Consider the following 57,040-nt stretch of genomic DNA (forward strand, 5'->3'; position numbering starts at 1 on the left):
ACAGACGGCAGAACCTTGAAAGCCACACCCGACGCTCCTGGGTGGATGAACCATACGAAGGGCTCACCACGTCCCGCAGGACAACGTAGGGAACCCTGAAGCGAATCCAGCTACTGGAGCGAGGCCAGTTTTCGGAGTATCAGGGCGGAGAGCGGCGTGGGCAGGGTGCGCAGGGCGCGGACCAGGGTTGTCGTGGTCCAGGGGAAGTACGCCTGTGCCGGTTCTCTTTCCAGGGCGCGTACGACGTGTCGTGCCGCGCGGTTCTGGCTGATCCGGAAGGGCTTGGGGAGACCGTCGGCGCCGACGCGGTCGGTTGCGACGAAGCCCGGGTGGATGCTGGTGAACCGGATGCCACGGGGCGCGAGTTCGACGCGTGCGGTGTCGATGAGGGTGCGTGCGGCAGCCTTCGCTGCCGAGTACGGGCCCTGGCGGGGGATGCCCATCAGGCCGGCCAGCGAGTTGGTGTGCGCGATCAGGCCTCCGGTGCGCTGGGTTTTCATCTGTGCGATCAGCGGGACGAGGTAGTGGACGACGACGTCGTAGTTCAAGGCGGTGATCCGTGCGATGTCGGCCACGGTGACCTGGTCCATGGACATGTCCGGTCCCTGGCCGGCGTTGAGGAGCGCGATGTCGACGGATCCGTACTCCGCGACGCACGCGGCCACCACCGCGCAGGCCGCCCCCGGGTCCAGGGCGTCGGCGGCGATGTCCAGGCAGGTGCTGCCTGCGGCACGGATCTCCTGGGCCACGGAGGCGAGTTCGGGGGCGCGCCGTGCCGTGATGACCAGCCGGTTGCCGCTGTGCGCGAGTTGGCGTGCCACCTCCGCGCCGATGCCCGAGGAGGCGCCGACGATCAGGACGGTGCGGCCGGTGACGCGGGTCATGGTGTCACCTTGCCCGCGGGGCGGGCCGTCACAGGAAGTGCCGGCCCTCACCCCGGTACGTCGGTACGGTGTCGACCACCTCGCCGCCGCTGACCAGGTGGAGTTCGCCGACCCGCTCGCACAGTTCACCTGCCTTGGCATGCCGCAGCCACACCCGGTCGCCGATGCGCAGGACCTGCGCGGGCTTGCCGAGCAGCGGGGTCTGCACCTCGCCCGCCGCTTCGGTGGCGGTGACGCGCAGGCCGGGGGGCCAGGCCAGGGTGGGCAGCCGGTCCTTGCCGGGCGGGCCGGAGGCGATCCATCCGCCGCCCAGGAGCGTCGCGATCTTCGGGGAGGGTCGGCGTACCACGGGCAGCACGAAGTACGCGGCGGGTACCGGCCGGAAGGACCGGTAGAAGTCGAACAGCCCGGGACCGTACAGGCCGGAGCCCGCCGCGAGTTCGGTGACGGCGTCCTCCCGCGTGGTGGTCTCCAGGCTGCCGGTGCCGCCGCCGTTGACGAACCGCAGCGGGGTGACGGCACGTACGGCGGCGACCGCGGCCTCCCGTCGGTGGCGCAGTTCCTCGACGGACGAACGCTGCATCGCGCGCACGACGGCCCGCTTGAGCAGGGAACCGGGCTGGTTGTCGCCGAGGCCGGCGACCTGGCCCTCGTACCCCATGATCCCGGTCAGTTCGAAGCCCGGACGGGCCGCGACCTCACGGGCGAACGCGACCGCCTCCCGCGGGGTGTGCACCGGGGACCTGCGCGGCCCGAGGTGGAGTCGGCCGCCCGCCAGTCGCAGGGCGGCGTCCAGCTCCAGGCAGACGCGGACACGGGTCTGCCTGGGGCCGGTCGCGGCGTCCACGAGGTCCAGGTGCTCGACGGAGTCCACCATCAGGGTGATCCGGGAGGCGAGCCGTTCGTCGGCGGCCAGCCGGCGCAGCGCGGTGGCGTCGGTGGTGGGGTAGCCGACGACGACGTCCTCGAACTCCTCGGCCAGCCACAGGGCTTCGGGCAGCGTGAAACCGAGGATGCCCTGGAATCCGGGGCGGGCGAGAGCCCGGCGGATGAGGGCGCGCGACCGCAGCGACTTGCTCGCGAGCCGTATCGGTTTGCCGCCCGCGCGGCGTTCGAGGTCGACGGCGTTGGCGTCGAAGGCGTCCAGATCGATGACGCCGAAGGGTGGCTCCAGGCCTGCGGTCGCCGCCCGCAACCGGTCGAGGTGCCCCTGTTCCGCGGGGGCGGACCGGGCCGGGGTGGTGGCGGTGTCGGTGGTCATCGGCTGTCTCCTCGCTCGCGCACCACGGCCGTGGCCGGGGTGATGCTCCTACTGCGGCGTTCCGCCATGGCCGCCACCTTGGGGATCACGAAGCGCATCAGCCGGGGGAACACCCCGGCGACCCGCTGAACGCGTCCGCCGACAGCCGGGTGGACGACTTCGACCGGCTTCTTCACGATCGCGTCGACGATGACCGAGGCGACCTTCTCGGGGGTGAGCGGCTTCTCGGCGAAGGTGATCACCGCGCTCGGGTCGGCCATCTCCTGCTCCAGCATCGGCGTCCGGGTGCCGGGCGGGTGGATGATGCTGAACGTCACAGGTCCGCCCCGTTCCTCGATCGCCACGCTGTGGTGGAAGGCGCGCAGCCCGTGCTTGGTCGCGCCGTAGGTGGTGTAACCGGACAGCGGCAGGAACGAGCTCATGCTGCAGACCGTGATGATGTGCCCGTGCCCCTGGGCGCGCATCCGGGGCAGCGCGGTCAGTGTCCCGGCCATCGGGCCGAGCAGGTTGACCTCGACCATGTGGCGGTGCTGCTCCAGGGACAGCTGGCGTGCGTATCCCGTGTGGATGATCCCGGCGTTGTTGACGAGAACCTCGACAGGGCCGAGCCGGGCCGCGACGGCGTCGAAGGCCTCCTCCCAGGCGTCCCCGTCACGGATGTCGAGGGAGACAGCGCAGGCGTCGGGGCCGAGTCGGTCGGCGAGACGGGTGGCCCCGGCCAGGTCGATGTCGGCGAGGGCGACCCGGTGGCCGCGTCGCACCGCCTCGCGCGCCGTGGCGGCGCCGATCCCACTGGCCGCGCCGGTCACCAGGACCACGCTCATCGCGGCCTCCCCTCGCGGGTGCCGCCGCTGCCGAACGAGGTGTCGTGGACGCCGGTGCCGGTTCGATGTCCGTGCATGTGAACTCCCAGGAGGCGGGCGGGGGATGGACCCGTGGACGGAGTGCGTGTGTCCGCGGGCGGAAGGGCGGCCCCGCTGTCGCAGAAGGCCCGTGCGTCCGCGGTCACGACGGCAGGACGTACGCCTCCAGCCGTGCGCCGTCGAGCTGTGCGGCGCGCTCCGGGTCGTCGGTGGGGACGGTGGCGGCGTACAGGGTGTCGCCGCGCGGGCCCGCGACCAGACAGCTGAGCGTGCGCTGGCTGGTGGCGACGCGGTCCAGGATCGTGCCGCCGGGGCCGACCCGGACGCACTCGCCGCGCAGCGCGTTGGCGACCCAGGCCGTGCCGTCCTTGCCCGGTGCGATGCCGTCCGGGGCGATGGGGGTGTCGGAGCGGTCGGCGATCGCCTGGTGGTCCAGCAGGGAGGAGACACGCCGGGTGATCCGGCCGCGCAGCCCGGGACGGTTGAGGGAGTTCCACAGCCAGGCCGGGACCAGAGGAGCCCAGGGGCGTGGCGGTCCGAGCCGTCCGTCGGGCAGCACGGGCAGTGCGGTGAGCCGCATCGCCAGTGTCTCGGCGACCAGCAGGGTCCGCCCCTCGTCGATGAGGATGCAGCCGTTGGGGAACACCAACGGCTCGCTCAGGCCCAGTAGTTCGCCCTCCGGCGACAGACAGGCGAGCGGGGCCCTGGGCGGTCCGGGGGGTGCGTAGAGCATGGCGTTGGGCTGCTGTCGGACGAAGCCGTGGTAGTCGAAGCCGAAATTGCCCACGTAGGCGCGGCCCCGCCCGTCGACCAGCATGTCGTTGACCGGGCCGCCGGCGATGTCCCCGAGGTCCGCGTGCACGACCAGGGAGCCGTCCGGCTCCAGTCGGTGGACCCGGTGTCCGTCCATCGAGACGACCAGCATCCGCCCGTCGGGCAGCCAGCCGAGGCCGCCGGCCCGGCCGGGGACCTCCACCACGGTCTCCGGCTTCCCGAGGGTGTCCCAGCGGTGCACCGTCCCGTGGGCGAAGTCGCAGAACCACAGCGCGCCGTCGTGCCAGCGCAGGGACTCCAGCGTGCCGAATCCGTCCAGAACGACAGTGGCTTGCGGTCGCACTTCCGCCTCCAGAGGGGACTCGCGCCAGGTGTCAGGTGCCGCTACGGTCGCCCACCGCGAAGAAGTAAGTCAAGAGTCTTGGACGCTTGACTTACTTCTCGGGCGGATCCGCGCTCCGAGCCGACGCGCGGCCCGTGGGTCTGGCTATCCTGGCGGACGAACCCGCAGGTGAAGAGGGGAGATCGTGTGTCCCGTATGGCGGCGAGCGACCGGAGGGCCGAGCTCCTCGAGGCCGCGATCCGGGTCATGACGCGTGACGGAGTGGCCAAGGCCACCACCCGTGCGATCGTCAACGAGGCCGGTATGACCCTCGGGGCGTTCCACTACTGCTTCGACTCCAGGGCGCAGCTCCTCGAACGCGTCACCGAGACCCTCACCGAGCGGTATGTCGCCGAGGTCCGGGGCCTGTTCGCGCCGCACAAGGACATCCGCGACAGCGTCCTCGACAGTCTGCACGCGTTCTGGAAGGGGTTCGAGGCCAACCCCGGCGAGCACCAGATCAGTTACGAGCTCACCCAGTACGCGCTGCGCAATCCCGGCTTCGAGAACATCGCCAGGAGGCAGTACGAGATCTTCCTGGCCGCCTTCGCCTCCCTGCTCGAACTGGCCGCCGACAACGCCGGGATCGAGTGGACGCAGCCCGTGCCGATCCTCGCGCGATACGTGCACTCGGTGATCGACGGCCTCAACATGACCTGGCTCGTCGACCGCAACAGCGACCACAGCCAGGCGGTTCTGCACCTGCTCGCCGACCACCTTCTCCAGTACGCCCGGCCGTCGGCCGCCTGACATGTGCGCCGTCGGCGGCTTGGAATACGCTATGATCGATCTTGAGCAGACCGCCGGAAGTCTCGGCGGCAGGCCTCGCGTTGGTGGTCCAAGGAAAGACGCCCCGCTTCCTGTGGGGAGATGCAGGTGCAAGGCCTGCCCGGCGCTCCACAGAACCCCGCCCCCGGTACTCCGGAGGCGGGGTTCGCTCGTTGCGGCCGGTGCCGTCGGCGGTCCCGAAGGGGCGCGTTCGAGGTGCGGGTCCGGGACAGGACGCCGGATGCCGCGGGCGATCCCTGGGTGACACCGGCGTGGGCTTCCCGCGAGGCGCTCAGGCCCTGCCCTCGGTGCGCAGGACCAGGTCGAGGAGGCCCGGGAAGCACTCGTCGAACTCGGCGCGGCGCAGCCGGTTGAGCCTCTTGGGTCCGGCGTCGCGCTGCTCCAGGAGGCCGGCCTCGCGCAGTACGGCGAAGTGGCGGCTGAGGGTCGCCTTGGTGACCGGCACGTCGAAGCTCCCGCACGCCCGTTCCCAGTCGGCTGCCCCGGCCAACTCCCTTACCAGGGTCTGGCGGACGGGGTCGGCGAGGGCGAGCAGCGCCGTCTCCAGCGGTACGTCGTGCGGAGGAGTGTGGACCGGTGGCGTCCGGTGACTCGCGGCCGCGGTCGGCTGTCCGCTCTCCACGGTCGCCCGTCCGCCCCGTGGGGTCGACTCTCGGCTCTGTGCCGCCATGGCTGGTCGCTCCGTCCCGACTCGCTTGGTCCGTGACGCGTGCCGTACACGGATTGCAGAGTGTTCGATGATCTGCGTACACTCGAACTGTTCGCTCGTAGACGAACAGTCTACCGGAGCCCGCTGCGTACCGCCCGGCTCCGTGCCCCTCACCGCCCTCCGGCACGTCGGAAGGAAATCCGTGCCTCAGACCCAACCCCACAAGGCCCGGCCAGGGCTGACGCTGTTCGCGGCCTGCCTCGGTTTTGTGGTCGTCATCCTGGATGTCAGCGTCGTGAACGTCGCCATCAAGGCGCTCGGCGCGGACTTCGGCGGCAGCCTGTCCGGTCTGGAGTGGGTGATCAACGGCTACACGCTCACCTTCGCCGCCTTCCTCCTGACCGCCGGTGCCATGGGCGACCGGTACGACCCCAGGCGGATCTTCATGGTGGGCTTCGCGCTGTTCGCCGTGACATCCCTGGCCTGCGGCGCCGCTTTCTCGCTGGTCGCCCTCGTCACGGCCCGCGTGGCCCAGGGCGTCGGCGCCGCGATGATCGTGCCGTCCTCCCTGTCGATCGTGAACACCAACTTCCCCGACCCGCCGGAACGCACCCGCGCCGTGAGCCTCTGGGCCGCGGCCGGCGGACTCGCCCTCGCGCTCGGCCCGGTCGTCGGCGGCCTGCTGGTGGACTCGCTCGGCTGGCGCTCGATCTTCTACGTCAACGTCCCCATCGCCGCCGTCGGCATCGCGCTCGTGCGGGCCTACGCCCGGCCCGCCCCCGCCCGCGACGCCTCGGTCCGCCGCTCGCTGGACCTGCCCGGTCAACTGCTCGCCGTCATCGGCCTCGGCGCGTTCACGGGAGCGATCGTGGAGGCCAACGCGCAGGGCTGGTCCTCGGCCACCGTGCTGACCTGCCTGGTCGTCTGCCTGGTCGCGCTGATCGGCTTCCTCGCGGTGGAGCGCCGCAGTGGCGACCCGATGCTGCCCCTCCACCTGTTCGGCAGGGGGGTGTTCAGCTCCACCTCCCTCATCGGCGCACTGCTGAACTTCTCCTTCTACGGCCTGATCTTCGTCTTCAGCCTCTTCTTCCAGCAGGTCTGGGACTACTCGCCCATCGGCGCCGGACTCGCGTTCCTCCCGATGACGGCAGCCATCATGATCGCGAACCTGTCGTGCGGTCCGCTGGTCAAGCGCTACGGCGCCCGGACCGTGATGATCACCGGAAACAGCCTGGCCGTCGTCGGCTACCTGGCCACGGTCCCGGTCGTCGACTCGGGGGCGTACGCGCAGATGATCGCGCAGTTCGTCGTCGCCGGATTCGGCCTCGGCCTGGTCGTCCCGTCCATGACGAACGCCATGCTCGGCTCCGTGGACCCGGCCAACGCCGGTATCGCCTCCGGCGTCCTCAACGCCTCGCGTCAACTGGGCGGCCTCGTAGGGGTCGCGGTGATGGGCCTCCTCGTCGGCCAGGCCACCTCCGACCACTTCCTGTCCGGGCTGCGCGCTGCCCTGCTCTGCGCCGTGGTGGCCCTCGCGATCGGCGCGGTGCTCAGCGCGGTCGGCCTGCGCGGGCGGCAGGCGACCACCGCGACGGCACCGGTGACCACTGAGGCCGAGCCCGAGCCCGCTCTGAAGACCGCCGACGCGCGCTGACGGCCGCCGCCCGGTCGCCCTACCGGAACGGGTTTCCCGCATATGTGACAGATCTCTTCTCCAGCGACCTACCGGCCGGTATACAAGCGATGTTGAGCGTGCAAGGAACGCCGCGTCAGTGTCGACGGAGGAGAGATGATGAACCATCACGTGGTCCGGGGCGATGCCACCCGAAGACGACGACACGCCTCCGCGCTGGGAGCCGCCCTCGGTTGCGGTGTCCTTCTCCTCGGTGTCGCCTCCGCGTCTCCCGCCGTCGCGAGCGGATCGCACTCCCACCGGGGAACCGACTACGTGGCGCTCGGCGACTCGTACACCTCCGGACCTCTGATCCCTCGTCAGGTGGACGCCAACTGCGCCCGCTCCGACCAGAACTACCCCTCGCTCGTCGCGACGCGGCGGTCGACCGGAACGTTCACGGACGTGAGCTGCGCCGGCGCGACGACCGACAACATGTGGAAGGCGCAGGGAACCAACGGACCCCAACTGAACGCCGTCGAGCGCTCCACGGATCTGGTGACCGTGCAGATAGGCGGCAACGACATCGGCTTCGGCTCCATCATCGGCACCTGTGCCGCGTTGAGTTCCAAGGACCCGTCGGGCAACCCCTGCCAGCAGTACTACAACTCCTCGGGCTTCGACCAGCTGACGCTGAACATCATCGAGACGGCTCCCAAGATCGCGCGGGTGCTGCGCGCCGTGCACGACAGGGCGCCGCACGCCCGCGTGCTCGTGGTCGGCTATCCGGACCTCCTGCCCGACGACGGCAGCGGCTGCTATCCGTCCGTCCCGTTCGCCGCCAAGGACTTCGCCTACCTGCGTGACGTCGGGAAGCGGCTCAACCTGATGATGCGCACGGTGGCCCGCTTCAGCCGTGCCGAATACGTCGACACGTACAAACCCACCGTCGGACACGACATGTGCAAGGCGCCCGCCGACCGGTGGATCGAGCCGCTGCAGCCCGCTTCACCCGCCGCCCCCGCACACCCCAACGCCAAGGGCGAGGCGGCCATGGCCGGGGCGGTGCTCCGGCGGCTGTAGTTCCTGGGTAGTGCGCGATCTCCATGGACCTCACGGATCCCATGGATCCCATGGATCCCACGAACTCCATGGACCAGGCATGTTTACAGGATCTGTCCAGGGTCACACGGGTCAGTGAGCACCTGACGCCGAGAGCACCGAGAGGTGAGTTCCATGGCTCGCGACCAGAAAGCCAAGGCGAAGGCCGAGCAGGCCAAGGGCAAGATCAAGGAGACCACGGGGCGTGCCGTGGGCAACGAGCGCATGACGGCCGAGGGGCGTGTGGAGAAGGCCAAGGGCGACGCGCGCCAGGCGAAGGAGAAGACCAAGGACATCTTCCGCGGCTGACGTCCGGCCGCTCATGGGGCGGACGGCGTACGCAGGGCAGGGGGCTCGTCGCATGGAGCGACGGGCCCCCTGCTCCGCTCTGCGGCACCGGCGCCGAGCGGTCGAGGATCGTAGGCTTTCCCCGCCGAAGATCGTAGGCTTTCCCCTCCGGAGACTGTGTGGGGGAGCCATCTATGACCACGGCCAGGGACCTCTTGATCACCGCCATGGACGTGGACCCGGACCGCCCCGTGGGGCAGGGCGACCTGTCCCTCGCACTCGCCGGAGCCGAGGTGATCGACCTCCTCGCCGCTGACGCCGTTCACCTGGACGGCGACCGCCTCGTGCCGGCACCGGAGCCGACGACGGAAGACCGCCTCCTGGCCGAGGCGGCGTCCTCGCTCGTACGCCAGGTGCCCTACGAGCCGGTCGAGGACTGGCTGTGGCGCAGGGGGCGCGGCCTGGCCGCGGCCCATCTGGCCGCCCTGGAGGCGGACGGTCAGCTGACCCGGCAGCGCCAGCGCCGACTGCTTTTCGGAGCCGTCCGGATGGTCGTGGTCGATTCGCCCGCCCGGCGCCGGGCACTGCACCGCTGGGCCGCCGACGAGCCTGTCCTCGTCTCCCTCGCGGCGGCCGTCGGGATTCCGGCCGAGCAGGGCGCCGACGGTCCGTTCGTGACCGACGACGCGGTGACGACCGTGCTGGCCGCCGTCAACGACGCGGTCATGGAACTGGAAGCGGTACGCCAGCGCCGGTCCATCGAGAACGCGGCGTTCGCCAACCTCTGGCGAGGTGCGTGACGCGAGCGGGCGCGCCGACACGCCGGTTTCAGCGGGTGGCCTCGGTCCGGCGCCGGTTTCCGGCAGCGATCATTCGCCCTTGCCGGGCGCGTTCTCGGGCGTGCCGGTGTCGGCACCGGTTCCGGTGTCAGTGCCCCTGGCGGTGCCCCGGTCCGGTGCGTCGTCGCGGGCCGCACGTCGTGCCCGTACGGTGCCCGCGACCCGCTGGAACGTCCGCGTCAACTGGTGCAGCGGGTTCCCGTCCTGACCGGCGGACGCCTCGTGCGCACCGGACGCCGTCGTCCGGAGGTCTCGGAGGTCGGCCAGCGCCGCATGCGCGAGTTCGGTCGCCTCGCGGTACTGGTCGCGCGACTTCGTCATGGCGTCGAGTGCCTCGGCGTACACAGCCACCAGCGCCCGTGCCTCCTCCAGCGTCAGCAGCTTCCAGTCCTCCCGGAGGCCGGTGAGGGCGTCCTGCGCCGCTTCCGGCAGCGGCCGGGGCAGTGCCGCGTACCGTACGACCTTCTCCAGGAGCTCCGTCGGCTCCGAGCCGTCGAGGAAGACACTGCGTACCGTGGAGTCCTGCTCGTCGTACCCGGGCCGGGCGGGGGAACCGGGCAGGATCACGGCGCCACCGCGCGGCACCCGTACGCCCAGGTCGTACAGCGCCCAGTTGACCGTCTGGAACTGCTCGGGCGCGGCGCGGTGTTCCACGACGCGGTGACGCAGACCGGGCGGGAGCAGCCGGGCCAGCGGCAGGCGACCGCGTTCGTCGGTGGTCATCGCCTCGTGGATGACGACGTTGATGCTCCAACTGTGCTGCGCGGCCTCCTTGAGCAGGCGGCGCAGTGCCTTGTCGTCCTGCGGCAGCGGGTTGATGTCCCGCAGGCGGAGCCCGGCCACGATGTCGTGGTCCCAGGGGATCTCGTGTCCCTCGGGCCAGAACATGGTCGCGGGAGAGGGCCACGCGAGGTCCCAGGGCCGTTCCGCCTCGGCCACCAGCGTCCAGCGGCTTCCCTCGGCGGCGTGATCGCGCCCGTCCGTCGTGAGCCGTGCGCGAACCGTGACGGTGTTGTCGACCTGCCAGCGTGCCTCGAAGACATGCCCCTCGGAGTCCGAGGAGTTCTCTGCCTCCAGGAAGTCGTGGATCGTCTCGTCGGCCTTCAGCCTTCGCAGGTTCTCCCTGAGGATCTCCTGCGGGGCGGGCCCGACATGGCGCCCGCCGGCCAGCCAGACGGTTTCCGGAGCGGTGGCGCGGGCGGTGGAAGGCTTGGGCATGAGTCACTTTGCGGTGGGAGGCGGCGTGCGCACCCAGTATGGTCAGCGCAGGTGGCGACCCGGGCGGCGAGGTCCGCACGGATCACGTACATCCCCTATTGCGAAACTTCGGCCGTTCCAGTGCCTTATATGCGCTTTGGGGTCTTGATCGATGTGGCGCAGTCCGTCACGCCGGGCGCAGCGCGCTGTGGATCGCCTTCTGTCCGGCGAAGAAGATGGACTCTTCGCGTATCGAGGCACCCGGGCTGGGGGCGTGGATCATCATGCCGTTGCCGGTGTAGAAGCCGACGTGGCTGACGTTGTCGTGGAAGAAGATCAGGTCGCCGAACTGGATGTCGGTCAGGGGAATCGCCGCACCGGCGGTCGCCTGCCCGTGCACGGTGCGCGGGAGTGCGACCCCGGCGGCCCTCCAGGCGGCCTGGACGAGGCTGGCGGAGTCGTACGAGTCCGGTCCGGTCGCGCCCCAGACACACGGCTTGCCGATCTGCGTGCGGGCGAAGGCAAGGGCCTTGGCGGCCTTCCCGCCGTACGCCGACTCCGCGGCGCCGACCGCGCCGACGGGGCTGACCGTGTTGACCGCGCCGGTGCCTACGGGCACACCCGCGGCCAGGGGCATCCCCGCACCGAAGGGCATGTCCGCGCCGAGTGGCATCCCCAGACCCATGGACGTGTCGGTGCCGAGGGGCATTCCCGTACCCATGGACGTGTCGGTGCCGAGGGGCATTCCCGTACCCATGGACGTGTCGGTGCCGAGGGGCATTCCCGTACCCATGGACATGTCCGTAGCCAGCGGCACGCCTCTGCCGAGGGACATGTCCGCGCCGGGAAGCATCCCCGCGGCCAGGGGCATGCCCGCGCCGAGGGGCGTGTCCGTGCCGAGTGGCATTCCCATAGCCATGGACGTGTCCGTGCCGAGCGGCATTCCCGTACCCATGGGCATGTTCGCGCCGAGTGGCATCCCGGTACCGAGGGACATGTCCGGGCCGAGCGGGGTCGGCTGCTGTCGCTGCCACTCCGCCGCCTGGTTACGAGCCTGATCCTCCGGGGTGGGCCAGACACCCTCGGCCGGACGTGACTCGATCGCCGCGGGCCCGGGGTTCCACGGTGCGGCGTGCTTGGACACCAGCTCACGGGCCAGCGCCAGTTTCCGCTGGATCTTCTCCTTGGACGTCTTCAACGAGGACTGCCCCGGCCCGGCGGGCAGCGCGGGCAGCAGGGCCGTGGCGGCCTCCTGCGCTGGTTGTGGCGCGGGCTCCGGCGCGGCCGGCAGCGCGGCGACGGCCCTGGCCGTCAACTCGGCCACGGGCCAGGCGGCCGCCTCGGCGGAGGGGCCTGCGGTCAATTCCAGAACGGGGCGGGCGGTCAACTCCCGCCCACGGTCGCTGAGCCCGTCCTCCGGCCGCTTCGCCGGGCCCGTGGGCCGCGCCTCGGCCGGGCGGTTCGGCATCCGGTCGGCCGGCAGCCTGGCCGGTGCGGACGGACCCAGTTGCGTGCGCGCCGCGTCGAACCAGGTCTTGGTGATGTCGTCGAGGGCGGGGTCGCGGCGCCTGCGCGCGGTTTCCGGCGCCGGGTTGACGCGGCCTCGGCTCCCTGTGGTCATCGCGCGGGTCCCGTTGACGAACCCGACGGCGTTCTCGGCCTGGTCGTAGAGGGAGCTGACCCGCTGCTGCACCTCCTCGCGGCTCGGACCGTCCGCGCCACTGAGGGCGGCCGTCGCGCGTGCGGAGTCGGGCATGCCAGGGAGGCTGCCGCCTCCAGGGCGCGGGGTTCGTTCCGGCGCCATGGGAGCCGTACTCCTTCCGTACTCCGCCTACCGGGTCGGCCGTCGGGTTCGGGCGGAAGATTCCGGAAGGCATGCCCTACGGCCCTTGCCCGAGTGGGCAGTTGGGCCGATTCACCCCAAGGTCGGTTGGGTCCTGGTTCCGGTTGCCGCGGGGGCATCGGATTCGGCGGAGGTCGCGCGACCCGGCGAGGTTCGCCGGAGGGAGTCGTGCGGCCTGCCGCCAACTTAGCCAATTTGTGTGCCTGGTGTGAAGATTGGAGCGCGAACTGTCCGATATGTAATTGTGACCTTCGTCTACGTGTCCCGGCTGCGACCAGGATGTCGTACGACCGCCGCGCGCCCCATGGTCGCCGCGAGCGTCCGCAACCGGCGCCAGTCCAAGGGGGGTTGGGCCTCGGGTACACCGGGCCGTTCCCTGGGGACGCGGACGCGCAGAGCGCCGGGTTCGACGTGGCAGTGGACCGGGGCGGGCAGGACCAGGGCCTCGCCGTCGATGCCGGCCTCGATCTCCGCGCGGTCGGCGTCGATGACCACCTCACGGGTGGTCAGGACCGCGAGTCCGTTCGGCGCGGGGTCCAGTACGAGGGCGGCGGCCTCGGCCGCGCTGTCCACCGTGATGCCGAGGACGCCGAGCAGCCCGGAGTCGAGGCGTTCGCGGCGGCCGAGACCGGCCGGATCGTTGGTGCGGTAGGGGTTGTTGCTCACCAGCACGGCCTGCGGGGCGTCGAGTGTGGTGTCCGCGGCGCGGGCGGTCAGCCGCGGCCCGCGCTGGCGGGTGAGCAGGTCGGGCAGGAGGTCCAGGATGGTGCCGATCTTGTCGTCGCGGTACGCGGGGCTCTGGACGACCGCCGCGTACGCGCCGAAGGAGGCGTTGTTGACGAACGGGTGACCGCCGGCGAAGCCGAGGTCCACGCGGAGTTCGACGCCGTCGGTGAGGGCGTCCAGGCAGGTCGCCGGGTCGTCGCGGTCGAGGCCGAGGTCCATGGCGAAGTGATTGCGGGTGCCGGCGCAGACCACCAGGAACGGCAGACCGTGTTCGGCGGCGACGGCCGCGACCAGCGCCTGGGTACCGTCACCGCCGGCGACGCCCAGCAGATCCGCGCCGTCCGCGACGGCGGCCCGGGCCAGCGCGGTGACGTCCTGGTGCTTCTCCGGGTCGAGGAGCACGACCTGCGCGCCGAGCCGCTCCGCCTTCTCCCGCAGCCCGAACTTCGCCACCTTGCCGCCGCCGGAGTGCGGGTTCATGAGGAGGAAGGGGCGCCGCGGCGGCGGTGCCCTGCGTTCCTTCGGGCGCGAGGGGCGCGTCCGGTCGCTCCGCAGGGCGTACCGGCCGCTCCAGACGGCCACGGTCCACAGCGCCAGGGACACGGGGACGGCCCAGAGCAGGCCGGCCACGGCGAACAGGGTGAGCACGGCGCCGGGCGCGACGGCCGCCAGTACGGCCGCCACCCAGCGGAGCGGGCCGCGCCGGGTCAGCGCCCACCACAGCGCCGCCGCCGTGACGGCCACGCCGAGGAGCGCGGCCAGGAGCAGCAGTAAGCCGTCCACGCCTCCGTAACCGAGCGGCAGGAGAACCGCCAGCGCCGCCGCGACCAGCGCGGCCCTGGCCGCCCACCGTTTCCCGTGGCCGACCTGCCCGCTCGCATCCGCACCCATCGACACAGTCGTATGCAACCGCCGGGTCAGGCCCCGCGCAACCGCCACGCTCCGGGAGGACACACGCCAACCAGGGCCGGCCCGGGCGATTCTCACCGATCCCTTGGTCGACCCCTCGGGGCCGGGACCGTCGCGGCTGATGCACGATGGGCGGCGGCGAGCCCCGGCGGTGCGCCGGGGTGTGGCGGGGAGGGCAGTGGTGATGAGTGGGCAGCGCGGCCGTGTCCTGGTCGTGGACGACGACGCGGCGATCCGCCGCTCGCTGGAGCGCGGACTGAGGCTCGGCGGATTCACCGTGGACCTGGCCGACGGGGGCCGGCCGGCCCTGGCGGTGGCCCGGCGGACACCGCCGGACGTGATCGTGCTGGACATCTCGATGCCCGACCTCAGCGGCATCGAGGTGTGCAGGACACTGCGGGACGAGGACAACGACGTACCCGTGCTGATGCTCTCCGCACTCGACGAGACCGCCGACCGGATCGCGGGCCTGCAGGCGGGCGGGGACGACTACCTCGTCAAGCCCTTCGCCCTGCAGGAACTGGTCCTGCGCCTGGAGGCACTGCTGCGGCGCAGGCCGCCCCGGGACAGCGGCACCGTACGGGTCGGCGGGCTGCTCCTGGATCCCGCCGCCCGGGAGGTGAGCCTCGACGGGCGGCCGGTGGAACTGACCCGACGCGAGTTCGAGCTGCTCCACTTCCTCGCCCGCAACGCAGGCATCGTGCTCAGCCGGGACCAGCTCCTCGACCGCGTATGGGGCTACGACTTCGAGGTGCGCACCGACGCGGTGGACACCTTCGTCAGCTATCTGCGCCGCAAACTGGAGACGTCGGGGCGCTCCCGGATCATCCACACCGTACGAGGCGTGGGCTTCGTCCTGCGCGACGACGACCCGGGGGAGCGGCCGTGAGACTGTCCACGCGGATCGCCCTGGCCGTCGGCGCCACCGTGCCGGTACTGGTTCTGGCCACCGGCTGGCTGCTGCTGCGGCTGGTCGCCGCGGATCTGCACGACCAGCAGGACACGCATCTGCGTGAGCGCGCGGTGGCCGTCGCCAAAGACGCCCGGGGGCTGCTGCGCGCGAGCGCCGCCGACCGGTCGGCGGCGGTGGAGCAGGCCCGCGAACGCCGGCTTTTCACCTCGGCCCTGGACGTGGGCGTACGGCTGATCGGCCCCGAGGGGTCCTTCACGGGCGGCCCGCAACCGGCGGCCGACGTGGCGCTGCCCGCCAGGGCTCCCGTCCCGGTCACCCTCCGCGCCGACGGCAGGAGCTGGCGGATCCTGTCGACCCGGGTGACCGGGTCGCGCCCGGGAGTACGCGGCACCCTGTGGCTGTTCGCGTCCGATACCGCCGCCGACACCCAGGTGCGCCTGGTCCGACGGCGCGCGGTGACCGTCGCCCTGCTCGCCGCACCGCTGTCCGGGCTGCTCGCCTGGACCGTCGCCACCCGGGCGAGCACACCGCTGCGCCGTCTGCAACGCCGGGCGAGCGGCCTCGACCCCCGTTCCAGTGCCACCCGCCTGGACCACACCCCGACGCGGATCGCCGAGGTCGACGACCTCGCACGCACCCTGCAGACCGTCCTGGCCCGCTACGACGAGCAGGCGGCCAGGACCGCCGAGGCACTGGCCACCGCCCGCTCCTTCGCCTCGGCGGCCACGCACGAACTGCGCACCCCGCTGATGAGCATGCAGACCAACCTGGAGATCCTCACCGAGCATCCGGAACTCGCCGGACCCGACCGCGACGAAGTGCTGCACGACCTGAGGCGCGAACACGCACGCCTCCTCGGCGTCCTCGTCATGCTGCGCGACCTCGGCCGCGCAGACCTCGTCGAGGCGGACGCCTTCGGCCCGGTCGACCTCGCCGACCTCGTCGAAGCGAGCACGGAGGAACAGCGGCGACGCCATCCGCACGCACGGGTGGCCGGCCACTGCGCACCGGGGCTGCGTGTGCACGGCTGGGAGGCGGGACTGCGGAGCCTGGTGGACAACCTGCTCGTCAACGCCCTGGTCCACGGACACACGGACGGGCAGCCCCCGCAGGTCGAGGTGACCTTGCGCGCGAGCGGCGCCGACGCGCTCCTCGTCGTCGAAGACCGGGGCCCTGGCATCCCGCCCGCGCTGCGCACCGAGGTCTTCGAACGCTTCCGCCGCCGACCGGACAGCCCCGGCTCCGGCCTCGGACTGACCCTGGTCGCCCAGCAGATCGCCCTGCACCGGGGCGGGATCCGGGTACTGGACCGGCCCACGGGTCCGGGCACCCGCGTCGAGGTCACCCTGCCGCTGAGCGACGGCACCGCGGACGCGGGGGCCACGCTTCCGCTCCCGCGCAACTGGATGATCACGACCGCCGACCGGCCACAAGAATTCCACAAAGACGGCTCCTAGCTTTCCCGGCGAGAGGGCAGTCGCCCCTGAACGCGGAGGAGTTCGTCATGCCAAGCACCAGGAAGACCGTGATCTCGGTCGTCTCGTTGGTCGCCGCCGGGTCGCTGTTCGGCGCCGCCGGCGCGGCCACGGCCGACGCCGCGACTCCCGCGCCGTCCGGCACCCCCACGGGCGACGGCGCGGCGGCGCTGTGCAAGCGCGCGCCGAAGATCGACCGGCGGATCGACCGGATCCTCACCCGGCTGCGCGCGGACGCTTCCCGGCGTGGCTCCATCGCCCGTCTCGAGCAGCGGGTGGCGAACGCCAAGTCCGCGGGGCACACCCAGATCGAGACCTACCTGAACGACCGGCTCACCTTCCGGCGTTCCCTGGTCCCCACCCTGGAGACCCGCCAGAAGGACCTGGCCGACGTCGAGAAGTGGTGTGGCGCCCACGACAACGGTCGTACGAACTGATGCGCGCGCGCCACACCGTGCCGGTGGTACTGGCCGCCCTGCTGTTCCTGGCCGGATGCGGCCACGGCGGGAACGCGCGGAGTGCACAGGGCACGCAGGGCACGGGGACCGCACAGGGCACGCAGACCACTCGGCAGCCCGCGCCCACTTCCTCCGCGGACCTCGGTCACCTGCGGAAACTCGTCGACGGCGCCGATTCCGCGGCGAGCGCGGCGGAGTCGGACATGGCCCGGGAGTGAGGTCAGCGTTCCGCCGACGGGGGCGATCCGTCGGCGTGGAGCCGGTGGTGGCCGTCGGCGGGGCGGGCGGTGAAGTGCGGTCGATGCGGGTGGTGGGAGGCGGTGCGTTCGATGATCAGGACGGCGGCGTCGTCGCCGGGGTGGTCGCCGACGTGCGCGAGGAGGTCGTCGTGGATGTGCCGCAGCAGGGCGTCGGGGCTGGCGGCGGGAAAGGAGGCGACCTTGTCGGCGAGCGGGTAGAAGGCGCCCGACGGTGAGCGGGCTTCGATGACGCCGTCGGTGTAGAGCAGGAGGATGTCACCGGTTTCGAAGGTGAACGGGTCGGGGCGGTGGCTCGCGGCGGGCAGCTCGCACATGCCCAGCGGGGGGACGGGGTGGCGCGCGTACAGGACCGTGACCTCGCGGTCGCGCAGCAGGAGAGGCGGTGGATGACCGCAGTTGATCATCCAGGCCCCCGGCCCCTCGTCGGGGATGTCGAGCACGAGCGCGGTGGTGAAGTGCTCGCCCGGGTCCTGCTCGGTGTCGGCCACGTCCTCCAGGTCGCGGCACACGCTGACCTCCAGTGCCGCCGTGAGCTCGGGCAGGGTGGCGTACCGGTGAGCGCCCTCACGGAACGATCCCAGCACCACCGAGGCCTCGCCGATGGAGGCCAGACCCTTGCCGCGTACGTCCCCGATGATCACCCGCGTGGAGGACTGGGCGGCGCGGGCGACCGCGAACAGGTCGCCGCCGATCTGCGTCTCGTCCTCGGCGGCCAGATACAGCCAGGCCACGCGCAGGGGCCCGATCCGGCGGGGCGGCGGTCGAAGCAGGACCCGCTGCGCGGTCTCGGCCACCGACCGCGCCCGGCTCAGTTCCAGGGCACGCCGCTCGCGTACATGGCAGACGAAGACCACCAGCGCGGAGAGCACGGTCAGGGCGATGATCTGCGCGACGTGGTTGGCGGTGGTCAGCCCGCCGTGGAACACCGCGATGAAGACCTGGGCGGCCACGGCCAGCCCCCCGACCACCGCGGTCAGCCGTGGCCCGGCCAGGGAGGCGGTGAGGGCGGGGGCGATGACCAGCAACGGACCCAGGTGGACATTGGTCGGGGAGTGGAGGTCCACCACGGTGATCACTACGATCAGCGCGAGTGGGATTGCCACCAGTCCGCGGCCCGACGGCTGCTCCACGAGGCGGTCCACTGACACACGCCGGACACCCACATTTCCCATTTTGCCCCCGCTTCCGAGGCCTGTGCTCCCCGGGCGGCGAGTCATAAGATCGGCTTATGGGGTCATAGATCCAGCCCGCCTACTGACTAAGGTTTGCCTTAGTTTAGGCTTCCCGACGAGCCACCCTGCCACCGTTCGAAGGGAACCTGATCATGCCTCGCCCTCTGCGGGTAGCCATTGTCGGAGCCGGCCCCGCCGGGATCTACGCTGCCGACGCGCTGCTGAAGTCCGCAGTTGCGGTCGAGCCCGGTGTGTCCATCGACCTCTTCGAACGGATGCCGGCCCCCTTCGGCCTGATCCGCTACGGCGTGGCCCCCGACCACCCGCGGATCAAGGGCATCATCACGGCCCTGCACCAGGTGCTCGACAAGCCTCAGATACGTCTCTTCGGCAATGTCGACTACCCGGGGGACATCAACCTCGACGACCTGCGCACCTTCTACGACGCCGTGATCTTCTCCACGGGGGCGACGGCCGACCGGGCCCTCGACATACCCGGCATCGGTCTCGACGGCTCGTACGGCGCCGCGGACTTCGTCTCCTGGTACGACGGCCACCCGGACGTGGCGCGGACCTGGCCGCTCGAAGCGGAGAAGGTCGCCGTCCTCGGCGTCGGCAACGTCGCGCTCGACGTCGCCCGCATCCTCGCCAAGACCGCCGACGAACTGCTGCCGACCGAGATCCCGCAGAACGTCTACGACGGCCTCAAGGCCAACAAGGCCCTGGAGGTCCACGTCTTCGGCCGCCGAGGTCCGGCGCAGGCGAAGTTCAGCCCGATGGAACTGCGGGAGCTGGACCACTCCCCGAACATCGAGGTCATCGTCGACCCCGAGGACATCGACTACGACGAGGGCTCGATCGCGACCCGGCGCGGCAACAAGCAGGCCGACATGGTCGCCAAGACCCTGGAGAACTGGGCCATCCGCGACATCGGTGAGCGCCCGCACAAGCTGTTCCTGCACTTCTTCGAGTCCCCGACCGAGATCCTCGGAGAGAACGGCCAGGTCGTCGGCCTGCGCACCGAGCGCACCGCCCTCGACGGCACCGGCAACGTCAAGGGAACCGGCGAGTTCAAGGACTGGGACCTCGGTGCGGTCTACCGCGCCGTGGGCTACCTGTCCGACGAACTGCCCAAGCTCCCCTGGGACACCGATTCGGGCACGGTCCCGGACCAGGGCGGCCGCGTGATCGAGGAGACCGGCGAGCACCTGCGGTCGACGTACGTCACCGGCTGGATCCGACGCGGCCCCGTGGGTCTGATCGGCCACACCAAGGGCGACGCCAACGAGACCGTCGCCAGCCTGCTCGACGACCACGCGAACGGACGTCTGCACACGCCCGGCTCGCCCGACCCGGAGGCCGTGGACGCGTTCCTCGGCGAGCGGGACGTCCGCTTCACCACCTGGGAGGGCTGGTACCGCCTGGACGCCGCGGAGAAGGCGCTGGGCGAACCGCAGGGCCGGGAACGCGTGAAGATCGTCGAGCGCGAGGACATGCTCGACGCGAGCGGCGCATAAGCCCCCTGCGTGCGGTCGCCCTCGACGGCGACCGCACGCTGCCGCGTCGCGTCGCGTCGCGTCGCTTCACGTCACGTCACGTCGGCGTCGGCCGTCATGGGCCGGTCGACGTAGTCGGCGACCAGCGTCGCGAACTCGTCGGGGGTGACCAGCCGGATGCCGAGGTCCTCGGCCTTGGCGCGCTTGGATCCGGCGCCTTCGCCGGCGACGACCAGCGTGGTCTTCTTGGAGACGCTGGAGGAGGAGCGGCCGCCGGCGCGCTCGATGAGTTCGTTCATCTCGTTGCGGCTGAGCTTCTCCAGCGGGCCGGTCATGGCTCCGGTGACGACGACCGCCATCCCGGTCAGCGGCCCGCCCGCCGGCTCCGCGCCCTCGGTGGCGGTGTCGGTGTCGTCGGCGAAGACGGGCGCAGTGGCGCCGGGCTCGGTCATGTTGACCCCTGCCGCGGCGAGCTTGTCGATGAGCGGGGCGAGTTCGGCGAGTTCGGCCACGATGGACGGGGCTTTCTCCGTGCCGATGCCCTCGACCCGCTGCATCGCTTCGGCGTCGGCGGCACGTATGTGGTCCATGGTGGCGAAGTACCGGGCGATACGACGGGACATGGAGCGGCCCGTACCGCGGACGCCGAGCGCGCACAGCACCCGCGACAACGGCTGCCCCTTGGCCGCACCGATCGCCGCGAGGAGATTGTCGGTGCTGGTCTCACCCATCCGTTCCAGGCCGAGGAGCTGGTCGCGGGTGAGGGCGAACACGTCGGCGAGATCGGCGACCAGGCCGGCCTCGACGAGCTGGACGACACGGGTATGGCCCAGGCCCTCGATGTCGAGCTGGTCGCGGCCGGCGGCGTACGAGAGGGCGGCGACCAGGTGGCAGTTGCGGCCGTTCTCGCAGCGCCAGCGCTGCTCGCTGGTGTCGATGGCGGAGCCGCACCGCGGGCACACCTCGGGGAAGACGATCGGCCGCTCCTCGCCGGTGCGCAGATGGGCGACGGGGGCCTCGACGCGGGGAATCACGTCCCCGGCGCGGTGGACCATCACATGGTCGCCCAGACGCAGGTCGCGACGGGTGATGTCGGCAGGGTTGTGAAGGGTGGCGTAGGTGATGGTGGAGCCGTCGATCTCGACCGGTTCGAGGACCGCGCGCGGAGCGATGATGCCGGTGCGGCCCACGTTCCACTCCACCTCCAGCAGCCGGGTGATCTTCTCCACGGCCGGCAGCTTGTAGGCGATCGCCCAGCGCGGTGCGCGCGAACCGGATCCGGCGGCCTCCTGATCGGCGGCGAGGTCGGCCTTGATGACGATCCCGTCGATCCCGAACGGCAACTCCGCCCGCAGCGCCGCGATCTCCTTCACCCGGGCCAGGACCTGCTCGGCGGTCTCCGCCGTGGTCCCGGGCACGGCGGTGGCGGCGGTGGTGTTCACGCCGAGCTCGCCGCACCGCGCCATCAGCTCGCTGTGCGCGCCCTCACCCAGCCGCGCCGCGAGGGCCTCCTCGGTGCCGGGCAGCGGCAGCAGGGCGTAGCCGAAGAAGGTCATCGGCACGGTGTAGGCGCGGTCCTTGGCGCGCAGGGTGCCCGCCGCGGCGTTGCGCGGGTTCGCGAACGGCTGCCCGCCGTGCGCGGTGCGCACCTCGTTGGCGTGCTCGAACTGGGCGGTGGTCATCAGGACTTCGCCCCGCACCTCCGCCGTGACCGGCTCGGCGAGCTCGGCCGGGAGGCCTTCGACGGTGCCGATGGCGTGCGAGACGTCCTCCCCAGCCGTCCCGTCGCCACGGGTGATCAGCCGGGTGAGGCGACCATGGGTGTACCGGGCGGCGATCGCGAGCCCGTCGAGCTTCGGCTCGACACCGAACCGTGTGACGTCATGGCCGATCCGCCGGGCCAGCGACGCGGTCCAGGCGGTGAACTCCTCCGGCGAGAACACGTTGTCCAGACTCAGCATGGGTACCGTGTGCGGGACATCGCCCTCCACGGCGCCACCGGCGACCTTCCCGGTCGGTGAGTCGGGCAGCACCTCGTCGGGATGAGCGGACTCCCACGCCGCGATGCCCCTCACAAGCCGGTCGTAGGTGTCGTCGTCCAGTACCGACGTGCCGCCCGCGTAGTAGGCGGCCGAAGCCTTCACGGCGTCCTCGACGGCCTGCGCGTAGGCGGCGGCATCCACGATCACTGCGGCTGGTGTTGTCATACCCGCCATCCTGCACGCCACCACTGACAACGCCCCGGTACGCGTCTGCCGCACGCCGGAAACCAGGTGACCGCGACGGCGTCCACCACTACGGTGAACTCGTTCAGGTGCGAAGGTTTCGGCTACTTCTCCTGTCAAGAGAGAGACGCGGGTTCGAATCCCGTCGCCCGCCCCGGCGGGTGTCGTCCAGCGGCCCAGGACACTTACGTCGCCGACACCGAACCCGATCTCTGAACACCGCGACACGAGCCGTCCGCCACGGGGGAGAACAGGCGGACGGCTTCGTCGTGCGCGCAGGGAAGCTGCTGGGCAAAGACGAGCGGCTGCTCGCCGGCCGCGGACCGGTTCACTCCGGCGGCGCGGAACCCGGCGCGCCCACCCGTAGACCGTCCATCACGAGGTCCAGGAGGCGGGTGGCGCGCGGCTGCCAGTCGCCGTCCGCGTCGATCTGCCAGAGACCGGCGATGAAGAGGAAGAAGTCCTCGGGCGTCACTCCGGGGCGGATGGTGCCCGCCTTGTCGTTCGCCGCCAGGAGCAGCGCGGTGGCCGAGGACATCGCGCCGTGTCCCAGCCGGGTCAGGGTGCCGTGCGCGAGGGTGGTGGCGCGCAGGGCCTCGGCCAGGCCGACCTTGGTCATGGCGAACTGGGCCAGGCGGTCCATCCACTCCCGCAGGGCCCGGTCCGGCGCACGCGTCTCGAGCAACTGGGCCGCGGCGTCGGCGACCTGCTGCACCTCGTGGCGGTAGATCTCCAGGAGGAGTGCCTCGCGATTGGGGAAGTTGCGATAGAACGTCCCTTGCCCGACTCCCGCCTTCTTGGCGATCGCGCTGAGCGGGGTGTCCGCCGACCGCGTCAGCTCGGCCAGGGCCACATCGAGGATGCGCTCGCGATTGCGTTGCGCGTCCGAGCGCAGCGGGGTGGCCTTCTTCTGCTGCACTCGGGCCTCCTTCGTCCTCCGCCCTGCCCGGCGGGTGCCTTGCTAACCGGACAGCTGTCCGATAGGTTCAGGATTAGCGGACAGCTGTCCGCTTAGGTTCACCATACCGCCGGATCCGGCCAGTGTGGACCATCGGTGTTCCCTTTTCCCGGCCCTCTCGCGACTTCCTTTCCTCCTCAGACAGGCGAAAGAAGGCTGATCATGGCCCCCACGACGTCCAGCGGTACGACCTCGACGTCCAGCGCCATCACCCTGCACGTCAACGGCGAGAAGTACACGCTGCCCGTCGACCATCGCACCACCCTGCTCGACGCGCTGCGTGAGCGTCTCGATCTCACCGGTACCAAGAAAGGCTGTGATCAGGGCCAGTGCGGCGCCTGCACGGTGCTGCTCGACGGACGCCGGGCCGTCTCCTGTCTGCAACTCGCCGTCGCCGCCGAGGGACGCGAGATCACCACCATCGAAGGTGTGGCGGACGGTGAGCGGCTGCATCCTGTGCAACAGGCCTTCCTCGACCTCGACGGCTACCAGTGCGGCTACTGCACGCCCGGCCAGATCTGTTCGGCCCTCGCGGTGATCGAGGAGCACGCGGCGGGCTGGCCGAGCGCCGTGACCGCCGACGTGCGGCCCGAAGCGGGGGTTCCGCAGCTCACGCCCGAGGAGATCCGTGAGCGGATGAGCGGCAACCTGTGCCGGTGCGGCGCGTATGTGTCGATCGTCCAGGCCGTCGCGCGGGCGGCGCAGTCGTCCGATACGCGGTCGTCCGAGACCAAGGAGGCGGCGGCATGAGGGAGTTCGACTACGAGCGCGCCTTCGACGTCACCGGCGCGGTCGCTCTGCTGGGCGCCGACCCCGACGCGCGCTATCTCGGCGGTGGTACCAATCTCGTCGACCTGATGAAGAGCGGGGTGGAGCGGCCCGCCCGGCTCGTCGACGTGCGTGAACTCCCCCTCGACCGAATCCAGTTCACAAAGAGCGGCGGGCTGCGGATCGGCGCGACCGTGACCAACAGCGACCTCGCCGCCCATCCCGACGTGCGGCGCCACTACCCGGCGTTGACCCAGGCCGTGCTGGCCGGGGCCTCCGGTCAGCTGCGCAACATGGCCACGGTCGGCGGAAACCTGCTCCAGCGCACCCGCTGCGGCTACTTCACCGACCTGGCGAAGCCCTGCAACAAGCGGGTCCCCGGCAGCGGTTGCCCGGCCGTCGAGGGCGAGCACCACAACCACGCCATCCTCGGCGCCTCCACGCACTGCGTGGCCACGCACCCCTCGGACATGGCCGTGGCCCTCACCGCCTTCGACGCCGTCGTCTCGTACGAAACGGCTGACGGGCCGGGGGAGTTGCCGCTCGCGGAGTTCTATCTGCCGGTGGGTGACACCCCACACCTGGAGACCGCCCTGCCGCCAGGCGCGCTGATCACCGGCGTCACCCTGCCGGCCGCCCCGGTCGCCGCCCGATCCCGCTACCGCAAGGTGCGCGAGCGCGCCTCGTACGCGTTCGCGATCGGCTCGATCGCCGCCGCACTCGACGTCCACGACGGTGTCGTACGCGAAGTGCGCCTCGCCTTCGGGGCGGTGGCCTCCCGGCCGTGGCGGGCACGGGCGGCCGAGCGGGCGCTGACCGGGGGGCCGGCGAGCGCCGAGGCCTTCGCCGCCGCCGCGGACGCCGAGCTCGCGGCCGCCAGGACGCTGCCCCACAACGGATACAAGGTGCCCCTGATGCGCAATCTCGTCGTGGCGGTGCTGACCGAACTCACCGAGGAGGCTGCCCGATGACCGGTACGACCACGACCACGACCCCGACGACGGCGGCGACCGCGACGTTCGGGGCCGTCGGCGCCGCGCACACCCGCGTCGAGGGCGTGGCCAAGGTCACCGGGGCGGCGCGCTACGCGGGCGAGGTCCCGTATCCCGAACTCGCCCACGGCTGGCTGGTGTTGTCCACCATTGCCCGTGGCCGGATCCGCGCGGTGGAGTCCGCGCCGGTCCTCGCGATGCCGGGCGTCGTCGCCGTCCTGCACCACGAGAACGCCCCGCGTCTCAACGGCGACTACACGAATGCCTTCGGGGCGCCCGACCCGATCGCCCAGATCTTCCAGCACGACCGGGTCCCGTTCGTGGGCTGGCCGGTTGCTCTGGTCGTCGCCGAGACGCCCGAACAGGCCAGGGAGGCCGCCGAGTCCCTTGTCGTCGTGTACGACGAGGAGCCGCACGACGTCGTGTTCACCGCCGGGCTCCCCGGGGTGTACGCGCCGGAGAGCGCCCCCGCCGCGCGGAAGGGCGACGTGGAGGCCGAACTCGCCGCGTCCGCCGTCGTCGTGGACGCCGAGTACAGCACTCCGGAGGAGCACCACAGCCCCATGGAGCCGCACGCGGCGATCGCGCGCTGGGACGGCGGCCGGCTCGAGGTCGTCGACTCCAACCAGGGCAGCAGGTTCGTGGCGGACGAGCTCGCGAAGCTGTTCTCGCTCGACCCCCAGTCGGTGCGGGTGCGCTCCGAACACGTCGGCGGCGGCTTCGGCTCCAAGGGCACCCGCCCGCACTCGGTCGCCGCCGCGATGGCCGCGACCGTCCTGCAGCGTCCCGTCCGCGTCGTACTGACCCGCCGCCAGATGTTCTCGCTGGTCGGCTACCGCAGCCCCACGGCCCAGCGGGTCAGGCTCGGCGCCGATGCGGACGGCCGGCTGCGCGCGTTCGACCACCGGGCCGAGAGCCTCACCTCGACCGTCCACGAGTTCGTCGAGCGGTGCTCCGAGTTCGGACGTGCGATGTACGCCTGCGACGCGCACTACTCGCAGAGCCGTGTCGTACGGCTCGACGTGCCGACCCCGAGCTGGATGCGGGCGCCGGGCGAGGCGCCGGGCTCGTTCGCGCTGGAGTCCGCGCTCGACGAACTCGCCGAGAAGTGCGGACTCGACCCGATCGCGCTGCGTGCCCGCAACGAACCGGCCGTCGGCCCCGTCTCCGGGCTGCCGTTCAGCGGCCGCAACCTGCTCGCGTGCTTCGAGGAGGGGGCCCGCCGGTTCGGCTGGGCGGACCGTGACCCGCGTCCCGGCATCCGCCGCGAGGGCCGCTGGCTGCTCGGGACCGGCACGGCCGCGTCCACGTTCCCCGTGCTGTCCGCCCCGTCCACGGCGGCCGTGACGGCCGAGCCGGACGGCACCTTCACCGTACGCATCACCGCGTCCGACATCGGGACCGGGGCCAGGACCGCGCTCACCCTGATCGCCGCGGACGCGCTGGAGGTGGCGCCGGAGCGCATCCGGATGCGCATCGCGGACAGCGACTTCGGCTTCGCGATGATCGCCGGCGGCTCGATGGGCACCCGCTCCTGGGCCTGGGCGATCAGGGTCGCGGCGGACGAGCTGCGCGAGCGGCTGGCCCTGGGCGGCGGCATTCCGCCGGAGGGGATCACGGCACGCTCGGACACCTCACAGGCGGTCGGCGCGCTGGAGCAGAAGGAACGGCACTCCTTCGGGGCGCAGTTCGCCGAGGTCGCCGTCGATGTCACCAGCGGGGAGGTGCGGGTGCGGCGGATGCTCGGCATCTTCGCCGCCGGCCGGATCGTCAACCCGCTGACCGCGCGCGGGCAGTTCGTCGGAGGCATGATCTGGGGCCTGTCCATGGCGCTGCACGAGGAGGCTCACCGGGACCGGGCCGGCGGCGGCCATGTCGGCGCCGACCTCGCCGGATACCACTTCTCCGCGCACGCCGACGTACCCGACATCGAGGCGGACTGGGTGGACGACCCCGACCCCGGGGACCCGGTCGGCATCAAGGGCATCGGCGAGATCGGGGTCGTCGGAGCGGCGGCGGCGATCGCCAACGCGGTCTGGCACGCGACCGGTGTTCGCCACCGGAATCTGCCGATCCGCCCGGACCGGGTGCTGCTGGCCGGTGCGGGAGGGGACCGGGATGCTTGACATCGCCGACGAGCTGAACCGGTGGGCCGAGGAGGGCCGGGACTTCGCCGTCGCCACCGTCGTGAGCGTCGGCGGCAGCGCCCCGCGCGGCCCCGGCGCCGCCCTCGCGGTCGACAGCGGTGGCACGGCCGTCGGCTCGGTCTCCGGCGGCTGTGTGGAAGGCGCCGTGTACGACCTGTGCGTCCAGGCGCTCCAGGACGGCCGGACGGTGCTGGAACGGTTCGGCTACAGCGACGAGGACGCCTTCGCGGTGGGGCTGACCTGCGGCGGGGTCATCGAGGTACTGGTCACCCCGGTGCGCGCGGACGCGCCTGAGCGGCCGGTGTACGCGGCGGCGCTGGTGGCCGCGTCCCGGGGCGAGGCGGCGGCCGTCGCCCGGGTGGCCAGGGGGCCGGTGGAACTGCTGGGGAGGGTGCTGCTCGTCCGCCCCGACGGCTCGTCCGGCTCCTCCGGGCCGTCCGGCTCCTCCGGGCCGTCCGGCTCCTCCGGGCCGTCCGGCTCCTCCGGGCCGTCCACGTCGTACGCGGGAGGCCCAGGCGTCTCCCACGAGGGGAGCCTCGGTGGTCGTCCGGAGCTGGACCGTACGGCGGTGGCCGAGGCACGTGCCCTGCTGGCGGCGGGCCGCACCGGCACCCTCGAACTGTCGGAGGACGGCGCGCGCTGTCCGGGCGGCGTGACCCTGCTCGTCGAGTCGAGCGTGCCGCCGCCCCGAATGATCGTCTTCGGCGCCGTGGACTTCGCGACGGCGCTGGTACGGGTCGGCAAGTTCCTCGGCTACCACGTGACCGTGTGCGACGCCCGCCCGGTCTTCGCCACCCGGGTCCGCTTCCCCGACGCCGACGACATCGTGGTCGACTGGCCGCACCGCTACCTCCGGCGCACCGCGACCGACGACCGCACGGTCCTGTGCGTGCTCACCCACGACGCCAAGTTCGACGTACCGCTGCTGGAGGCGGCCCTGCGGATGCCGGTGGCGTTCGTCGGCGCCATGGGGTCGCGCCGCACCCACGAGGACCGTACGCGTCGGCTGCGTGAAGTCGGCCTCGGCGAGCCGGAGTTGGCCCGCCTGAGATCCCCGATCGGGCTCGACCTCGGGGCCCGTACGCCCGAGGAGACCGCGCTGTCCATCGCGGCGGAGATCGTCGCGGCACGGGAGGGCGGGACAGGCGCTCCTCTCACCGGCTCCGGTACACCGATCCACCGTGACGGGGGCGGGCGGGGGACCGGTGCGGCGGGGGCGAGGGAGGCTGCCTGAGAGAGGCGCGCACGCGGTGCGCGGCCACCGCCGGGGCAAGAACGTGCCGCACGCCTCCTGAGCCGACGCCGGACACGGCAAGTCATCGAGGCGTGACCGCGGTTCGGGAAGACAACGGGAGGCGGCCCGCGGCTCAGGAGGCCGAGGCCGAGCGCGCGAGCCAGTCGTACGCTACCTGCGCGGTGAACTCGCCCTGACCGCCGCGCAGCAGCAGCCCCGCCGTGGCGAACGCCGGGTCGTCGGCCTGCGCGGCGACGTAGGGGACGGCGATGCAGCGCATCCCGGCCGCGTGCGCGGCGGCGGCGCCCGGAGCGGCGTCCTCCAGGACCACGCAGTCCGCCGGACCGGCCCCCAGACGGTGCGCCGCTTCGAGGAAGACGTCCGGGGCGGGCTTTCCGTGCGCGACCTCGTCGGCCGAGACGACGGTCGTCAGGTGGGCGGCCAGGCCGGTGCCCGTCAGGATCGCCTCGATGGCGGCGGGTGAGGAGCCCGAGGCCACGGCCATCGAGGCGCCCTCGGCGGCCAGCAGTTCCACGAACTTCCGCATCTCCGGGTACACGTGTGTGGCGGAGCGGGCCAGCTCCAGATAGCGGCGGTTCATGTCGGCGAGCAGGGCGTCGAGCGGGGGCCGCAAGTCGTAGCGTTCCTTCCAGAGCGCCATCGTCTCCCGGGTGCTGATGCCGACGTACCGCTCGTGTTCGGCCCAGGTGAAGTCGGCGATGCCCTGCTCGGCGAGCGTCTGGCGGCCGGCTTCGAAATAGTTCGGCTCGCTGTCCACGAGTGTGCCGTCGAGATCGAAGATGACCGAAGTGCGGCCGAGAGTGCTCATGGGGTCCAGGATGCCAAGCGGGGCCCGAGCGCGGTCGATCACCCCTGTGTCACCGGTCAGCTTCTGGTTGCTCGCCCGATCGACTCCACCAGGGGCAGCACCCGGTGCGGAACGCGCTCGCGCAGTGCCACCTCGGTGCGGGTGCGGACGACGCCGGGCATGCTGATGAGCGCCTGGATCACGTCCTCCAGGTGAGCGTTGTCGCGCGCCACGACCCGGGTGAGCAGATCGCCGCCGCCCGTGATCGAGAACGCCTCGATGATCTCCGGTACGGCGGCCAGCGCGTCGCCGACCTCGTCGAGGTGCCCCTGCGTGACCTCGATGTGCACAAAGGCGAGGACCGGGTGGCCGAGCGCCGCCGGGGACAGTGAGGGGCCCGTGCCGGTGATCACCCCCTCCCGTTCCAGCCGGTCGAGGCGGGCCTGCAGCGTGCCGCGGGCGACACCGAGCATGCGGGCGTACTCGCGCACGCTGGTACGCGGCTGCTCCAGCAGCAGCCGCAGGATGCGGGTGTCGAGTTCGTCCACGGTCATGATCCACCGGCCTCCCTGCCGCCTGGGGTGATCTTCGTCGACCGTACCAATGGCTCAGCCCGCCGCGAGTCCGGTGGGAAGGTACACCCCTCGTGCTCACCGTTGTCCGCCGCGCCGCGTTTGCCGGTGCGGCGCCCACCGCGTTACCTGGAGGGGTGGCGCAAGGCTCGAGGAGCGGCGAGGAGCGACGATGATCACGCAGGAGCAGGTCGACCGAATTCTCCGGCTCGACGGGAACGGGCTCCCGTTGGTCTCCCTCTACCTTCCGGTGGAACCTGACCTGCCCGGCCGTCGTACGTACCGGGCCCGGCTGGCCGGCCTGCTGGACCGCATCAGGCCGCTCGCGGACGACCACTCGCTGGAGCACGCCGCACGGCTCTCGCTGCGCGACGACATCGCGAAGATCGAGCAGAGGCTCAGCGAGGAGCCCCAGCGGCCCGGGACCGTCGTCGTCTTCTCCTGCAGCGGCAACGGCGTCTACGAGGAGGTGTGGCTGCCGCGCGCCGCCCACGAACGCGTCGTGGTGGACGCGGCCCCCTTCGTCCGTCCGATGCTGGCGGTGCTCGACGAGTACCACCGCATCTGCGCGGTCGTCGTGGACGAGGCCACCGCCCAGATCTGGGAGTACCACCTCGACGAGGTCCGGGAGCTGGAGGCGATCCGCGACCGTACGCTGCGGGGGCCCGAGCACGCCGCCGGGCTCGACGAGGACCCGGTCCGCGACATGGCCGACGAACTGAGCAAAAGGCACTACCGGCGGCTCATCGGCGAGCTCAAGCGCCTGTTCAAGGAGGGGGGCTTCGATCTGCTGGCCGTCGGCGGGCACCCCTATCAGGTACCGGCCTTCATCGAGTTCCTCCCCCGTGACCTGCACGACCGGCTCGTCGGTCGCTTCACCGCCGACCGCGAGGCCGCGACCGCCGCCGACATCCGGGACAAGGTACGGGTCCTTGTCACCGACCGCGCGTCCCAGGAGCAGGAGCGGCTGGTCGGCGAGATCCTCGAGGCCGTCGCGACCAAGCATCACGCGACGGTCGGGCTCGACGACACCCTGTGGGCGGGGTCGCTGGCCGCGATCCGGACGCTGGCCGTGGACACGGAGGCCGTGGTCCCGGGAGTCGTCTGCGACCGCGACGGGCTGCTCGCCCGCACGGGGGAGCAGTGCCTGCTCTGCGGAGACGCCCTGCGCGAGGTCCCCGACGTCATCGGGGAACTGGCGAAGACCGTCATCGAGGACAGCGGCGAGGTCCGCCACATCGAGATGGAGACGGACCTGCGCACGCACCTGACCGGGGCCCTGCTGCGCTTCGAGCTGCCCCCGCACCCGATCGACACGCAGTGATGCCAATGGCATCCACATGGCTCCCCTCTTCGCTCGGTGACTGTGCCAATGGCTCAGTGCTCCGGAGCCCACTTGAGCCAACAGCTCCGATGATGCTGTGATGGGCAGGTCGATGGCGCTGCGGGACCCCCGCGGCGCCTTTTGCATGCCTGACGTACAGGCTGAGCTCAAGGGGCGGGGAAACAGTGCTGAAGAGGGTGTTCGTGGCACCGGACCCGGGCCGGCTGCGGCTGCGCGGCGCCATCCGGGCCGTCCTCGGCATCGGTCTGGCGGTCGCCCTGTGCGGCGTCACCGGTGCCTCCCTCGCGGGCGCGGTCGCGGGAGGACTCGCGGCGCTGCTCGCCCTCTTCACGGTCACCGACGCCACGGTGCGCGGACAGCTGGCGACGACGGCGCTGCTGCCCGTGGTGGGCCTTCCGGTCCTGGCTCTCGCGGCCACCCTGCACGACCACCCCACGGCGCGGGGCGCGGCCTTCCTCCTCGTCGTCGGCGCCGGTGTGTACGCCCGGCGCTGGGGCGCGCGCGGCCATGCCCTCGGCGTCTTCGGGTTCATGGCCTTCTTCATGGCGCAGTTCCTGCACACCGTGCCGGCGCGACTGCCCGAGCTGTATGTCGCCGTACTGCTCGCCCTCCTCGCGTCCTCGGCGGTCCGATTCGGACTGTGGTGCTACGAGCGCCGGATGCCGCCCGCCGGGGCGCTCGCCCCTTCGGCCGGCCGGGGCCTCGCCCGTCCCACCACCCGCCAGGCGGTCCAGGCCGTCGTGGCCGCCGCCTTCGCCCTGGGCGTGGGAAGCCTGCTGTCCCAGGAGCGCTGGTACTGGGCCGTCGGCGCCGCCTGGTGGATCTTCGTCAACACCACCTCGCGCGGCGAGACCCTGATCCGCGGCTACCGCAGGGTCCTCGGAACGGTGATCGGCATCGCCCTCGGGGCCTCGGCCGTCGTCCCCCTGCACGGTGCGCCCGTACCGACCGTGGCCCTGCTCGCCGTGTGTGTGTTCGTCATCTTCTACAGCGCCGCGGTCTCGTACACCTGGATGATGCTCGCGGTGACGATGATGGCCGAGCTGCTCTACGGGATGTTCGGCGTGCTGGACCAGCATCTGGTCGTCCTGCGTCTGGCGGAGACCGGCATCGGGGCGATCGGCGCCGCGCTGGCGGTGCTGCTCGTGCTGCCGATCACCACGCACGCCACGACGGACGCCTGGATCGTGCGGGCGATCCAGTGCGTCCACGCCTGCACGACCGAGGCCGCGGCCCGGCTGAACGGCTCCGCCACCGCCGACCCCGCGGCACGCGTCGCGGAGCTGGAGACGGTGCTGAACAAGGTGCGGCTCTCGCTCACGCCCCTTCTGCACCCGCTCAATCCCCTGCGCGCCCGTGGCCGGAGGGCGCGCCAGGTACTCGCGGCGCTGAACACCTGCGCGCGGGAGGTACGGGGCCTCGCCGCCATCGCGTCGGACCCCGTGGCCTCCTGCGACGATCGTCTCACCGTCGCGTGCGAGCGCGTCGAGAGGGCCGTCGAGGCACTCACCTCACCCGGACCGCGGCGGATCTCGGTCCAGGCCGACGCACCGTCCCTGGAAGAGCCGGTACTCGCACACCTGCACGGGCTCGAGCGGGCGCTCGCCGAACTCGCCGCGCCCCTTCTGCACCCCCGTGCTTCGAGCGCCGTCCGCGTCTGACACGCGCGAGGCAGGTGCACGGACCACGTAGAGGGTGGATCACCGCCCGGGCGGGGTAACCCCGCGGCTATCAGACGCACGGAACCCGCGGACCGTGCGGGAGCGGCCCGCGGGCGAAACCGCTTGGGGGTGGCACCATGCGGGACTTCCCGCGAGGAACCGGACAGCCAGAGCGCTTCGGCGACGACGGGAGCGCGCGGTACCCGACGCCGTGGGCCGAGGGGCCGGGCGGCTGGCTGGACCGTGTTCCGGCAGGTCGCGGGGCGCACGGCGTGACCCCGACCGCACTGCCGTACGCGATCGGTCCCCGGCGGGCGGAGCCGTTCGTCCCGGGTCTCGCAGGAGGCCTGATACCCATGCCGGGCCGTCTCGCCGCCCCGACGTCGTACGACGAATCCCCGCCGTACGCACTCCTGCGCGCCGCCGCCGAGTTCCTCACCCTCCGCCACACCGAGGAGCGCCTCGGCGACCCGGCCCGGCGGATCGCCGCCGCGCGGGCCGAGATCGCGGAGACCGGCACATACCGCCACACCACCGAGGAACTCGCCTTCGGCGCCCGCGTCGCCTGGCGCAACGCCAACCGCTGCATCGGGCGCCTGTACTGGCGCTCCCTGTGCGTCCGCGACCGCAGGGACGTACGCACGCCCGAGGACGTCGCCGAGGCGTCGGCGGACCATCTGCGGGAGGCCGCGGGCGAGGGCCGGATCAGGGCGCTCATCACCGTCTTCGCGCCCGACCGGCCGGGCAGCCCCGGGCCACGGATCTGGAACGAACAGCTCATCCGGTACGCCGGATACGCCCGCCCGGACGGCGGCGTGACCGGGGACCCGCGCAACGCGGGCCTCACCGCGCTGGCCCGGCGGCTCGGCTGGCCCGGCGGCCCAGGGACCCCGTTCGATGTCCTGCCGCTGGTGATCCAGGGCGCCGACGGCAAGCCCGACGACGACCCCCGGTGGTTCACGCTGCCGCAGGACGCGGTGCTCGAAGTGGAGCTCGCCCACCCCGAGTACACCTGGTGGAGCTCGCTCGGACTGCGCTGGCACGCCGTGCCCGCGCTCGCCAACATGTGCCTGGAGATCGGCGGCGTCTGCTACCCGGCGGCCCCGTTCAACGGCTGGTACATGGGTACCGAGATAGGCGCCCGCAACCTCGCCGACACCGACCGCTACAACCTCCTGCCGTACCTCGCGGACCGCCTGGGCCTCGACACCCGCACCGACCGCTCGCTGTGGAAGGACCGCGCGCTCGTCGAACTCAACCGCTCCGTCCTGCACTCCTTCGACCACGCGGGCGTCACCGTCACCGACCACCACACCGAGTCCCGGCGCTTCCTGACCCACCTCGGCCGCGAGGAGCGCAAGGGGCGCCGGGTCGGCGCGGACTGGTCGTGGATCGTGCCGCCCATCTCCGGCAGCGCCACACCCGTCTTCCACCGCACCTACGAGACCGTGGAACGGCATCCCGCCTACGTCCACCACCCGGAGGCGCGCGCACGGGCGCTCGGGGAGACGGGCGGGACCTTGGTCTAGACCGTTGGTCGCCGACTGCTACCGTCGGCCCCGGACAGCGCGGGACCGAGAGGGGAACGGCAGTGACAGACGGCGGCACGCGGGAACAGCGGGCGTTCATCGGCTCGTTCACGGCGGCGGGAGGCCCCGGCGTCCTCACCGCGGCCGTGGACCGCGGCAGCGGCGCGCTGACTCTCCTGAGCGCGGTGGACGGCGTACCCGATCCCTCCTACCTCGCCCTGTCGCCCGCCCACGACATGCTCTACGCGGTCAGCGAGACGGCCGACGGCGCGGTGGCCGCGTACCGCGTGGACGGCGACGAACCGAAGCCCGCCGGGCCGTTGGTCTCCGTCGGAGGCAGCGGCCCCACGCACCTCAGCGTGTTCGCGGGACACGTCCTGACCGCCAACTACGGCTCGGGCAGCGTCACCGCCCTGCCCGTGTGCGATGACGGCACGCTCGTCGGCGCCGCCTCCAGCGTGCTCCAGCACCAGGGCCGCGGCCCGCACACCCGGCGCCAGCAGAGCCCACACGCCCACCAGGTACAGCCCGACCCGAGCGGGCGCTGGGCCGTCAGCGTCGACCTCGGCACGGACTCCGTACGGGTGTGCGCGCTGGACGGCGGCCGGCTCACGCTGCACCGCGAGATCGCGCTGCGCCCCGGCTCCGGGCCCCGCCACCTGGCCTTCCACCCGCGCGGCGAACACGCGTACGTGCTCAACGAACTCGCTCCCACGGTCACCGTCTGCCGCTGGAGCGCCCTGGAAGGCTCTCTGCGGCCCGTCGGGGAGACGCCGGTGCTCTCGGGAGTCCCGGACGGCGACGCGTACCCCTCGGGCATCGTGGTGTCGCCCGACGGACGCTTCGTGTGGACCGCCACCCGCGGCCAGGACGTCGTCTCCGTGCTCACGCCCGACGCGGTGGGCGAAGGGCTGCGGCTGGTCGCCACGGTGCCCTGCGGCGGCACCTGGCCGCGCGCGCTGGCCCTCGACCCCTCGGGGCGCTTCCTGTACGCCGCCAACGAGCGCTCGGGGGACGTGACGTGGTTCGCGGTCGACCCGGACACGGGGGTGCCGCGACGGGGCGGCTCGGTGGAGGTCCCGGCGGCCTCCTGCGTGGTCCTCGGCTGACCCGCCCGGCGGTGGCTCGCCGCCGCCCCGCGAGCCGCCGACGTACGAGGGAGCCGACGACAGAAGGGCCCGCTCCTGTGAGAGGAGCGGGCCCTTCGGCGTGCGAGGGGTGATGCCTGGGCGGTCAGCGGACCTGCGCGCCCTGCGGCTGCTGCGGGGCGATGCCCAGCGCCGTCGTGTACTTGGCCAGCGCGAGCTTGCCGATCGCCGGGTACGGGCCGAGTGCCTCGGCGGCGGAGCAGCCCGCCTCCTTGGCGGCCGCGTCCAGCAGACCGGCGTCGATCTCCGGGCCGATCAGGTACGGAGCCAGGGCGAGCTGCTGGGAACCCGAGCCGCGCAGCTGCTCGGCGGTGGCCGCGATCGCGCCCTCCTCGTCCAGCGCCGCCGCCATCACCGGCACGGCGAGCCGTGCGGCGAGCAGCATGCCGGTGATCCCGGCCGCCTGCACGGCCTCCTCGCCGCCCACGGAGGCGAGGATGATGCCGTCGGCGGCCGTCGCCACGGTGAACAGCCGGGCACGGTCGGCGCGCGCCAGACCCGCCTCGGACAGACGCACGTGCAGCGCCTCCGCGAGCAGCGGGTGGGGGCCGAGAACGTCGGTCAGGTCGGCCGCGATCCGGCTCTCCATGACGGCCTGGCGGACCCGGCGCAGCAGCGCGTTGTCGGGGCCGGCGAGCAGGGGCACCACGACGGCGACGGGGCCGTCGGGCTCGGTCACGTCAGCGCCGGCGGCACGGGCCTGCTCATAGCGGGCGGTGCGCTCCTCGGCGGCACGCGTGAGCACGGACTGCAGCGTGGGGAACTCGGCGTCGTCCCCGTCGAGGTACCCGATCCGGGCGTCGAGGCCGGGCAGCTCGGAGCGCGCGATGCTCACGACCTCCTCGGCGAGGCTGCGCGTGGCCGCGCTGGTGGTGCCCGGCACCGCGAGGACGAGCGCAGGCGCGCCCTCGGGAGCCGCCAGCGGCTCGGGTCGGCGGTGCCGCCCGGGCTGGCGAGGTCGCGGCATTCGTACTGGCAGGCCGGACGCGGGCCCAGTGGGGGAGCTCATGGCGACGCATGTTACTGGCTTCTTGGGCTCCCCTGTTCGGGGAGGGTGCAGGTGAGCGGTATCCGTCCCCTTTTGTCTGATGAGTTACGCGTGGATCAGAAATGATCGGCGTGACGGGACTCGCCGGTGCTGTGATGCTCCTGTGTCGACCGGTGCGGGAGTCAACTTCACTTGTCCGACAGGGCGGATGAATCCCCCTTTCGGGGCATGGATGGCGAGGTTGTGCCCTTTTCGGTCCTCACGTACAGCATGTGTGCGTCGCGGGGGAGCGCGAGCCGGTCGCTCGCCAGGTCGACGGCGATACGTACGGCGCCGTCCAGCGGGGTGCCCGCGGCCGCTACCTGCCGGGCGTGCGGCAACCGCTCCGTCAGCTCCGCGCGCAGCGGTACGAGGAGCGGGTCGCCCATCTTGAACAGGCCCCCGGTGAGGGCGACTCGGTCCTCGCCGGTGTCCGGGCAGACGGCGGCCGCGGAGTCGGCCAGGCGCCGGGCGGCGGCACGCAGCACGTCGCGTGCGACGGGGTCGCCGATGGCGGACGCGGCGCACGCGGCCACTTCGGGCGCGAAGGAGGCGAGTACGGCGGGCCGGTCGGTGCGCGGATACAGCTTGCCGGGCAACCCGGCCACCGGCCCGAACATCTCCTCGGCCCGCGCCAGCAGCTCCGCCGACCCACCGGGGCGCCCGTCGAAGGCCCGCAGGGCCGCCTCGAGCCCGGCGCGGCCGATCCACGCCCCACCGCCGCAGTCACCGAGCAGGTGGCCCCAGCCGTCCGCCCTGTGCCAGCTCCCCAGATCGGTGCCGACCGCGATCATGCCGGTGCCCGCGGCGATCACCGCGCCTGGCCGGGGGCCGAGCGCGCCCACGTACGCGGTCACCGCGTCGGCGGCCAACGCGAGGCGCCGCACGCCGAGTTCGCGCTCCAGGGCGCGGGGCAGCTCGGCACGCAGTGCGTCGCCGAGGGTGGCGAGACCCGCCGCTCCGACGGCGACGGCCCCGAGTTCCTCCGTCCCGGTGGCGGCCATCAACTGCCGGGCCATCGGGAGCAGTTGCTCCAGCAGATGTCCGGCGTCGATGCCGCGCGGGCCCGTTCGGACGGGCTCCCTGGAGGTCAGTGGAACGCCGACGACATGCCCGTGTACGGCCAGCGCCGCCCGCAGCCCCGAGCCGCCCGAGTCCACCGCAAGCACACCGGCCGACGCGTGGGAGGGACGCAACAGGCTCCCCTCCTCTCTGCTGACCGGCAGGCCGGGCGATCGTCGGGCGATCGGCCGGACCGGCTCGATGATCTCGGCGAGGAGGAAGACTAGCGCCGGGAGGCGGGTCCGCGCGCGGCGCTCGTCCGTATGAATCCGTAGGAATGCGTCACGGCGTGTGCCAGTAGAGTGGCACGTCGTGGCACCACGACCCTTGCATGAACTCATCGAAGCAGGCTGGGCGAAGGCTCTGGAACCTGCGGCCGAACGTATCGCCGCCATGGGGGACTTCCTCCGGGCCGAGATAGCGGCAGGCCGGACCTATCTACCGGCCGGGGCGAATGTCCTGCGGGCCTTCCAGCAGCCTTTCGACGACGTCCGCGTGTTGATCGTCGGCCAGGATCCCTACCCCACGCCGGGGATGGCCATCGGGCTGAGTTTCGCCGTGTCGCCCGAGGTGCGTTCACTGCCGGGCAGCCTGGAGAACATCTTCCGGGAACTGCACACGGACCTGGGGCTGCCCAGGCCGTCCAACGGCGATCTGACGCCCTGGACCGAGCAGGGGGTGCTGCTGCTCAACAGGGCGCTGACGACGGCGCCCCGCCAGCCCGCGGCGCACCGGGGCAAGGGCTGGGAAGAGGTCACGGAGCAGGCGATCCGGGCGCTGGTCGCGCGGGAGAAGCCGCTGGTGTCGATCCTGTGGGGGCGTGACGCCCGCAATCTGCGGCCGCTGCTCGGGGATCTCCCGGCGATCGAGTCCGCGCATCCCTCACCGATGTCGGCCGATCGCGGCTTCTTCGGCTCGCGTCCGTTCAGCCGGGCCAACGAGCTGTTGGAGAGGCAGGGCGTCCAACCGGTGGACTGGCGCCTGCCGTAGAGCGGTCACCGGATCTCGTGCCACCCGCGCGGGTTCCGGGGCGCGTACGGGTTCTGTGGGCAGGGACGGGGCGGGCACCGGTGCGCGGCGGTGCCCGCAGGACGGCACTCGCCACCGTCGTGGACGCCGAACCCGATCCGACCGTCGTCGACGAGGTCGTGACGGAGCGTCAGCCGCCCCGCTCGCCGTCACCACGACCCCGCCTCAGGGCCGGCGGCCGCCCGGGCTCCCGTCGGATTTTCGGGCGGCATCGTGCAACCCCGCCATCGTCGAGCGCGTCGACGTGCACGAGACTGTGCTCCGCGAGTGCATCCCGCAGCTCGTCCGCACCGACCCGGGAGGGACCAACAGCATGATCATTTTTGGCACCAGGGGATACCTGTACCAGCTCGCGATACTGACTCTGGTGTGTGGCCACTGCGGCAACCCCTCCGCGCACACGCTCCGGAAGCGTGTCACGAAGTTCACGCTGTTCTTCGTGCCGCTGTTCCCGATCTCGTCGAAGTACGCGACGCAGTGCACTTTCTGCGGCGCGGAGCAGAAGGCGACCAAGGAGCAGGCGGAGCAGCTGCAGGCGCAGGCCGCGAGCGCCCACGCCGCCCAGCAGTACGGCCAGCCGCAGCAGCCCCAGCAGCCGTACCAGGCCTGAGCCGGGGGCGGGGACCGGCGCGGCGGTACGTCGACGGCGCCGTGCTCCCCGCGGACGGCGCCGGTCCGCCGCCGACCCCTTCCGTATGAGTCGTCCAGACTGCACTCCGTGCCGTATCGGTCGGAAATTGCCCTCGCGGGGCAATGATGGACTACTTGGACATGGCGTCTCGACGGAAGGGAACCCTCATGGGTCTGATCGGATCGATCGGCCTGATCCTGCATCCCCGGCGCAATCCGGGACCGGTCATCGAGTCGGTCGTGCAGTGGGCCCGCAAGAACGAGGCCGAGGTGCTGGGGCTGCCGGACGAGGTGGGCCGTATCGACTGCAGCGCCGTGGCCGTACCGGCTCAGGACCTCGTCGCCCGGGCCGATCTGATCGTCAGTCTCGGCGGGGACGGGACCATGCTCCGTTCCATGAGGCTGCTGTCCGGAAGCGCCACTCCGGTGCTCGGCGTCAACCTGGGCCGGCTGGGCTTCCTCGCGGAGATCGATGTCGACGAGCTCCAGCCGGCGCTGGACCGGATCGACAGCGGCCAGTTCACCACCGAGGCCCGGATGGCCGTACGAACGCGCCTCCCGGACGGGCGCGAGGTCCGTGCGTTCAACGACATCGCCCTCGTACGGGTACCCGGCAGCGGCATGGCCGCCATCGCGATCCGGCTCCAGGGCGAGGAGTTCATCCGCTACGCCGCCGACGCCGTCGTCGTCTCCACGTCGACCGGATCGACGGCGTACAGCTTCGCCGCGGGCGGCCCGATCCTCTCCCCCCGGGTCGAAGCCATCCTGGTCGTTCCCGCCAGCGCGCACTCGTCGTTCGACCGGGCGCTCGCCCTGCCCGCGGACGAGGACGTCACCCTCGAACTGCTCCCCACGACCGGGCGATTGGCGGTCGAGGTCGACGGCGAGGTGCTCGGCTATCTCGACGCGGGCGATTGGATCACCGTGACGGCGTGCCCCGCGGCGGCTCATGTCGTGCGTCTGGGCGGTACGACGTTCTACCAGCGGGCACGCAGAAAACTCGGCATCAAAGGAAGTATCGAAGCGGGCGGACGAACCTCCCAGGACTCCACCGACGCCTCGACGGGGCCCTGACGCGCGGGCCGAGGAACGCGTCGTGAGCGGCACAGCGGCCGACCCGGGGGAGGCGGCCTTGGGCAGGGTGGGCCGCCGACCCGCCCAACGGGTTCTCGAACCATCCCGATCATGTCCGTACGCACGAGCTGACCGTCGCCGCCTTCGAGCGGATCAAGCGGTCCGGCGGACTTCACCCTCGCAGCGATCACAGCGATCACAGCGATCACAGCGATCACAGCGATCACAGCGATCAGAACGAGGAGGGCGGTCGGCACCCGCGGAGCCTGCCGAAGCTGTACTACATCGCCGTGTCGCTCTCGAGCCTGAAAGCGGTGCGGGCGCTGGCGGAGGCCGCCCTGGGACCCGACGCCTGGATCCCCCCGCTCGACGTCGCCGTCGACGACGACACCGTGACCGCGGCCGTGGATGTCTCCGAGCTCTGGCCGCACAAGCAGCGGGCCCTGGCGGCCCATGCCAGCCAGGCGGACGCCGCGGCCCTGCTGAGACTCTTCAGCCTGTCCGGGGACGTGGTCCGGGTCGAGGAGTACGTGCGGGCCCACCCGCCGTGGACCGGCGGCACACGCGAGAGCGACCTGTTCGAGGGCGCCCGCGAGACGGCCTGAACCGTACGGCCTCGCCCTGACCGGGGCTCAGTCCTGCCGGCCGACCCCGTGAAGCGCCGCCCGTTGCCGCGCGGCACGCACCGCCGCCGACAGCGAGGCGATGTCGTACGCGCCGTGGTGGCGGCGGCCGTTGACGAAGAACGTCGGGGTGCCCGAGACACCGCTGAGGTCGGCGGACTCCACGTCCGCCGCGACCCGGGCCGTTCCCGTGCCTTCGCGGAGATCCTTGCGGAAGCGTTCGGCGTCGAGGCCGATCTCCTCGGCGTAGCGGAGCAGGTCCTTCGGCCGCAGGTCACCCTGGTGCTGCATCAGCAGATCGTGCATCTCCCAGTACCCGTCCTGGTGGGCCGCGGCCTCGGCGGCCTCCGCGGCGAACTGGGCGTTCGGATGGACGTCGGTCAGCGGCAGATGCCGCCACACGTAGCGCACGTCGCCGAAGTCGGCGAGCAGCTCACGCACCACCGGCTCGGCCAGGCCGCAGTACGAGCACTCGAAGTCCCCGTACTCGACGAGCGTCACGGGCGCCTCCAGCGGGCCGCGTACGTGGTCGCGGTCCACGTCCACGGGGTCGCTGAGGTCGACGATGGTGGTGCCCGTGCCGAGCAGGGCCCGGATACGGGAACGCTTGGGAAGGGCGCCGATCACCGAGGTGACCAGCCAGGTGAGGACGAACGAGCAGACCACGGCGGCGAGGATGCCGATCTTCGCCGCCGCCAGCCGGGCCCCGTCGAAGGCGAGCGTCGCGATCAGCAGGGACACGGTGAACCCGACCCCCGTCAGGGTGCCGCCCGCGCTGATCGCGCCCCAGCCGACCGGCGGGTGCAGACGCCCACGGCTGGCGCGTGTGGTGAGCCAGGTGGCGCCGACGATGCCGAGCGGCTTGCCGAGCACGTAGCCGAGGAGGATGCCGAGGGCGATCGGCGAGGCGAAGGCATGGACCAACTGGCTGCCGCTGACGGTGATGCCGGCGTTGGCGAGGGCGAACAGCGGCACGATCACATAGCTCGTCCAGGGGTGGAACATCCGCGTGAGCCGGTCGTTGGGCGAGATCGTCGAGGCGATTCCGCGCCGTACGGAGCGCTCCAGTTCCGGGGTCGGCTGCTCGCGGAAGCGCCGGAACAGACGGCTGGCTCGTTCCAGGTCGACGCGCTCGGCCGGGTAGGCGTAGGTGAGCAGGCCCATCGCGAGCCCGGTCACGACCGGGTCCACCCCCGACTTGAGCAGCGCGACCCACACCGCCGCGCCCAGCACCGCGTACAGGGCGGGAAGCCGCATCCCGAGTGTGCGGCGCACCAGCACGACGGCCGCGAAGAGGCCGAGCGCCGTGAGCAGCGCGGGCAGGGCCAGGGTGCCGCTGTAGGCGACGGCGATCACGGCCAGCGCCAGGAAGTCGTCCACGACGGAGATGGTGAGGATGAAGACCCGGAGACTGTCGGGCAGCCGTGCCCCGAAGAGGGCGAGCATGCCCAGGGCGAAGGCCGTGTCCGTTGACATGGCGGCGCCCCAGCCGTGCAGGGAGCCATGGCCCGCGTTGAGGGCCAGGTAGATCGCGATCGGCACGACCATGCCGCTGAGCCCGGCGAGCAGCGGCAGTGTCACCCTCCTGCGCTCCCGCAGCTCGCCCAGGTCGAACTCCCGGCGCGCCTCGAGTCCCACGACGAAGAAGAACAGCGTCATCAGCCCGCTGTTCACCCACTCCCGCAGGTCCAGGGAGACTTCGCCCGCCCCGAGGCGGACCGACAGCTCGGTGCGCCAGAAGTCCTCGTACGTGCCCGGCCCCGTGTTGGCCCAGACGAGGGCCGCGAGCGTGCCGGCCAGCAGGACCGCGGCACTGCCGGTCTCGGTTTGCAGGAAGGAGCGCAGCGGACCGCGCGCGTCCTTGCCGCACACGGTCTGCCCCGACAGGGGCGAGGTCTCAGCCGGCACAGTCACCCCCTGATTCTCGCCCGGCGCGTGGTCCGGCACGCGGCGAAACGATGCCGGGCAAGGAGATCGGCTCAGGTGTCGGGGAAGGGGATCCGCTCAGGTGCCGGGGCAGCGGATCCGCTCAGTGGTCGGCGAGGAGGTCCCGGATGGCCTTGACGACATCGGCGGGGGCCTCCTCGGCCATGAAGTGACCGCAGGAGACGGTCGTGTGCCGCAGGTCGGGTGCCCAGGCGCGCCACCGCGCGGCGGCGTCGAAGCCGAGAGCCGCGCCCCAGTCCTGCTGGAGAACGGCCACGGGCATCCGCAGCCGGTTCCCGGCAGCACGGTCGGCCCGGTCGTGCTCGACGTCGATGCCGGCCGAGGCACGGTAGTCCGCGACGATGGAAGGGACCGCCGCGCGGGAGGCCGCCAGGTAGGCGGCGCGGATCTCGTCCGGGATCGCTCTCGGGTCCTGCGTCCAGACGTCGAGGAAATGACCGAAGAAGACGTCCGCGGCGGCGTGGATCATCCGCTCGGGCAGACCCGGCGGCTGGGCCATCAGGTAGAGGTGGAAGCCGACGGCCGCGCCGGTGCCGTGCATCACGTCCCACATGTCCAGTGTGGGCAGCACGTCGAGCGAGGCGAGATGGGTGATCGCCTCGGGGTGGTCGAGGCCGGCGCGGATGGCGACCAGCGCGCCCCGGTCGTGTCCCGCCAGCGCGAAACGCTCGTGGCCCAGGGCGCGGGCGAGTGAGACGACGTCGGCGGCCATGGTGCGTTTGGCGTACGCGTTCCCGTCGGAGCTGGTGTCGACGGGCTTGTCGCTGGCGCCGTAGCCCCGCAGGTCGGGACAGATGACGGTGTGGTCGGCCGCGAGGTCGGCGGCCACGTGCCGCCACATCAGGTGGGTCTGCGGGAAACCGTGCAGCAGCACGATCGGGCTGCCGGATCCGGCGACGGCGACGCTGAGCGCGACATGGTCGGCGACGGGGACGCGCCGGTAGTCGAAGCCGGGGATGGTCGGTGCCATGGTTCGCCCTTTCTGGAAGGCGGAAGCGGAAGGTGAGGGACACGACGAGCCTGCCGGGCGCGAATCAGCAGGTGATCAGCAGGTGATCAGCAGGCGATCGGCAGGCGATCGGCAGGCGATCGGCAAGCGATCGGCAAGCGGTCCGCACGTCGTCGGCGCAGTACCGTGGCGAGGGTGTCGGGAGAAGTGAGCCGGGAGAGGTGAGAAGGGTGGGGGTCGCGTTCGGTGTGCTGGGACCGACCGTGGCCGAGAGCGACGGCCGCGCGCTCGCGCTGAAGGGACCCAGGCACCGGGCCGTGCTGGCGCGGCTGGTGGTGGCCCGCCGCCGGGTCGTCCCTGTCACCCACCTGGTCGACGACCTGTGGACGGATCCCCCGCCCGGCGCCGTGGGCGCCGTACAGACCTTTGTCGCGGCGCTGCGACGCGTCCTGGAGCCGGACCGTCCGCCCCGGACCCCCGCCCGTCTGCTGGTCACGGACGGTCCCGGGTACGCGCTGCGCCCGGAGCCGGACGCCGTGGACGCCTGGCGCTTCGAGACAGCCGTCGGCGGCGCCGCGCGGCTGCCGGCCACGGAGGCGCTGCCGCGACTGGAGGAGGCGCTGGCACTGTGGCGCGGGCCCGCCTACGCCGAGTTCGAGGAGGAGGACTGGGCCCGGGGCGAGCGCTCCCGCCTCGCCGAGCTGCGGCTCCAGGCGGTGGAGCAGCGGGCCCGGACGCAGTTGGCCCTCGGTCTGGCCGCCGAGGCGGTGCCCGACCTGGACGCGCATCTCGCCGCTCACCCCTGGCGCGAGGACGCCTGGCGGCTGCTGGCGCTGGCGCTGTACCGGCAGGACCGTCAGGGGGACGCGCTGGGTGTGCTGCGCAGAGCCCGGGCGGTCCTGGCCGACCAGCTGGGGGTGGACCCCGGGCCCCGGCTGCGCCGTCTGGAGGCGGACATCCTCGCCCAGGAGCCCGGGCTCGATCCTCCGGCCGGGCCGACGGCGACCGCGGCCCGGCTGTGGACACGGACGGCGGCGGCCTACGACCGTACGGTCGCCGCCGGTGCCCGGGCCCGGTTGGAGACGACGGTGAGCCTGATCCGCAACCTCGCGGTCACCGGGGGCGGTGGACTCGCGACCGCCGGTCAGCACCGCATGGAGGCCATCGCGGCGGCGGAGGAGTTCGGCGACCCGGACCTCACCGCCCGGGTGATCGGCGCCTACGACGTCCCCGCGATCTGGACCCGCAGCGACGATCCGGAGCTGGCCCGACGGATCGTCGAGGCCGCCGAGCGCACCCTCACCGCCCTGCCCGGCAACGCGCACGAGGCCTCACGGTGCCGCCTGCTGGCCACGATCGCCCTGGAGACACGCGGCAGCCGAGCGCCACGCGGCCCCCAGGCCGCCCGCGAGGCGCAGGAGATCGCCCGTCGTCTCGACGATCCCTCGCTGCTGGCGTTCGCCCTGAACGGGGTGTTCATGCAGTCCTTCACCCGCGCCGGCCTGGCCGCACGGCGTGACGAGATCGGCGCGGAGCTGGTCGAACTGGCCGCCCGGCACGATCTGGTGACCTATGAGGTACTCGGTCACCTCATCCGGCTCCAGGCACGCGGCGCGCTCGCCGACTTCGTCACGGCCGACCGCCACGCCGCCGCCGTGGACCGGCTGGCCGAGCGCCACGAACTGCCGCTCGCGGGCGTCTTCACCCAGTGGTACCGGGCATTGCGGCTGGCCGCGTCCGGGCGACCGGCGGGGGCCGAGAGCGCCTACCGGGATGCCGCCGCACGGCTGGACGGCGCCGGGATGCCGGGCCTGGCGCGTGGGCTTCTCCCGCTCGCCCTGTTGTGCCTGCGGGTGGAGCACAGGAGGACGTGGTCCGACACCGGTCCAGGGGATACCGGTCCAGGGCCTACCGGTCCAGGGGGTACCGGTCCAGGGCCGGTCGAGATCGACCTGGGGGCGGACTGGGGCCCGTACCGCCCTTGGGCCGCACCCTTCGCCTTGCTGGCGTCCGGTCGCCGAGCCGAGGCACGGGCGGCACTGCGCGCACTCCCGGAGCCGCCGCGCGACCTGATGTACGAGGCGTGCTGCTGCCTGGAAGCCGTGGTCGCGCTGGAGGTCGGTGACCGGGACGTGCTGGAGCGGGCCCGTACCCGCCTGCTGCCGGCCGCCGGGGAACTCGCCGGTGCGGGCAGCGGCCTGATCACCCTCGGCCCCGTCGAGGACCACCTCGCCGACATCACCACCGCGCTGCGGGCGCCTACGAGTCCAGCTCCGCCCAGATGATCTTTCCCTCGTGTGTGTACCGGGTGCCCCAGCGGTGGGCGAGCTGGGCGACGAGGAAGAGGCCGCGCCCCCCTTCGTCGGTGGTCCGGGCGTGCCGCAGCCGAGGGGAGCTGTTGCTGGTGTCGGTGACCTCGCAGATCAGGCGGGATGCGCGCAGCAGCCGCAGTCGCACGGGGCCCGGGGCGTAGCGCACCGCGTTGGTGACCAACTCGCTGACGACGAGTTCGGTCTCCATGGCCAGTGCTTCCATTCCCCACTCGCGGAGTTGGCGGGTGGCGAGGGCGCGGGCCCCGGCCACGGCGGCGGGATCCGAGGCCACGTCCCACGAGGCGACGTGGTCGGCGCTGAGCGCGTGCGTGCGCGCCACGAGGAACGCGACGTCGTCGGACTGCGGCGCGGAGGTCAGGCTCCGTACGTTGGCGCAGAGCGTTTCCAGCGGGAGATCGCAAGGGCACAGGGCGTCCCCGAGGTGAGCCATTCCGACCTCGACGTCCCGATCGACACCTTCGATGAGGCCGTCGGTGTAGAGGCCGATCAGACTGTTCTCGGCGAGCTCGATGTCGACTGCCTCGAACGGGAGTCCGCCCAGCCCCAGTGGGGGGCCGGCCGGCAGTTCCGGGAAGCTGACCCGGCCCTCCGGAGTGACGAGGACCGGCGGCGGATGGCCGGCCCGGGCCAGCGTGCAGTTCCGCGTGACCGGGTCGTAGATGGCGTACAGGCAGGTGGCACCCATCACCGTGGTCCGGATCAGGTCGGCCGACGCGTCATGGGACTCCTCCTCGCTGAGGCGGAGCACCAGGTCGTCGAGGTGGGCCAGGAGCTCGTCGGGCGGCAGATCCATGTCGGCGAGCGTCTGCACCGCGGTACGCAGCCGGCCCATGGTGGCGGCGGCACTCAGACCGTGGCCGACCACATCGCCCACGACGAGGCCGACTCGGGCTCCGGACAACGGGATGACGTCGAACCAGTCCCCGCCCACACCGTCCTTGGCGTCCGCGGGCAGATACATGGAGGCCACGTCCACGGCCATGCCACCCTCCAGCGTGTGGGGCAGAAGGCTGTGCTGGAGTGTGAGTGTGGCGTGGTGCTCCCGGGTGTAGCGGCGGGCGTTGTCGACGCAGACGGCCGCTCGCGCGACGAGTTCCCGGGCGAGCAGTACGTCGTCCGGGGTGAAGGGAGCCGGGTTCCGCGAGCGGACGAAGGTGCTGAGGCCGAGGACGGTGTCCCGCGCCCGCATCGGCACGGAGATGAGTGAGTGCAGTCCGAACTCGCGCATGCTCGAGGTCCTGGACGGCTGTTCCACGACCCATTGCGGGTTGTCGGGGTTCAGCACCGGTATGAGAACGGGCTCGCCGTTCACCAGGAGGCCGAGATCGTGCGGGGGAGGGATGAAGTCCACCGGATCGCCGACCTGGGCGACCGCCTCCGGGCACCCCTCCCGGACAGAACTCATGCCCGCCCGCCGCATCACCGGCCCCGTCGTCGCCGGACCCGCGTCGGACAGCCAGGTTCCGTGCCCCTCGGTGCTGAGGACCGGCTCCAGCAGATCCACGATGGCGAAGTCGGCGAACCGGGGTACGGCGAAGTCGGCCAGCTCCTGGGCCGTCTCCATGACGTCCAGGGTGCTGCCCACACAAGCGCCGGCTTCATTGACCAGGGAGATCAGCTGGCGGGCGTTCCACCGGTCGGTGACGTCGAGAACCATGTAGCAGATGCCCGTGACGGCGCCGTCGACGTCCACCAAGGGGAAGAACGACGTGGAGTAGGCGTGCTGTCGATGCGGGTCGGCCCAGCTCCAGCCCAGGTACTCGAAGTCGCTGACCGGCTCGCCGGTCCGCAGCACCTTGCGCATCACGCCCTCGATGGTCTCCGCCTCCAGGCCTGGGAGCAGGTCGCTCAGGCGCCGGCCCAGACGCTGGTCACGGGGTATGCCGCCGATGCTCTCCAGGGTGTTGTTGAGCCAGATGCAGTGCAGGTCCATGTCCACGATGGCCATTCCCACGGGCGAACGGGTCAGGAACCCGTCCAGCACCGACTGACCCATGGCCCAGCGCGTGATGCGCTCCCGTGCCGAGACGAGAAAACACTCGTCGTCGCCGACCTGGAACGACGCGGAAACGCGCAGATTCACTTCGACACGACGGCCGTCGCGATGCGACAGCGTGACCACTCCGCTCCAGGGCTCGCCCCCACGGCAGCGTTCCATGATCGCCGCTACGCGGCCGGGGTCTTCGGGCATGGCGACCAGACGGCCGACGGAGCCTGCGACGACCTCGCGGGCCGAACGGCCGAGGAGTTCTTCCGCGCTTCTGGTCCAGCCGATCACCGTGCCGGCCAGGGTGACGATCGCCGCCGCGTCCGAGGCTGCTTCTTCCGTACCGATATTGGGCTCTGTGCCGGGACCTTTGCCTGATTCCGGAGTCGCAGGCGTCACGTCTTCACCGCCATCCCCATACCTCCATGCTCGCGCCTCCCGCATCGGCGCGCCAGCGGCGCAAGGGACCGTTCGGCACGGTGAATTCGCTACCGGTCGGGTCGGCATTACCACGGCGGGTGACCGACGCCGGATGTCGTCCGAGAGCGGCTCCCGGGTCTCAGCCGACGACCGCCGCGCGTACGCACAGCACGTCCGGCAGATGCGAGACCAGTTGCCGCCAGCTGTCCCCGTCGTCCGCCGACGCGTACACCTCGCCATTGCGATTGCCGAAGTACACGCCCGCCGGGTCCGCGCCGTCCGTGCAGAGCGCGTCGCGCAGCACCGTGCCGTAGTGGTCCTCCGTGGGCAGCCCCGCGGTCAGCGGATCCCAGGTCTTGCCCGCGTCCTGCGTGCGGAAGACACGACAGCGCCGGTCGGCCGGGACGCGGTCCGCGTCCGCGTTGATCGGGAAGACGTACGCCGTGTCGCCGCGGTGCGGATGCGCGGCCACCGCGAACCCGAAGGTGGACGGCAGGTCCGCGCCGATGTCGGTCCACTCGCCGCCCGCGTTGTCGCTGCGGTACACACCCCAGTGGTTCTGGAGGTAGAGCCGGTCCGGGGTCGACGCGTCCTGTGCGATCTTGTGCACGCACTGACCGAACTCCGGGTTCGGATCCGGCAGGAACACCGCGGAGACACCGGAGTTGGACGGCTCCCAGCTCGCCCCGCCGTCGTGTGTACGGAACACCCCCGCCGTGGACACGGCGACCGTGACGGCACCTGGGTCACGCTGGTCGGTGAGGACGGTGTGCAGCCCCTCGCCACCGCCGCCCGGCACCCAACGCGACCGGGTGGGGTGCTCCCACAGGGGCCGGACCAGCTCGAAGGACTCGCCTCTGTCCTCGGAGCGGAACAGCGCGGCCGGCTCCGTGCCCGCGTACACCACGTCCGGCTCGGCCGCCGCCGGGTGCAACTGCCACACCCGCTCCAGGGAAGCCCCGGTGTCCTTGGGGAACTTGACGGCCGGCTGAGCCGGTTCGGTCCACGTCCGCCCCAGGTCGTCGGAGTGGAAGACGGAGGGACCCCAGTGCGCGCTGTCCCCTCCGGCCAGCAGCCGTGGTGTCTCGCCGCGGGTGTCGATCGCGACCGAGTACACAGCCTGCGCGTTGAAGTACGGACTCTCGTCGAACTCCCATGCGGCGCCGCGCCGCCGCCCGATGAACAACCCTTTGCGTGTACCGACGGTGAGCAGTACTTCGGCCATGCCGACCACCTCCGCGACGACGTCGTCTCAGACATCGGCCAGTCTGCACCCCGGCACTGACAGTCTCCCCTGTACGCCGCATTGCCGCAGGTCAGCGGGGTGGCGTCGAGCATCGGTGACGTCTCGTCCCGGCCGACGCGCCCACGGGCGAGGGACGGCCGGATTCCTGGAACGCACGGGTCGTGGGACTCGTTGTGAGCATCGGAGGGACCGATCCCGTATGGGAGGGCGATGTGGCATGTCCGTGCGGTCGTGAGGAGGATGCCATCGATGGCGGCATTCCGTGGTCCGAAGGCTCCGAAGGTGTGGCTGTGGCGATGGCGGCGCAATCCGCTGCGGCGTCGCAGTGACGCGCTGGAGGCCTGGATCGTGCTCGTCGCCTGGGTGCTCACCGCGCTCGGCGGGGTGCTCACCGGTCTGCTGGCGACGCAGTCCGTGGAGAACGGCCTGGCCAGGCAGCGGGCCGAGTGGCACTCCGTTCTGGCGCTGCTCAACGACGACGTGCCGAAGTCGACCGCGTCGGCGAACGACGCCGACATGGTCTGGGCGAAGGTCCACTGGACCGCGGCGGACGGCTCGCGGCACGCCGGCCAGGCCCGGGTGTCCGTCGGCAGCCCCGCGGGCACCCCGGTGACCGTATGGACGGACGCCGACGGCCGCCTCGTCACCAAGCCCCCCACGCCCTCCCAGGCCCAACTGCGCGCCGCGCTGGTGGGCGTCCTGGTGGGGGTGAGTGTCGCGGGTGTGCCGTTCATCGGCGGACGGCTGGTACGCGGACGCATGGAACGGCGGCGCATGGCGCAGTGGGACGAGGACTGGCAACGGGTCGGGCCCCTGTGGGGGCGGAAGACGGGCTGAGGAGACCCCCGGGGTCAGGCCGGATCGTGGTCCCCCTCCGGTGCCCAGGCGGCCGTGAGGAGGGATGCCGTGGCGGCCGAGGCGTATGTGGACGACGCGAGCCAGGCACGGGCGTACGCCTCCGGGTCGGCCGGCCGCAGTCGGCCCAGCGCGTCATGGCGCCGGTCCGACGCGGTGTCCACCAGGGCCCGCGCGCACGCGGCCCCCGTGGCCAGACCCACCGCGGCGAGCCGACGGGGGAGTTCGTCGTCGGCCACGGCGGCGGTGACGGCGCGCCCACCCGCGACCGCGCGGTCCACGGCCCGCCGCAGGAGGTCGAGTTCCGTGGGAAGCGCGGGCGCGGGGGTGGACGGGATGACGGCACTCCCCGTCCTGGGTAGGTGGGTGCGGTTGAGGCGGCGCAGGCCGAGGTCCGCGCGGATCGGGTCACCGTCCGCACCCTGCCAGGCCGCGGCGAGGGCGCGTACACCGCTCGGCCGGTCCGCCGCGAGCCGCGCGACGAGGCGCACGGACAGACCGTGGGCCCCCGCCAGAAGCCGGAGGTTCTCGACGTAGGGGAGTCCGGGACGCTCGTCCGGCGCCAGGAGGCGCACCGTGGGACCGCCGTCCACGGCGAACCCTCCGCCGGTGATCGTCCCGGTGAGAAAGAGCAGGTCACCACCCGCGTCCCGCTCCTCGGCGGGCTCCGCCGACCACCTCAGCGCGACGGCCACCTGGTCGGCCGGGGAACGCCGCCAGAGCGTGTCGAGCGGCTCCTCGTGCCAACGGGCCCCCGACGCCTGTACGGAACGGACCGCGCCGCCACCGCCGATCCGCCCGTCCGGCGAGACGGTCGGGTCGGTGAGGATCGCCCCGCCGTGGTCGCCCAGTTCCCGCAGGGTGAGGGCGCTGCCGCCGGGGACCGCGGAGCCCGCGGCCTGCCGAGCACGGTCGGCGTCGCCCGGCGCCACGTCGGACAGCGAGCGGAGCCGACCGTCCTGCGCGAGGGCGTACGTGACCGCCCCGGCATACCCCGAAGCGGTCACCACCGGCTCGGTGAACAGACCGCGCAGCCGCAGCGAACCGTTCGCCACATAGGCCCGACGTGCGGTGCCGATCAGATCCAGGTCCGGTGCGCGGCCCAGCCCGTCGGCGACGGTCAGCAACTCCGCCAGCTCCGAGGCCAGTTCGGGCAGCCGGAACGCGGGGTCCCCGGTGCCCGCCTCGGAGAGCCGTCGTGCCACCCGGACGGCCGCGGCCGCGGCACGGTGGAGTCCGGCGACGCGCGCCGAGTGGGCGGCATGGAGGAGCGTGGCGCGGTGCACGGCACCGGAGCCGGTCACTCCGGCTGCCAGTACGGCGGTCGCGGCCGCCTGGAGGGTGTGCACCGCAGCGGACTGCGGGGGAGTGAGGCGGAGGGACCCGGTCTCCGGAGGGACAGGCGTGGAGTCGTCGGCGTCCGACGGAACGACAGCCGCCGTTTCAGGGCCGTCCGTCTCCTCCGCCAGCGGTGCCAGCGTCAGGACCGCCGCGCGATGCAGACACGCGGGCGCGAGCAGACAGCTGCACACGGCGTCTTCGGCGGATGCCACCACCCCGGCCGTGGTGGTGAGGGTGACCGTCGTCGCGTCGTCGACCCGCACCACGACCGTCGCGTCCGTAGCGGCGACAGGCCAGTTCGCCGCCTTGGCCGCGGCCGAGTCGGCTCGTTTGCGCAGACGGGTCGGGAGCGACTCCAGTGCGGCGGCCGCCACTTCGGCCGTCACCGGGGGAAGCGTGGTCATCGGTGCGTACCTCCCATGCGTTCGCCCACCCAGCGGGCGAGTTCCAGCGGACTGAGGGCCGCCACCGGCATGCCCGCGGCCACCAGCTGCCCCGCCACACCGGTCGAGTAGCGTGGTCTGCCGGCGTCGTCCAGCGAGGCGCAGCCGAGGACATGGCAGCCCGAGTCGACGAGTGCCCGCACCTCGGACAGCAGCGGGCCCACCGGACCCCCCTCCTCGAAGTCGCTGATCAGCACGACCAGCGTGCGGGAGGGAACCGTCACCAGTGAGCGCGCGTGCCGCAGGCCCCGGGCGATGCTCGTCCCGCCGCCGACGCGCACCTCGAGAAGCAGCCCGAGGGGATCGTCCACCTGGTCGGTGAGGTCCATGACCTCCGTCGAGAACGCCACGAAGTGCGTGCTCAGCGCCGGGACCCCGGCGACCACGGACGCGGTGAGCGCCGCCCAGATCGTCGATGCCTCCATGGACCCGGACACATCGACGACCAGCACGAGCCGCCAGTCCGCCGCCTTGCGGGCCCGGGTACGGAACACCGGCCGCTCGGGCAGCACCGTCACCGCTCCCGTCGCCGGATCGCGGCGCGCCGTCGCGAGATTCGCGCGCACGGTGCGGGCGAGATCCAGGGGACCGCCCGGTCTGCGGGTGGGCCGCGGATGCGCGAGACCGGCGAGGGCGGGCCGCAGTCTGTGGGCGAGGGCGTCCGTGAGCTCCTTGACCAGCCGGGCCACCAGCGGACGAAGCCGCGCGAGTTGCCGCTCGGGCATGCCTCCCGCGTACGAGAGGACCGTCCGCAGGAGCTCGACCGAGGGGCGGGCCGAGGCGGGGTCGAGTTCCTGCAGGGCGTCGACACGTCCGGCGTCGGCGGCCGCGGCCAGCACCTCTTCCCGTACCCCGGGTCCGAAGAGCGCCGCGAGCTCCTCGGACCAGCTCCGCACATCCGGGAACGACGCCTCGCTCCCGCCGCCGGCACCGGCCTCGCCGGGCTCTGCGACCCCCTCGCCGCGCCCGCTCCCGTACAACTCGTCGAGTGCGCGCGCGATCCGGCCGGGCCGCCCCGTCAACTGCCGCGCCCTGCCCAGCAGGAGCCGCCAGCGCTCGCCGGGGCCGAGACTGTTGGGCACGGCAACACTGTCGGGCACCTCAGGGCTGCTGGGTATGGCGGGGCTATCGGATACGGCGGGGCTATCGGATACAGCAGGGCTCTTGGGCACGGCGGGGCTATCGGATACAGCAGGGCTCTTGGGCACGGCGGGGTTGTCGCGAGGGGTCTGATGCGAGGTCGGAGACGGCTCCGTGCCCAAGGGGTCCAACCCCGCCGTCGCCAACGCAGTCCGCCCCGCCAGATCCGCCGCCGCCATCCGGGCCAGGAACCCCGGCTCCGCCACCGCGTCCGGCAACTCGCCCACCGCGCGGCCGGTGCGGTCCTCGACCGCGGCGAGCATCCGGGACCGGGCCGCCGGCGCCAGGACGTCGAAGCCGGCGCGCAGGGCCGGCAGACGGTCGAGGAAGGCCCGGTCGGTGAGGGACTCGACGCGCTCCAAGAGCGGGTCCACGGCCTCGCCCGTCTCGAGCAGCGGACCGGCGGCGAGCAGTGTGCCGCGCAGGAACGCGGCGAGGTCGGAACGGAGTTCGGGAGTCACCGCACCGTCGACACGGGAGGCCAGCCGGGTGCCGAAGTCCGTCGCCTCCCGCAGCCGCAGCAGCACCCGGGCGGCTCCCGCGGCGCCGCGGATCAGCGGCGTACCGTCCTCGTCCAAACGGGCGAGGGCGTCCGCGAGCCGGAGCCCGCCGCCCGCGCCGTCCACCCGGGTGGCGAGGTCCACCAGAGCGCGGGCGTCGGCGGTGTCGGTGGAACCGGTCAGCCCGTCGAGCGCGCGGACACCGGCGGCGCCCAGCTCCTCGTACGCCGCCTCGATCCGCTCCTTCTCCCAAGGGGCGGGCAGCCCCGGCACATGCCCCGCGCCGATCCGGCTCAACAGGTCGAGCCCGCCGAGGAGCTCGGGCAGGGAGCCGGACGCAGGCAGCAGTTCGGCGACTTCCGCGAGGCGCTCCGAGGCGAGCCCCGGGAGGGCACAGCGGGCCGCGTCCTCGAGCCCGGCGAGCACCTGGGCCGCGGCCGGACCGCCGTCGCGCCGCTCCGCCGCCCGTCGCCGCGCCAGTACGCCGCCGGCCGCCTGCTCCAGCGTCACTCCGTGAACGCCGGTCACATCCAGCATCGCAGCGGTCGAGGGCGTCCAGGTCACCGTCCACCGTGTGGTCAGCGCGGCGCCGTCACCGACCCCCGTGACGCCGGCCTCCTCACCGTAGGGAACACGGCAGACCGCCATCCTGCGCAGACAGATCTCGCGCCGGCGGTCGAGCTCGGACCGCAGCGCGTCGAGCCGCAGCTCACGACGGGCGGGAGCGGTGGGGGACGGCAGTGAGAGTTCCGCGAGGAGGCCCTCGACCGCCGGGCCGAGCCCGGAGCGTGGCGTGCCGGGGGCGAGCCTCCCCCGCCGGTCACCGACGAGCACCCGCTCCATGGCCGCGGCCACCACCCGCCCCCGACCCAGCAACTGGCCCTGCGTGAGCACCGTCTGCACCGCCTCGACCAGCTCCCCGCGGCCCGCGGCGGGCAGCCCGCGCAGCGTGGCCAGGTCCCGCGCCACCCGCACCACCTCCCGGGCGTCCGCGGGGCCACTGGGATGCCCCGTCTCGCGGACGGCGGCGCAGATCCGTACGGCCGTCGCCGTCAGCAACTCGTCCAGCCGCCCCGACTCCCCGGCCGCCCGGAACACCCCCCGCTGCCACTCCGGATCACGGATGCCGGCCGGATACCCCGACCGCTCGTCGAGCAGCGGGTACGAGTAGGGCACGAGGGAGGTGATGACCGAGGGGACGCCCTCCGCGGGAGCGGCACTTGAACCCACCGGACCGACACCCGAACCCACCGGACCGACACCCGAACCCGCCAGACCGGCACCCGAACCCAACGGACCAACACCCGAACCCACCGGACCGGAACCAGCCCGCAGCAGCGCCGGCGCGTGAAACGCCCCGATCACCGCCGCCGTACGCCGCCCCGAGTACTCGGCCAGCCGTCCCCGCATATGGGCCTCGCGCCGCAGGTCGTACGGGTCCACGGCGTCCTCTCCCGTGTCCGCCCGCAACGCCCAGCCGACGAGCAGCGCGGCGCGCCGCAACTCCTCTGCCCCGGCGCCCGGCGCGCCCGACTCCACCAGCCGGGCCCACAGGTCGTCCTCCGTCCGGCCCCCTGCGCGCTCTCGCAGGGCGGCCGCCAACCGCCCACGGCCGCCGCCCGCACCTCCCGCGCCCGGCTCCTCCGTCACCACCCGCGCCCGCTCGTCCGCGTCCCGCGCGGCCAGCGGCAGGTCGAACGGCACGACCGGCACTCCCGCCCCCCTCGCCCACCGAATCGCCGCCAGCTCCGGGGAGAACTCGGCGAAGGGCAGAAAGACCACCCCGCCGTGCTCCCGGCTCCCCGCCAGCGCCACCGGTGGCACCGTCGCCGGATCCCCCAGGTGTTCCAGCCACGGCGCGAACTCCTCCGGAAGCTCGATGAGGAGCACCTCCGGCGCCGCCGCCGACAGCATCCCCGGCACGCCCGCCGCGAGCGCGGGCGAATGGTGCCGCACGCCGATCAGGAACGGCTCCCGACACTCGGCCAGCGCCTCCAGAGCCGCCTCGGGCGACGCCGCCGAGTCGGCCGCAGTCTCACACGAGGTCATCGCGCAGCTCCCACAGCGTCCGCCACAGCGCGGCGCCCTGCTCCGCGCGCCGCCGCACCGGACCGTCCCAGTAGCCCAGCAGCCGTGCGTGATCGGCCGGGTCGTCCTTGCGCACCGTGCCGAGCAGATGGCCGGGCAGAGTGCGCACGACATCCCTGCCGTCCCCGAGATACGCGGCGCCCAGGCCCATCGACGTGGCGACCTGCACCGCCTCCGCCGTCGACATCACCGTGGTGGGCCGTTCGACCTCCCAGCCCTCCGCGCTGCGGCCCGAGCGCAGATCCCGGAAGGCCGTGACCAATGCCTCCAGCACCGCGTCGTCCACGGAGAAACGGGCACCCGAGCGGGCGAGCGCCGCCGTGGCCTGGCCACGGACCAGCTCCGTCTCCGCGTCGAGGTCGTCGATCGGTCCGACGGTCTCGAAGTTGAAGCGGCGCTTGAGGGCGGCCGACATCTCGGAGACACCGCGGTCACGGAGGTTGGCCGTCGCGATCAGCGTGAACCCCGGCACGGCGTGCACCGTGCCGTCCCCGTCCGAGCCACCGGCCAACTCCGGTATGGCGATGCGCCGTTCGGACAGCAGGGACACCAGGGCGTCCTGCACCTCGGGCAGACAGCGTGTGACCTCCTCGATCCGGGCGACGGCTCCCCGGGTCATCGCCGTGAGCACGGGTGAGGGCACCATGGCCGCGCGGCTCGGCCCCGCGGCGAGCAGCATTGCGTAGTTCCAGCCGTATTTGAGCTGGTCCTCCGTGGTGCCCGCGGTGCCCTGCACGGTGAGCGCGCTGGTGCCGCACACGGCGGCGGCCAGCAGTTCGGAGAGCATCGACTTGGCGGTGCCGGGCTCGCCGACCAGCAGGAGACCCCGCTCGCCCGCGAGCGTCACCACACACCGCTCGACGAGTCCCCGCTCGCCCACGAACTTCCGTGACACGACGAGCCGGCGCCCGTCCGCGCCGCTCAGCGTCTCGCCCTGCGAACCGCACACGAACGTCACCACGGCACGCGGGGTCAGGTGCCAGCCCGGCGGTCGCGGCCCCTCGTCGTACGCCGTGAGAAACGCCAACTCCTCCGCGTATCGGTCCTCGGGCAGCTGGATCTGCCGCG

The 57,040-nt window shown here is 72.4% G+C and carries 46 protein-coding genes, 1 tRNA gene and 1 riboswitch (1 of these 48 cut by a window edge); of the genes, 25 read left to right on the forward strand and 22 right to left on the reverse strand.

Annotated features, from left to right (window positions below; genetic code table 11):
* Window positions 1-110: 110 nt before the first annotated feature.
* The 4 genes from ACFZDJ_RS38280 to ACFZDJ_RS38295 all read right to left on the reverse strand — a co-directional run bounded on the left by ACFZDJ_RS38280 (window position 111) and on the right by ACFZDJ_RS38295 (window position 4,125).
* Window positions 111-884 carry an SDR family NAD(P)-dependent oxidoreductase gene (locus ACFZDJ_RS38280; RefSeq protein WP_391066007.1) on the reverse strand — a complete coding sequence of 258 codons (774 nt, stop codon included), beginning with the start codon at window positions 882-884 and terminating at the stop codon, window positions 111-113.
* Window positions 885-912: 28 nt separating this feature from the next.
* On the reverse strand, window positions 913-2,145 hold the full coding sequence (locus ACFZDJ_RS38285) for an alanine racemase (RefSeq protein ID WP_391066010.1): 1,233 nt from the start codon (window positions 2,143-2,145) through the stop codon (window positions 913-915).
* Window positions 2,142-2,969 carry an SDR family NAD(P)-dependent oxidoreductase gene (locus ACFZDJ_RS38290; RefSeq protein ID WP_384919900.1) on the reverse strand — a complete coding sequence of 276 codons (828 nt, stop codon included), beginning with the start codon at window positions 2,967-2,969 and terminating at the stop codon, window positions 2,142-2,144. The genes ACFZDJ_RS38285 and ACFZDJ_RS38290 overlap by 4 nt, the downstream gene beginning before the upstream one ends.
* A gap of 181 nt (window positions 2,970-3,150) precedes the next feature.
* Window positions 3,151-4,125 carry an SMP-30/gluconolactonase/LRE family protein gene (locus ACFZDJ_RS38295; RefSeq protein ID WP_384919898.1) on the reverse strand — a complete coding sequence of 325 codons (975 nt, stop codon included), beginning with the start codon at window positions 4,123-4,125 and terminating at the stop codon, window positions 3,151-3,153.
* Window positions 4,126-4,320: 195 nt separating this feature from the next.
* Here ACFZDJ_RS38295 and ACFZDJ_RS38300 point away from each other — a divergent pair, with 195 nt between their 5' ends.
* Entirely contained in the window at window positions 4,321-4,914 is a 594-nt protein-coding gene (locus tag ACFZDJ_RS38300; RefSeq protein WP_168517025.1) for a TetR/AcrR family transcriptional regulator, read from the forward strand.
* A gap of 310 nt (window positions 4,915-5,224) precedes the next feature.
* Here ACFZDJ_RS38300 and ACFZDJ_RS38305 read toward each other — a convergent pair whose 3' ends face one another.
* Window positions 5,225-5,623, reverse strand: coding sequence for an ArsR/SmtB family transcription factor (locus ACFZDJ_RS38305; RefSeq protein WP_391066015.1), 399 nt, complete (start codon window positions 5,621-5,623; stop codon window positions 5,225-5,227).
* Window positions 5,624-5,804: 181 nt separating this feature from the next.
* On the opposite strand from ACFZDJ_RS38305, the gene ACFZDJ_RS38310 reads away from it, so the two are divergent.
* The 4 genes from ACFZDJ_RS38310 (at window position 5,805) to ACFZDJ_RS38325 (ending at window position 9,403) form a co-directional block, all read left to right on the forward strand.
* Window positions 5,805-7,256 (forward strand): DHA2 family efflux MFS transporter permease subunit, encoded by a 1,452-nt coding sequence (locus ACFZDJ_RS38310; protein WP_391066018.1) that lies wholly within the window; start codon window positions 5,805-5,807, stop codon window positions 7,254-7,256.
* 138 nt (window positions 7,257-7,394) lie between these two features.
* Window positions 7,395-8,297 (forward strand): GDSL-type esterase/lipase family protein, encoded by a 903-nt coding sequence (locus ACFZDJ_RS38315; RefSeq protein ID WP_391066459.1) that lies wholly within the window; start codon window positions 7,395-7,397, stop codon window positions 8,295-8,297.
* A gap of 153 nt (window positions 8,298-8,450) precedes the next feature.
* The gene (locus ACFZDJ_RS38320) at window positions 8,451-8,624 is read left to right on the forward strand and encodes a CsbD family protein (protein WP_075025472.1); all 174 of its coding nucleotides are present in this window, start codon (window positions 8,451-8,453) and stop codon (window positions 8,622-8,624) included.
* A gap of 173 nt (window positions 8,625-8,797) precedes the next feature.
* On the forward strand, window positions 8,798-9,403 hold the full coding sequence (locus ACFZDJ_RS38325; RefSeq protein WP_390931347.1) for a GPP34 family phosphoprotein: 606 nt from the start codon (window positions 8,798-8,800) through the stop codon (window positions 9,401-9,403).
* A 69-nt stretch (window positions 9,404-9,472) separates the two neighbouring features.
* Here ACFZDJ_RS38325 and ACFZDJ_RS38330 read toward each other — a convergent pair whose 3' ends face one another.
* The 3 genes from ACFZDJ_RS38330 to ACFZDJ_RS38340 all read right to left on the reverse strand — a co-directional run bounded on the left by ACFZDJ_RS38330 (window position 9,473) and on the right by ACFZDJ_RS38340 (window position 14,099).
* Entirely contained in the window at window positions 9,473-10,660 is a 1,188-nt protein-coding gene (locus tag ACFZDJ_RS38330; protein ID WP_391066021.1) for a hypothetical protein, read from the reverse strand.
* Between the two features lie 166 nt (window positions 10,661-10,826).
* Entirely contained in the window at window positions 10,827-12,395 is a 1,569-nt protein-coding gene (locus ACFZDJ_RS38335) for an NlpC/P60 family protein (protein ID WP_391066024.1), read from the reverse strand.
* A gap of 56 nt (window positions 12,396-12,451) precedes the next feature.
* Window positions 12,452-12,622: riboswitch (cyclic di-AMP (ydaO/yuaA leader) on the reverse strand.
* A gap of 115 nt (window positions 12,623-12,737) precedes the next feature.
* Window positions 12,738-14,099, reverse strand: coding sequence for a diacylglycerol kinase family protein (locus tag ACFZDJ_RS38340; RefSeq protein WP_391066027.1), 1,362 nt, complete (start codon window positions 14,097-14,099; stop codon window positions 12,738-12,740).
* 202 nt (window positions 14,100-14,301) lie between these two features.
* Here ACFZDJ_RS38340 and ACFZDJ_RS38345 point away from each other — a divergent pair, with 202 nt between their 5' ends.
* From ACFZDJ_RS38345 to ACFZDJ_RS38360, 4 genes are read left to right on the forward strand one after another with little or no spacing between them, the layout of a single operon-like run.
* The gene (locus ACFZDJ_RS38345; protein WP_168506524.1) at window positions 14,302-15,006 is read left to right on the forward strand and encodes a response regulator transcription factor; all 705 of its coding nucleotides are present in this window, start codon (window positions 14,302-14,304) and stop codon (window positions 15,004-15,006) included.
* Complete coding sequence (locus ACFZDJ_RS38350; RefSeq protein WP_391066029.1) at window positions 15,003-16,487, forward strand: ATP-binding protein; 1,485 nt, start codon at window positions 15,003-15,005, stop codon at window positions 16,485-16,487. The genes ACFZDJ_RS38345 and ACFZDJ_RS38350 overlap by 4 nt, the downstream gene beginning before the upstream one ends.
* A 47-nt stretch (window positions 16,488-16,534) precedes the next feature.
* Window positions 16,535-16,942 carry a hypothetical protein gene (locus ACFZDJ_RS38355; protein WP_385374790.1) on the forward strand — a complete coding sequence of 136 codons (408 nt, stop codon included), beginning with the start codon at window positions 16,535-16,537 and terminating at the stop codon, window positions 16,940-16,942.
* The gene (locus ACFZDJ_RS38360) at window positions 16,942-17,181 is read left to right on the forward strand and encodes a hypothetical protein (protein WP_384919868.1); all 240 of its coding nucleotides are present in this window, start codon (window positions 16,942-16,944) and stop codon (window positions 17,179-17,181) included. Before ACFZDJ_RS38355 ends, ACFZDJ_RS38360 begins: the two co-directional genes overlap by 1 nt.
* Window positions 17,182-17,183: 2 nt before the next feature.
* Here ACFZDJ_RS38360 and ACFZDJ_RS38365 read toward each other — a convergent pair whose 3' ends face one another.
* Complete coding sequence (locus ACFZDJ_RS38365) at window positions 17,184-18,326, reverse strand: SpoIIE family protein phosphatase (RefSeq protein WP_391066033.1); 1,143 nt, start codon at window positions 18,324-18,326, stop codon at window positions 17,184-17,186.
* A gap of 221 nt (window positions 18,327-18,547) precedes the next feature.
* On the opposite strand from ACFZDJ_RS38365, the gene ACFZDJ_RS38370 reads away from it, so the two are divergent.
* Entirely contained in the window at window positions 18,548-19,912 is a 1,365-nt protein-coding gene (locus ACFZDJ_RS38370) for an FAD-dependent oxidoreductase (protein WP_390931365.1), read from the forward strand.
* Between the two features lie 71 nt (window positions 19,913-19,983).
* Here ACFZDJ_RS38370 and ligA read toward each other — a convergent pair whose 3' ends face one another.
* Complete coding sequence (ligA, locus tag ACFZDJ_RS38375; protein WP_391066036.1) at window positions 19,984-22,098, reverse strand: NAD-dependent DNA ligase LigA; 2,115 nt, start codon at window positions 22,096-22,098, stop codon at window positions 19,984-19,986.
* 109 nt (window positions 22,099-22,207) lie between these two features.
* On the opposite strand from ligA, the gene ACFZDJ_RS38380 reads away from it, so the two are divergent.
* Window positions 22,208-22,270, forward strand: a tRNA-Ser gene (locus tag ACFZDJ_RS38380).
* A gap of 174 nt (window positions 22,271-22,444) precedes the next feature.
* On the opposite strand, the gene ACFZDJ_RS38385 is transcribed toward ACFZDJ_RS38380, so the two are convergent.
* The gene (locus ACFZDJ_RS38385; RefSeq protein ID WP_168506510.1) at window positions 22,445-23,035 is read right to left on the reverse strand and encodes a TetR/AcrR family transcriptional regulator; all 591 of its coding nucleotides are present in this window, start codon (window positions 23,033-23,035) and stop codon (window positions 22,445-22,447) included.
* 201 nt (window positions 23,036-23,236) lie between these two features.
* Between ACFZDJ_RS38385 and ACFZDJ_RS38390 the strand changes: the two genes are divergently transcribed.
* The 4 genes from ACFZDJ_RS38390 to ACFZDJ_RS38405 are packed head-to-tail and all read left to right on the forward strand — an operon-like array spanning window position 23,237 to window position 28,215.
* Entirely contained in the window at window positions 23,237-23,824 is a 588-nt protein-coding gene (locus ACFZDJ_RS38390) for a (2Fe-2S)-binding protein (protein ID WP_384919857.1), read from the forward strand.
* A complete protein-coding gene (locus ACFZDJ_RS38395; RefSeq protein WP_390931370.1) occupies window positions 23,821-24,813 on the forward strand; it encodes an FAD binding domain-containing protein in 993 nt (330 codons plus the stop codon). Before ACFZDJ_RS38390 ends, ACFZDJ_RS38395 begins: the two co-directional genes overlap by 4 nt.
* Window positions 24,810-26,960: a molybdopterin cofactor-binding domain-containing protein gene (locus ACFZDJ_RS38400; protein ID WP_390931372.1), complete on the forward strand. Its 2,151-nt coding sequence runs from the start codon at window positions 24,810-24,812 to the stop codon at window positions 26,958-26,960. The genes ACFZDJ_RS38395 and ACFZDJ_RS38400 overlap by 4 nt, the downstream gene beginning before the upstream one ends.
* Window positions 26,953-28,215, forward strand: a complete 1,263-nt coding sequence (locus ACFZDJ_RS38405) for an XdhC family protein (RefSeq protein WP_391066039.1) — start codon at window positions 26,953-26,955, stop codon at window positions 28,213-28,215. The genes ACFZDJ_RS38400 and ACFZDJ_RS38405 overlap by 8 nt, the downstream gene beginning before the upstream one ends.
* Before the next feature lie 133 nt (window positions 28,216-28,348).
* Here the strand turns inward: ACFZDJ_RS38405 and ACFZDJ_RS38410 are convergent, their stop codons facing one another.
* Together ACFZDJ_RS38410 and ACFZDJ_RS38415 are read right to left on the reverse strand one after the other, a co-directional pair.
* Complete coding sequence (locus ACFZDJ_RS38410; protein ID WP_391066042.1) at window positions 28,349-29,044, reverse strand: HAD-IA family hydrolase; 696 nt, start codon at window positions 29,042-29,044, stop codon at window positions 28,349-28,351.
* Window positions 29,045-29,100: 56 nt separating this feature from the next.
* Complete coding sequence (locus ACFZDJ_RS38415) at window positions 29,101-29,577, reverse strand: Lrp/AsnC family transcriptional regulator (protein ID WP_168506505.1); 477 nt, start codon at window positions 29,575-29,577, stop codon at window positions 29,101-29,103.
* A 190-nt stretch (window positions 29,578-29,767) separates the two neighbouring features.
* On the opposite strand from ACFZDJ_RS38415, the gene ACFZDJ_RS38420 reads away from it, so the two are divergent.
* From ACFZDJ_RS38420 to ACFZDJ_RS38435, 4 genes are all read left to right on the forward strand, one after another.
* Window positions 29,768-30,919 carry a hypothetical protein gene (locus ACFZDJ_RS38420; protein ID WP_391066045.1) on the forward strand — a complete coding sequence of 384 codons (1,152 nt, stop codon included), beginning with the start codon at window positions 29,768-29,770 and terminating at the stop codon, window positions 30,917-30,919.
* A gap of 185 nt (window positions 30,920-31,104) precedes the next feature.
* On the forward strand, window positions 31,105-32,601 hold the full coding sequence (locus ACFZDJ_RS38425) for an FUSC family protein (RefSeq protein WP_391066048.1): 1,497 nt from the start codon (window positions 31,105-31,107) through the stop codon (window positions 32,599-32,601).
* A gap of 137 nt (window positions 32,602-32,738) precedes the next feature.
* Window positions 32,739-34,130 (forward strand): nitric oxide synthase oxygenase, encoded by a 1,392-nt coding sequence (locus ACFZDJ_RS38430; protein WP_391066051.1) that lies wholly within the window; start codon window positions 32,739-32,741, stop codon window positions 34,128-34,130.
* Window positions 34,131-34,192: 62 nt separating this feature from the next.
* On the forward strand, window positions 34,193-35,239 hold the full coding sequence (locus ACFZDJ_RS38435) for a beta-propeller fold lactonase family protein (protein ID WP_391066054.1): 1,047 nt from the start codon (window positions 34,193-34,195) through the stop codon (window positions 35,237-35,239).
* Window positions 35,240-35,363: 124 nt separating this feature from the next.
* On the opposite strand, the gene ACFZDJ_RS38440 is transcribed toward ACFZDJ_RS38435, so the two are convergent.
* Both ACFZDJ_RS38440 and ACFZDJ_RS38445 read right to left on the reverse strand, forming a co-directional pair.
* Window positions 35,364-36,287, reverse strand: a complete 924-nt coding sequence (locus ACFZDJ_RS38440) for a sirohydrochlorin chelatase (RefSeq protein WP_390931386.1) — start codon at window positions 36,285-36,287, stop codon at window positions 35,364-35,366.
* A gap of 167 nt (window positions 36,288-36,454) precedes the next feature.
* Window positions 36,455-37,501 carry a BadF/BadG/BcrA/BcrD ATPase family protein gene (locus ACFZDJ_RS38445; RefSeq protein WP_391066057.1) on the reverse strand — a complete coding sequence of 349 codons (1,047 nt, stop codon included), beginning with the start codon at window positions 37,499-37,501 and terminating at the stop codon, window positions 36,455-36,457.
* Between the two features lie 178 nt (window positions 37,502-37,679).
* On the opposite strand from ACFZDJ_RS38445, the gene ACFZDJ_RS38450 reads away from it, so the two are divergent.
* The 4 genes from ACFZDJ_RS38450 (at window position 37,680) to ACFZDJ_RS38465 (ending at window position 40,705) form a co-directional block, all read left to right on the forward strand.
* On the forward strand, window positions 37,680-38,357 hold the full coding sequence (locus ACFZDJ_RS38450; protein WP_067372796.1) for a uracil-DNA glycosylase: 678 nt from the start codon (window positions 37,680-37,682) through the stop codon (window positions 38,355-38,357).
* A gap of 352 nt (window positions 38,358-38,709) precedes the next feature.
* Window positions 38,710-39,006: a zinc-ribbon domain-containing protein gene (locus ACFZDJ_RS38455; RefSeq protein WP_099946176.1), complete on the forward strand. Its 297-nt coding sequence runs from the start codon at window positions 38,710-38,712 to the stop codon at window positions 39,004-39,006.
* 188 nt (window positions 39,007-39,194) lie between these two features.
* A complete protein-coding gene (locus ACFZDJ_RS38460) occupies window positions 39,195-40,100 on the forward strand; it encodes an NAD(+)/NADH kinase (protein WP_384919825.1) in 906 nt (301 codons plus the stop codon).
* 290 nt (window positions 40,101-40,390) lie between these two features.
* Entirely contained in the window at window positions 40,391-40,705 is a 315-nt protein-coding gene (locus tag ACFZDJ_RS38465; RefSeq protein ID WP_391066060.1) for a hypothetical protein, read from the forward strand.
* Window positions 40,706-40,732: 27 nt separating this feature from the next.
* On the opposite strand, the gene nhaA is transcribed toward ACFZDJ_RS38465, so the two are convergent.
* Both nhaA and ACFZDJ_RS38475 read right to left on the reverse strand, forming a co-directional pair.
* Window positions 40,733-42,631 (reverse strand): Na+/H+ antiporter NhaA, encoded by a 1,899-nt coding sequence (gene nhaA / locus ACFZDJ_RS38470; protein WP_391066462.1) that lies wholly within the window; start codon window positions 42,629-42,631, stop codon window positions 40,733-40,735.
* 121 nt (window positions 42,632-42,752) lie between these two features.
* The gene (locus ACFZDJ_RS38475; protein WP_391066063.1) at window positions 42,753-43,640 is read right to left on the reverse strand and encodes an alpha/beta fold hydrolase; all 888 of its coding nucleotides are present in this window, start codon (window positions 43,638-43,640) and stop codon (window positions 42,753-42,755) included.
* A 209-nt stretch (window positions 43,641-43,849) separates the two neighbouring features.
* Here ACFZDJ_RS38475 and ACFZDJ_RS38480 point away from each other — a divergent pair, with 209 nt between their 5' ends.
* Entirely contained in the window at window positions 43,850-45,904 is a 2,055-nt protein-coding gene (locus ACFZDJ_RS38480) for a BTAD domain-containing putative transcriptional regulator (RefSeq protein ID WP_391066066.1), read from the forward strand.
* Here the strand turns inward: ACFZDJ_RS38480 and ACFZDJ_RS38485 are convergent.
* Both ACFZDJ_RS38485 and ACFZDJ_RS38490 read right to left on the reverse strand, forming a co-directional pair.
* Complete coding sequence (locus tag ACFZDJ_RS38485) at window positions 45,879-48,383, reverse strand: SpoIIE family protein phosphatase (RefSeq protein WP_390931397.1); 2,505 nt, start codon at window positions 48,381-48,383, stop codon at window positions 45,879-45,881. The genes ACFZDJ_RS38480 and ACFZDJ_RS38485 overlap by 26 nt on opposite strands.
* A 115-nt stretch (window positions 48,384-48,498) precedes the next feature.
* The gene (locus ACFZDJ_RS38490) at window positions 48,499-49,584 is read right to left on the reverse strand and encodes a WD40/YVTN/BNR-like repeat-containing protein (protein WP_390931399.1); all 1,086 of its coding nucleotides are present in this window, start codon (window positions 49,582-49,584) and stop codon (window positions 48,499-48,501) included.
* Between the two features lie 270 nt (window positions 49,585-49,854).
* Between ACFZDJ_RS38490 and ACFZDJ_RS38495 the strand changes: the two genes are divergently transcribed.
* Entirely contained in the window at window positions 49,855-50,442 is a 588-nt protein-coding gene (locus ACFZDJ_RS38495; RefSeq protein ID WP_391066069.1) for a hypothetical protein, read from the forward strand.
* 14 nt (window positions 50,443-50,456) lie between these two features.
* Here ACFZDJ_RS38495 and ACFZDJ_RS38500 read toward each other — a convergent pair whose 3' ends face one another.
* The 3 genes in view from ACFZDJ_RS38500 to ACFZDJ_RS38510 are tightly spaced (each overlapping or abutting the next) and all read right to left on the reverse strand, a layout consistent with a single transcriptional unit that may run on beyond the window.
* A complete protein-coding gene (locus ACFZDJ_RS38500; protein ID WP_391066072.1) occupies window positions 50,457-52,205 on the reverse strand; it encodes a hypothetical protein in 1,749 nt (582 codons plus the stop codon).
* Window positions 52,202-55,933, reverse strand: a complete 3,732-nt coding sequence (locus ACFZDJ_RS38505) for a DUF5682 family protein (protein ID WP_391066075.1) — start codon at window positions 55,931-55,933, stop codon at window positions 52,202-52,204. Before ACFZDJ_RS38505 ends, ACFZDJ_RS38500 begins: the two co-directional genes overlap by 4 nt.
* Window positions 55,920-57,040 carry the 3' portion of an AAA family ATPase gene (locus ACFZDJ_RS38510; RefSeq protein WP_391066077.1) on the reverse strand. It continues 118 nt past the right edge of the window, so the window shows 1,121 of its 1,239 coding nt (coding positions 119-1,239); its start codon lies beyond the right edge, outside the window; its stop codon occupies window positions 55,920-55,922. Before ACFZDJ_RS38510 ends, ACFZDJ_RS38505 begins: the two co-directional genes overlap by 14 nt.

This window comes from Streptomyces sp. NPDC007896 (assembly GCF_042959425.1).
Classification (GTDB): domain Bacteria; phylum Actinomycetota; class Actinomycetes; order Streptomycetales; family Streptomycetaceae; genus Streptomyces.

Coding starts and splice junctions, on each gene's coding strand:
- ACFZDJ_RS38280 (WP_391066007.1), bottom strand. CDS start 884: ATGACCCGCGTCACCGGCCGCACCGTCCTGATCGTCGGCGCCTCCTCG.
- ACFZDJ_RS38285 (WP_391066010.1), bottom strand. CDS start 2,145: ATGACCACCGACACCGCCACCACCCCGGCCCGGTCCGCCCCCGCGGAA.
- ACFZDJ_RS38290 (WP_384919900.1), bottom strand. CDS start 2,969: ATGAGCGTGGTCCTGGTGACCGGCGCGGCCAGTGGGATCGGCGCCGCC.
- ACFZDJ_RS38300 (WP_168517025.1), top strand. CDS start 4,321: ATGGCGGCGAGCGACCGGAGGGCCGAGCTCCTCGAGGCCGCGATCCGG.
- ACFZDJ_RS38305 (WP_391066015.1), bottom strand. CDS start 5,623: ATGGCGGCACAGAGCCGAGAGTCGACCCCACGGGGCGGACGGGCGACC.
- ACFZDJ_RS38315 (WP_391066459.1), top strand. CDS start 7,395: ATGAACCATCACGTGGTCCGGGGCGATGCCACCCGAAGACGACGACAC.
- ACFZDJ_RS38320 (WP_075025472.1), top strand. CDS start 8,451: ATGGCTCGCGACCAGAAAGCCAAGGCGAAGGCCGAGCAGGCCAAGGGC.
- ACFZDJ_RS38325 (WP_390931347.1), top strand. CDS start 8,798: ATGACCACGGCCAGGGACCTCTTGATCACCGCCATGGACGTGGACCCG.
- ACFZDJ_RS38330 (WP_391066021.1), bottom strand. CDS start 10,660: ATGCCCAAGCCTTCCACCGCCCGCGCCACCGCTCCGGAAACCGTCTGG.
- ACFZDJ_RS38335 (WP_391066024.1), bottom strand. CDS start 12,395: ATGCCCGACTCCGCACGCGCGACGGCCGCCCTCAGTGGCGCGGACGGT.
- ACFZDJ_RS38340 (WP_391066027.1), bottom strand. CDS start 14,099: ATGGGTGCGGATGCGAGCGGGCAGGTCGGCCACGGGAAACGGTGGGCG.
- ACFZDJ_RS38345 (WP_168506524.1), top strand. CDS start 14,302: ATGAGTGGGCAGCGCGGCCGTGTCCTGGTCGTGGACGACGACGCGGCG.
- ACFZDJ_RS38355 (WP_385374790.1), top strand. CDS start 16,535: ATGCCAAGCACCAGGAAGACCGTGATCTCGGTCGTCTCGTTGGTCGCC.
- ACFZDJ_RS38360 (WP_384919868.1), top strand. CDS start 16,942: ATGCGCGCGCGCCACACCGTGCCGGTGGTACTGGCCGCCCTGCTGTTC.
- ACFZDJ_RS38370 (WP_390931365.1), top strand. CDS start 18,548: ATGCCTCGCCCTCTGCGGGTAGCCATTGTCGGAGCCGGCCCCGCCGGG.
- ligA (WP_391066036.1), bottom strand. CDS start 22,098: ATGACAACACCAGCCGCAGTGATCGTGGATGCCGCCGCCTACGCGCAG.
- ACFZDJ_RS38390 (WP_384919857.1), top strand. CDS start 23,237: ATGGCCCCCACGACGTCCAGCGGTACGACCTCGACGTCCAGCGCCATC.
- ACFZDJ_RS38395 (WP_390931370.1), top strand. CDS start 23,821: ATGAGGGAGTTCGACTACGAGCGCGCCTTCGACGTCACCGGCGCGGTC.
- ACFZDJ_RS38400 (WP_390931372.1), top strand. CDS start 24,810: ATGACCGGTACGACCACGACCACGACCCCGACGACGGCGGCGACCGCG.
- ACFZDJ_RS38405 (WP_391066039.1), top strand. CDS start 26,953: ATGCTTGACATCGCCGACGAGCTGAACCGGTGGGCCGAGGAGGGCCGG.
- ACFZDJ_RS38410 (WP_391066042.1), bottom strand. CDS start 29,044: ATGAGCACTCTCGGCCGCACTTCGGTCATCTTCGATCTCGACGGCACA.
- ACFZDJ_RS38415 (WP_168506505.1), bottom strand. CDS start 29,577: ATGACCGTGGACGAACTCGACACCCGCATCCTGCGGCTGCTGCTGGAG.
- ACFZDJ_RS38420 (WP_391066045.1), top strand. CDS start 29,768: ATGATCACGCAGGAGCAGGTCGACCGAATTCTCCGGCTCGACGGGAAC.
- ACFZDJ_RS38430 (WP_391066051.1), top strand. CDS start 32,739: ATGCGGGACTTCCCGCGAGGAACCGGACAGCCAGAGCGCTTCGGCGAC.
- ACFZDJ_RS38440 (WP_390931386.1), bottom strand. CDS start 36,287: ATGAGCTCCCCCACTGGGCCCGCGTCCGGCCTGCCAGTACGAATGCCG.
- ACFZDJ_RS38455 (WP_099946176.1), top strand. CDS start 38,710: ATGATCATTTTTGGCACCAGGGGATACCTGTACCAGCTCGCGATACTG.
- ACFZDJ_RS38460 (WP_384919825.1), top strand. CDS start 39,195: ATGGGTCTGATCGGATCGATCGGCCTGATCCTGCATCCCCGGCGCAAT.
- ACFZDJ_RS38475 (WP_391066063.1), bottom strand. CDS start 43,640: ATGGCACCGACCATCCCCGGCTTCGACTACCGGCGCGTCCCCGTCGCC.
- ACFZDJ_RS38485 (WP_390931397.1), bottom strand. CDS start 48,383: ATGCGGGAGGCGCGAGCATGGAGGTATGGGGATGGCGGTGAAGACGTG.
- ACFZDJ_RS38490 (WP_390931399.1), bottom strand. CDS start 49,584: ATGGCCGAAGTACTGCTCACCGTCGGTACACGCAAAGGGTTGTTCATC.
- ACFZDJ_RS38495 (WP_391066069.1), top strand. CDS start 49,855: ATGGCGGCATTCCGTGGTCCGAAGGCTCCGAAGGTGTGGCTGTGGCGA.
- ACFZDJ_RS38500 (WP_391066072.1), bottom strand. CDS start 52,205: ATGACCACGCTTCCCCCGGTGACGGCCGAAGTGGCGGCCGCCGCACTG.
- ACFZDJ_RS38505 (WP_391066075.1), bottom strand. CDS start 55,933: ATGACCTCGTGTGAGACTGCGGCCGACTCGGCGGCGTCGCCCGAGGCG.